Source organism: Aurantimonas sp. A2-1-M11 (genome assembly GCF_036549475.1).
Taxonomy (GTDB): domain Bacteria; phylum Pseudomonadota; class Alphaproteobacteria; order Rhizobiales; family Rhizobiaceae; genus Aurantimonas.
In genome coordinates this window covers 1-57206 of the sequence record NZ_JAZHLI010000019.1, presented here as the reverse complement: position 1 = coordinate 57206, position 57206 = coordinate 1, and the positions used below count along the sequence as shown (strand labels likewise).

Here is a 57206-nt window from a genome sequence, read left to right as displayed (position 1 = left end):
AATGCTGGTCGAAATGCCGGGCGATCGCTCCGTCCACCGCATCGGAAATGCCGGCCGCGACGAAGATCCCGAAGGCCAGCATCCAGTCGCCGCCGATCAGCGCCCAGATCAGCACGGGCACCGCCAAGAGACGCCCGATCGTGATGAGATTGGGCACGGTCATCGGGTGCCCGGGGCCACGCCGGGGTCCGTTGCCGGTCATTGTCGTACCATGGCGACAATCCTTCGCATCGCGGTCCGGGTCTTGCTCACGGCCGACGATCATGTCAACTCGACCAAAACGGTGCGGGGACCATGGCCGAAACGACTCCACTGACCTATCGCGACGCGGGCGTCGACATCGACGCAGGCAACGATCTCGTGCGCCGCATCAAGCCACTCGTGCGCGCCACTGCACGGCGCGGCGCCGACGGCGAGATTGGCGGCTTCGGCGGGGTCTTCGACCTGAAGGCCGCCGGCTTCGACGATCCGCTGCTGGTTGCCGCCAATGACGGGGTCGGCACCAAGCTGCGGATCGCCATCGAGACCGGGCTGCACGACACGATCGGCGTCGACCTGGTCGCCATGTGCGTCAACGACCTCGTCGTCCAGGGCGCCGAGCCGCTGTTCTTCCTCGACTATTACGCCACCGGACGCCTCGACCCGGCCGAGGGCGAAACCATCGTCAGGGGCATCGCCGACGGGTGCCGCCAGGCCGGCTGCGCGCTGATCGGCGGCGAGACGGCGGAGATGCCGGGTCTTTATGCCGACAAGGACTACGATCTGGCGGGCTTTGCCGTGGGCGCGGTGGAACGCGACCGCCTGCTGCCGGCCGGCACCATCGAATCCGGCGACATGATCCTCGGCCTTGCGTCGTCCGGGGTCCATTCCAACGGCTATTCGCTGGTGCGCCGCATCGTCGAGCGCTCCGGCGTCGGCTATGGTGATCCGGCACCATTCGACGCGGGCCACAGCCTCGGCGAGGCGCTGATGGCGCCGACACGGATCTATGTGAAGCCGCTGCTGGCCGCCTTCGCCAAAACACGCGGCATCAAGGCTCTGGCCCACATCACCGGCGGCGGCTTCGTCGAGAACATCCCCCGCGTCCTGCCCGAGCACCTGCGGGCCGACATCGACCTCTTCGCCGTCCCCGTGCCGCCGGTCTTCGGCTGGCTCGCCGAAACGGGCGGGGTCACGGAAGCCGAGATGCTGCGCACCTTCAATTGCGGCATCGGCATGGTGGTGGTCGTCTCCGACGCCGATGCCGCCTCGGTGAGCGCCATCCTGCAGAGCGCGGGCGAGACGGTCGTGCCGCTGGGCCGCATACGTCCGCGCAAGGACGCCGCCGTGACCTTCAACGGCGAACTGGCGCTGGCATGAGCGTAGCGCGGCGTAAGAGAATCGCGATCCTGATTTCGGGCCGCGGCTCGAACATGAGCGCGCTCATCGCGGCCTGCATGGATCCGAACTATCCCGGCCAGATCGCCGGGGTGGTCTCCAACCGGGCGGACGCGCCCGGCCTCGACACGGCGCGGCGCTACGACATCCCGGCTGTCGCAGTCGACCAGACGAAGTTCGGGGACCGGGCGGCCCACGAGGCGGCAATGATCAGGGCGCTGGACGACCTTGCGCCGGACGTCGTCTGCCTGGCCGGCTACATGCGGCTCCTGTCGGCGGATTTCGTGCGCCGCTACGAAGGCCGACTGATCAACATCCACCCGTCGCTGCTGCCGCTGTTTCCCGGTCTGGATACGCACAAGCGGGCGATCAATGCCGGCATGCGCATCCATGGCTGCACCGTGCATTTCGTCACCGACCGCATGGACGAGGGTCCGATCGTGGCCCAGGCCGCCATCGCCATCGTGCCCGGCGACACGCCCGAGCGCGTTGGCGAGCGGCTGCTGCGGGCCGAGCACCGGCTCTACCCCCACGCGCTCAAGCTGGTGCTGGACGGGATCGTGCGCATGTCGAACGGCCGCGCGATCGTCAAGCCGGCGCCGCCGCCGCGCGAAGACGACGCCATGCGGCTCGGCGACGGCGATCCGATCCTCGTCTCGCCCGACGCTCGCCGGAACGGCTGACGCCCTTTCTCATGGACTTGCCTGGCTTTGCAAAATGCCGGCGAACGCCCATATGGGTAGACGAAGGACGACCTTCCTTTCCCCATGACACCGCCGGGACGACCCGGCGCAGCACAAGCAGGGTCGTCATGCGCTCCACCCCCGACCGCATTCGTCACGCCATCAGCTTCGAGATCCTCGGGCTCGCCCTGATCACCCCGATCGGCGCGTGGCTGTTTCATGTCCCCTTAGCCGATCTTGGCGTGGTGACGATCGTCGGCGCGACCATCGCGACGATCTGGAACTATGTCTACAATCTCGGCTTCGACCATCTGATGCAGCGGCTGCGCGCGACGACGCGCAAGACGCCGCTCATTCGCATCGTCCACGCGATCCTTTTCGAGGTCTGCCTGCTGGTGTTCCTGCTGCCGGTCATCGCGCTGTATCTGGAGGTCAGCCTCCTGCAGGCGCTCCTGATGGACGCCAGCTTCGCCGCCTTCTATGCGGTCTACGCCTTCGCCTTCAACTGGGGCTACGACCGGCTGTTCCCGCTGCCCGAATGGCGCGAGGCGGCGGCAAAGGGTTGAGCGCAAAAAACCGAAGATAACGCTCTCCATTCAAAGGCATAACGCCGCGAACGGACGCTGATTCAGAACTGGAAGAACCTGGCCGGGAGTCCGGAATTCCAGGGCGATTCCTCGTTTCCCGCCGTTCGAGGCGGTCAGCCACCAGCCGGACGACGCGATATGCGCCAGAGCTGTGGTCGAGGGGTCAGCCCGACAGGACGATTGACTGCACCCGACCGAACCTGATGGCGACCCAGTGTCGATGCTATCCGCGCGCCGTCCTGAGCCACACGCGGTTGTCGTGGAACGCCGCGCCGCCGAAGGGGGCTACCGGATCAGCGCCGGTCAGGACGTTGATCCCCTCGCCGTCGAGAAAATCCGTGTTCGTCCAAAGCCCTTCATGGATCAGGACGCCGGGCTTGGCCGTGTCGCTGACCTTTACCGGCAGCCGGACGCTGCCGCGGGCATTGCCGATGGTCACTATCTCGCCGTCGCCCAGGCTTTCGCGCAGCGCGTCCTCGGGATGCAACAGCAATTCCGGCGCGCCCTCGCGCGAGCGCGATCCACGCGTCTCGGCGAAGGTCGAATTGAGGAACTGCCGCGCGGGCGACGTCGCCAGCCGGTAGGGATGCGCCGCATCCGCGGTCTCGATCAGCGTGACATGATCGGGAAATTCCGGCAGCCCGGCCACCGGTCCCTGCGGGCCCATGCTGTCCGGCGGCCGGTTCGGCGCCGCGGAGCCGATCCAGTCGGGTTTGAAGCGGAACCTGCCATCCGGCCAGGCAAAGCCGTTCAGGAAATGTGCCTGCGCGAAGGGCGGCTGGCGGTCGATCCAGCGTTCGCGCTGCAGACCGTCGAAGCCTTCGGCATCGCCTGCTGCCTTGAGCATATTGTCGATCAACGTGCGTTCGGTCAGGCCGAAGCCCGGATGGTCGGCGACGCCGAGGCGCTTGGCGAGTTCCTCGATGACGAAGTGATTGGTGCGCACCGTCTCCGGCGGGTCCACCAGCTTCGATCCGAGGACGATGTGGTTCTGGCCGCCGCCGCGATAGATGTCGTCATGCTCCAGGAACATCGTCGCCGGCAGCACCAGGTCGGCGAGCTTCGCCGTGTCGGTCATGAACTGCTCGTGGACGCAGGTGAACAAATCGTCCCGCATCAGGCCCTGCCGCACCAGCCGCTGCTCGGGGCAGACATTGGCCGGATTGGTGTTCTGGATCAGCATCGCCGTCACCGGCGGGCCGTCCGACAACGACGCGGCGTCGCAGGTCAGCACCGCGCCGATGCGCGACTGGTCGAGATAGCGGATCGTCGGATCGCGGTCGGCGGCACCCATGATCTCGGACTTGTCGAGGCCGAAGATATCCGAGTTGGAATGGAAGGCGCCGCCGCCCTCGTGCCGCCAGTTTCCATACACCGCCGGCACCGACATCGCCGCGTGCATCGCGACTGCGCCGTTGCGCTGGCGGGTGAAGCCGTAGCCGAGCCTGAAGAAGGTCCGCGGCGTCCGCCCGACCAGCGCCGCGAAAGCCTCGATCGCCTCGACTGCCAGACCGGTGATGGCAGAAGCCCATTCCGGCGTACGGGTCGCCAGATGGGCTTCCAGTCCGGCCGGATCGTCGGTGTAGCGGGCGAGATAGTCGCGATCCGCCGTGCCGTCCCGAAACGCCACATGCATCAGCGCGCAGGCCAGCGCCGCGTCGGTGCCGGGCCGCAGCTTCAACGCCATGTCGGCCTGCTTCATCGTGGCATTGTCGTAGATGTCGATGACGACGATCCTGGCGCCGCGTTCCTTGCGGGCCCGGGCGGCATGGGTCATCACATTGACCTGGGTGGCGACCGCATTGGTGCCCCAGATGACGATGCAGTCGGACTGTGCCAGTTCGCGTGGATCGGCGCCGCGCATCGCACCGGCCCCCACGAACCAGCCGGTCCAGGCCATGTTGGTGCAGATCGAATCGAACTGGCCCGAATAGCGCTTGGCGTGGCGCAGGCGATGGATGCCGTCGCGCTGCACCAGGCCCATCGTCCCGGCGTACTGGTAGGGCCAGACGGCCTGCGAGCCATAGCGCGCCTCGGCCTCCAGGAATGTCTCGGCGACGAGGTCGAGCGCGGCGTCCCAGCCGATCTCGCGCCACCCGCCTTCGCCCTTTGCGCCGACACGCTGCATCGGGGTCATCAGCCGGTCGGGATGGTGGATCCGCTCGGCATAGCGCGCCACCTTGGCGCAGATGACTCCCGCCGTGTAGTCGTTGGCCGCCGCTCCGCGCACCCGGCCGATTGTCCGGTTCTCGAGGATTTCGACGTCGAGGGCGCAGGTGGAAGGGCAATCATGCGGACAGGCGGAATGTCCGATGGCGACGGGAAGCGGCTTGTTCATGGCGCCATGATACCGCATGGGCCGCAGCCGCCCCAATGCATTTTCGTGATCCGGTCCATTCGTCCCGGGTGAGCCGCCATGCGCCACGCAACTGAAAAAAGGCCGGAACCGACGGCTCCGACCTTTTTCTCGAAGCTGGAGCGGGACGCCGTGGCGTCCCGTGATCAGGCGGCCTTGGCCAGCCGCCCCCGTTCGTCCTCGCTCAGTGGCGGATAGTCGATATAGCCCTTCTCGTCGCCGCCATAGAGGGTCGACTGATCCCATTCGGCGAGCGGCGCGTTCAGCTTCAGACGCTCGACGAGGTCCGGACTGGAAATGAACAGCTTGCCGAAACAGACGAGATCGGTCTTGCCGTTCTCCACGCGCTCGATGGCCATTTCGCGGTCATAGGCGTTGTTGCCCATGTAGATTCCGTCGAACCGGTCCTTCAGCGACCAGGCCTTGAACGACTGCGGATCGCGGTTGCCACCGGTCTCGCCCTCGATGACGTGCAGATAGACCAGCTTGCGCTTTGACAGTTCCTCGACATAGCGCGTGAAAAGCGGCTCGGGATCGCTGTCGGCCAGATCATTGGCAGGGCTGACCGGCGAGATGCGGATGCCGACGCGCTCGGCGCCCCAGACGCCGACGACGGCATCGACAACTTCGAGCGGAAAGCGCATGCGGTTCTCGATGGAGCCGCCATATTCGTCGGTGCGCTGGTTGGCGCCGTCACGCAGGAACTGGTCGAGGAGATAGCCATTGGCCGAATGGATCTCGACGCCGTCGAATCCGGCGGCCTTGCAGTTCTCCGCCGCCTTAACGAAGTCGGCCACCACGCGCGGCAGTTCGTCCGTCTCCAGCGCCCGCGGCGCCGGGATGTCCTTGAACCCGTCGGTCGTGAAGGCCTTCATGTCGGGCTTGACCGCCGAAGGCGCGACCGGCAGCGCACCGCCGGGCTGCAGGTCCGGATGGGAGATCCGGCCGACATGCCAGAGCTGCAGGAAGATCTTGCCCCCCTCCGCGTGGACCGCGTCGGTCACCTTCTTCCAGTCCGCCACCTGGCGATCGGTGAAGATGCCCGGCGTCCAGGCATAGCCGCGGCCTTCCGGCGAGATGTTGGTCGCCTCGGTGATGATCAGGCCGGCGCCCGCGCGCTGCCGATAATATTCCACATGCATGTCGCGCAGATCGCCATCGTCGGTGGCGCGGCTGCGCGTCAGCGGTGCCATCACGACACGGTTGGCCAGTTGGGTGGGACCGAGATCAAGCGGTTCGAACAGTTTCTCGTCAGCCATTGCGGCGTCCTCTTCCGGATGCAAAGACAGCCGGCAAGCGCCGGCATTGCAACGAGAGATGGGAACTTGCCGCATTGCGGTAAGGCCGATGAACACAGCGTTCGCAAGCCGCCATCCAGCCTCGCTCCGCGCCAGTCCTGAACGCGGAGGTGGCGCCAGCGACTGCAGCCAGCTCGGAAGGACGCGACGCTCGATGAATTACCGCCACGCCTATCACGCGGGAAACTTCGCGGACGTGGTCAAGCACGCCCTCCTCACCCGCCTGATCGCGTATCTGAAGCGCAAGGAAAAACCATTCCGCGTCTTCGACACCCATGCCGGACGCGGCAGCTATTCGCTGGACGCCGACGAAGCGCAGCGCACCGGCGAGCACGCGGACGGCATCGGCCGGCTCGTCCAGGCAACCGCCGACGTCGTCGCCAACCCGCTGCTGTCGGTCTATCGCGACGCGCTGGAGCCCGATCTCGCCGAAGGCCGCTATCCAGGCTCGCCGCTGATCGCACGGCGCCTGCTGCGCAGCCAGGACCGCCTGTCCGCCTACGAGCTGCACCCTGAGGACGCCGCGGCGTTGAAAGTGCTATTTGCAGGCGACGTCCAGACCAAGGCGATCGCGCTGGACGGATGGCTGGCGCTCGGCTCTCACGTGCCGCCCAAGGAGAAGCGCGGGCTCGTGCTGATCGACCCGCCCTTCGAGCGGACCGACGAGATCCACGCCATTGCCGACGGCCTGACGAAGGCGCTGCAGCGCTGGCCGGGCGGCATCTATGCCGTCTGGTATCCGCTGAAGCGGCCTGCCCTCGTCGCGGCACTGCACGAGCGCCTCGACGCCTTGCCTGGCAAGGAACGGGTGACGGCAGAATTCTTCCGCGAGCCCTATTCGGCGGACGAGCGGTTCGTCGGCACCGGCCTCACCGTCATCAACCCGCCCTTCGTCTTTGCCGAGGAGGCCGAAGCAGTTCTGAAGACACTCGCCCCGCTGCTGGGGAGCGGCGCAGACGCAACATTTTCGATTTTTACGTCGACTTCCCCCCACGCCTGAGGTTGCGCGCAAGCTTTTCGTGCTACCGAAGACCCACCGATCAGACGTCGCGGAAGGCTTTCCCATGCATCGCTCCCTCGCTGCCGCCCTTGCCCTGTTCATTGCCGGCCTGATGGCTCTGCCCTCCCAGGCGGCCGATCTTCGCTATGGCGAACCGGCGCCGGCACGCACCGCGCTGGTACCGGCCTGCGACGATGCGGCCGTCCTCGGACAGGTCGAGGACCAGTTCGAATACGGCGCGCCGGTCGTGCTCAACGAAAAGGTCGAGATCCTCGAATTCAGTGGCATGTTCGAGAAGGCCTATCTCCCGCAGCGACTGGACGATCCTTTGCCCTCCGAACCGATCGAGCGCCGCTACTGCCAGGCGACGGCACTGCTGTCCGACCATGTGAGCCGCACTGTCTATTACGTCATCGAGCATCCGATGGGCTTTGCCGCCGCCGGCGAATATCTCGGCGCCTTCTCTCCGGTCGCCGCATGGCGTGCCGAGGGCTGCGTGCTGGGTCTCGACGAGTGGCACGTCTATGGTGCCAATTGCGAATCGCTGCGCCGCTTCCCGGAGGAAGGACGCACCGGGTATGGCTACGTCTCCAAATAGGATCGTCGAACCGCATGCGTCTGTATTATTCCACCCCGTCCCCTTTTGCCGCCAAGGTCCGCATGGCTGCCAGCCATTGCGGCATCGCGCTTGAGACGGTTCCGGTCGACACGACCGCCGAGCCCGACGAGCTGCTCAAGGCCAATCCGCTGGGCAAGATTCCGGTTCTGGTGATGGACGATGGCGCGACGGTCTACGACAGCCGCGTGATCTGCGCCCTGTTCGATCGCATGAGCGGCAACCAGATGGTCCCTCAGGCTCTCGAGCCCTGGCGCCTCGTAGCCACGACCGAGGCGACCGCCGATGGGATTGTCGACGCCCTGATCCTGTCCGTCTACGAGGTCCGTTATCGTCCCGAGGACAAGCGGCACCAGCCCTGGGTCGACAAGCAGTTGCGGAAGGCCGATCGCGGGCTCGCCGTGCTCGAACAGCAGATTCTGGAGCTTCCCGAAGAACTGACCGTCGGACATTTCGCCGTCGCCGCGCTGCTCGGTTGGGCGACGATGCGCTTTCCCGGCAAGATCGAGGGTGAGCGGCCGCAACTGGCGGCCTGGCTGCAGCGCTTCGCGCAGCAATTCCCCGCCTATGAGGACCTGAAGCCGGCCCTGCCCGCGAGCTGAGAACCGACCGGGCCGGCCGCTAGAACTTCAGCGCCACGCCGGCCCGGATCGAGTGTTCGTCGAAGCCGGACGAGACGCTGGTATTGCCGAGATCATAGGTCTCGCTGCCGAAATCCGAATAGCGATATTCGAGACGCGAGGTCACGTTGTCGGTGATGCGCGCCTCGACGCCGGCGCCAAGCGTGTAGCCGATGCTGGTCTGGCTGTCGGAAAAACCGTTCAGCGACAACTCGTTGCGAGCCGCCGCGACACCGCCCGTGGCAAAGACGAGGAACGGATCCACAGCCACGCCGGCACGGGCGCGAAACGAGCCGAAGATGTCGGTGTCCGCGTCGATCCGTGCGCCGGTGTTGGTGCCGTCGGCATCCACGCCGGACCCGCCAATATCGGCTTCCAGGCCGTAGACGAACTCGTCGGCCTGCCAATTGTAGCCGGTATAGACGCCGCCGACGAAGCCCTCGCCGTCGAAGCTGGCGCCGCCGGACTGATCGAAGTTCGACGTGTTGTAGCCGACGAATGCCCCGGCATAGGGCCCGGACCAGACATAGACGGGCGAGGAAGGTGCCAGTGGCGCGGGCATTGGAGCCTGCGCCTCTTCCAGGAAGGCGTCGGCGGCCCGGGCAGCAGGCACCATGGCGACGATCGCCGTGGTCGCGAGTGCGAGACTGCGAAGCAGGTTGAGCATGCGCCTTCTCCTTCCAGACCTCGTAGGGACGACGACGCGCCCCGATGGTCGCAGCGGGGCGACACGCCCTAACACGTCGTTTGATCCCGCTTACCTGGCTTTGAAATGGGGTTCGATCGGATCCAAAACAGGTACAATCGCGGATGGTCGCATCCGGCTCGCGCGATTTTTGGCGACCGTTGCCGAATCGCGACAGGCGACTGCGAGCCAACATTGCAACCGTGCCTGTCCGCCGCCCCCTGCATTCTCGCCATGGCGGAATCATATAGAAGGGACGCGAACGGTCGGACCAATGACGAATTCGGACCGGGAACACCTTGATACGAGATATCCGGAAGCGGCCGCAAGCTCTTCTCCGGCCAGGACAAAATGATCGACGAGCCCGAAGAAACAGACGACGACCTGATCGAGGAAGCAGAGGCCGGTCCGCAGGACGACGACGAGGGCGCACCCGGCGATGGCGCCGCCGCCAGTGCGGCGCTGCTGGCGTCGATAGACTGGGACGACGCGGGCCGGCAGCTGGCCGCCGACCTCGTTGGGGCAGATCTCATCGCCGCCCTCGCCAAGCGTCTGCCGAACCAGCCGGGCGTCTATCGCATGTTCGGCAAGGACGGCGACGTTCTCTACGTTGGCAAGGCAAGCTCCCTGAAGAAGCGCGTCGCCAGCTATACGCGCCTCGGCGGCCATACCCAGCGCATCGCACGGATGATCCGCGAGACGCGGCAGATGGAATTCGTGACGACGCGCACGGAGACCGAGGCGCTGCTGCTCGAGGCCAACCTCATAAAGCGCCTGCGGCCGCGCTACAACGTGCTGCTGCGCGACGACAAATCGTTCCCCTACATCCTGGTCAGCGAGGATCACGAGGCCCCCGCGATCATGAAGCACCGCGGCGCGCGGTCGCGAAAAGGCAGCTATTTCGGTCCCTTCGCCTCGGCCGGTGCGGTCGGCCGCACGATCAATTCCTTGCAGCGGGCCTTCCTGCTGCGCACCTGCACCGATTCGGTCTACGAGAGCCGCACCCGGCCGTGCCTGCTCCACCAGATCAAGCGGTGCGCCGCCCCCTGCACCGGCGAAATCTCCATCGCCGACTATGGCGCTCTGGTGGGCGAGGCCAAGGCGTTCCTGTCTGGCCGCTCGAACCAGATCAAGAGCGGCATGTCGGCGGCCATGCAGGAGGCGTCCGACGACCTGGATTTCGAGCGCGCCGCGATCTACCGTGACCGTCTGGCGGCGCTCTCCCACGTCCAGAGCCATCAGGGCATCAATCCGGCCGGCATCGAGGAGGCCGATGTCTTCGCCATCCACCAGGAAGGCGGCATGACCTGCATCCAGGTGTTCTTCTTCCGCACCGGCCAGAACTGGGGCAACCGCGCCTATTTTCCCAAGGCCGATTCCTCGCTGGAGCCGGGCGAGGTGCTGGGGGCGTTCCTCGCCCAGTTCTACGACGACAAGCCGGCGCCGCGACTGATCCTGCTGCCGCTGGTGGTGGACGACGGCCCGCTTCTGGCCGAAGCCCTCAGCCTCAAGGCCGTTCACCGGGTGCAGATCGGCGTGCCGGCCCGCGGCCTGAAGCGCGATCTCGTCGATCACGCCACCGCCAATGCCCGCGAGGCGCTGGGCCGCCGGCTGGCCGAGACATCGTCCCAGGCGCGGCTCCTGGCCGGCGTTGCGGAGACCTTCGGCCTCGCCCGCGCGCCGCGGCGAATCGAGGTCTACGACAATTCCCACATCATGGGCACGGCCGCCGTCGGCGCGATGATCGTCGCCGGACCGCAGGGCTTTGCCAAGAATCACTACCGCAAGTTCAATATCCGGGGCGACGACATTACCCCCGGCGACGATTTCGGGATGATGAAGGAGGTCATGCGGCGACGCTTCTCGCGGCTGATCAAGGAGCATGGCGGCGAGCCGGAGAGCGTGGCCGCCGAGGAGGACGAGGCCGATCCCCAGGACGCCCTGTCCGACGCCACCCTCCCCGCCTGGCCCGACCTCGTCCTCATCGACGGCGGCAAGGGGCAGATATCGGCGGTGCGCGAGATCCTCGCAGACCTCGGCATCGCCGAGCGGGTGACGACCATCGGCGTCGCCAAGGGTGTCGACCGCGACGCCGGACGCGAGCGCTTTGTCACCGGGACACGCGAGCCGTTCTCGCTGCCGCCGCGCGATCCGGTGCTGTATTTCCTGCAGCGGCTGCGCGACGAGGCCCACCGCTTCGCCATCGGCACCCATCGGGCGCGGCGCAAGAAGGAACTGGTCAAGAACCCCCTCGACGAGATCGGCGGGATCGGCCCTTCCCGCAAGCGCGCCCTGCTCCATCATTTCGGGACGGCAAAGGCCGTGTCGCGGGCCGCGCTCACCGATCTGCGCGAGGTCGAGGGCATCTCCGCGGCCATGGCTAAATTGATCTACGACCATTTCCACGAGCGCGGGTGACCAAACCGTCATGTTCGACTGGGACAATGGCGGTTGACGAAAGCCCGGCTGACGGGCTTGTACTGGCACGCACAGCCGAAGCGGACCTATTCATGGCATCTCGGGCCTACAGCCTCCCCAATCTCCTGACCTATGCGCGCATCGTCTGCGTGCCGCTCGTGGTCCTCTGTTTCTTCCTGGAAGGCCAGTTGCGCAGTCCCGACTACGCGCGCTGGTCGGCCCTGGTTATCTTCCTGGGCGCCAGCATCACCGATTTCTTCGATGGCTATCTGGCGCGGGCCTGGCAGCAGACCTCGACGATCGGCCGGATGCTGGACCCGATCGCCGACAAGCTGCTGGTGGCGGCGACGCTGCTGCTCCTGGCAGCCGACGGCACGATCGCCGGCTGGAGCCTGTGGGCCGCGATTGTCATACTGTGCCGGGAGATCCTGGTCTCGGGCCTGCGCGAATATCTGGCCGAGCTCAAGGTGTCCGTGCCGGTTACCCAGCTCGCCAAATGGAAGACGACGATGCAGATGGTGTCGATCGCCTTCCTGCTTGCCGGCCCCGCGGCCGACGATATCTTTGCCTACGCCACCGAGACCGGGATCCTGCTGCTGTGGCTCTCGGCGATCGTGACGCTCTATACCGGCTACGATTATTTCCGCGCCGGTCTGAAGCATATCGCGGACTGACGGCGGCTGGGCGTCGGCTCCGGCTGACGGACGTGCGAAGCTGTCCCATTATGTCCATTGCAGGAGGTCCCTTGCCATGAAGCTTGCCTATTTCGCATGGGTGCGCGAGCGCATCGGCGTGTCCGACGAAGACGTCGAACTGCCGGCGGGGATCGTCACGGTGGCCGATCTCCTTTTGTGGCTGAAGGGCCGCGGCGAGACCTACGAGGCGGCACTCCAGACACCGGAATTCATCCGCGTCGCCATCGACCAGGAGCATGTTGACCATTCCGAACCGGTCGCCGGCGCTCGCGAGATCGCCCTCTTTCCCCCGATGACGGGAGGCTGAGCGTGGCCGGCAAAGTGTCCAAGCCGGCCTCGTCCGCGGATGTCGTACCGGTGGTGCAGATCCAGGCAGAACCCATCGACATCGCAGCCGAGATCGCGGCCATGACCGGGGGCGGAGCGGTCGGCGGCCTCGTCACCTTCTCGGGCTATTGCCGCGACGAAGGCGGCCGGCTCTCGGCCCTCGAGCTGGAACACTATCCCGGCATGGCCGAACGGGAGATCGAGCGCATTGCACGCGAGGCGCTGTCGCGCTGGCCGCTCCTGGGCTGCACCGCGATCCACCGCTTCGGCCTGATCAGGCCCGGCGAGGACATCGTCTTCGTCGGCTGCACATCCGCGCACCGAAAGGCCGCCTTCGATGGCGCATCCTTCCTGATGGACTTCCTCAAGACCCGAGCGCCGTTCTGGAAGCGCGAGCACCTGATCGACGGCTCGACCGGCGGCTGGGTGGAATCGCGCAATACGGACGACCACGCCGCCGATCGCTGGCACAAGCTATAAGCATCATCGCGCGCCGCACCGTCAGCCGCCCGACACCGGGCAGCTTCCCACCTGTCATGTTTGGTTTACACTTCCACGATCTTGCGTGGGAGGAGCACCGTCATGAAGATCGGGGATCGGCCGGAGTTTCGCGACAAACCGAAACCGCTCAGCTTCGGCCCGGACATTCCGGTAATCGAGGCGGCCACGCAGATGGCCAAGCGGAACATCGGATCGGTCATGATCATCGACGGTGAGGAAAAGCTTCTCGGTGTCGTGACCGAGCGCGACATCCTCAACCGGCTCGTGGCCGAGAAGCGCGATCCGGCGACGACCCGCCTGTCCGAGATCATGACCGCCGGCGTGCGCGTAGCGAAGGCCGACGACGACCTGATCGAATGGATGCCGATCATGTCGAACGAGCGTTTTCGCCGGCTGCCGATCGTCGACGAGCACGGCAAGGTCATCTCGGTCATGACGCAGGGCGATTTCGTCTCGTACACTTGGCCGAACCTTTTGTATTAAGCCGGCGAGATCACCCGGTCGACGTTCGGCCGCAACTACCAGATCATGCTCGTGGCCGGCAGTGTCCTGCTCTACACGATCATCCTGATCGTCGTCCTCACCGCGTATTTCGGAAGCTGAGGACGCCCGAAACGACAAAGGGAGGCTCAGTGGCCTCCCTTTGCATCGATAGCGGTGGGCTGAGACGGTTCAGCCGACGATTTCGGTCTCGGAGAACCAGTAGGCGATTTCCTGCGCGGCCGTCTCCGGCGCGTCGGAGCCATGCACCGAGTTCTCGCCGATCGACAGGGCGAAGGCCTTTCGGATGGTGCCGTCGGCCGCGTCGGACGGATTGGTCGCGCCCATCACTTCGCGGTTGCGCGCAATGGCATTCTCGCCCTGCAGCACCTGGACGACCGTCGGGCCCGACGACATCGACTCGACCAGCTCGCCGAAGAACGGACGCTCCTTGTGGACCGCGTAGAAGCCCTCGGCCTCGCGGCGGCTCATCCACACGCGGCGCGACGCCACGACCGTCAGGCCGGCCTCTTCCAGCATGGCGGTGATCGCGCCAGTCATGTTGCGACGCGTCGCGTCGGGTTTGATCATAGAGAACGTGCGTTCGACCGCCATGTCCTAGTCCTTTTCGATTGGATCGGGGAAAGTGGGCGACCTATAGCGACGCGTCCCCACAGGAGCAAGGCGTTGCAGCGGCCAGAACACCGCCCCTGCCGGAATCCGGGACTGACATCTTGCCAATGCGGGCGGGTCGCGAAATTCTCGGCTTCTCAGCGGCGCGCAAAGCCCCGTCACTTGCCGGAGTCCCAGATGCTTTCGACAAACACGGCCCGCGTGTTCGCCGGCTACAATCGCTGGTGCAACGAGCGCCTCTATGTCGCCGCTGCCGGGTTGACCGAAAAGGAGGTCCGCGCCGACCTCGGCGTGTTCTTCCGCTCCATGCTGGGAACCCTCAATCACATCCTGGTCGCCGTCCGGATCTGGATGCGCCGTTTCACCGGATCCGGCGACGGGCCCGACCGTCTCGATGCCATCCTGTTTCCCGATCTCACCGGACTGCAGTTGGCAAGGCAGGCCGAGGATGCGCGGATCATCGGCTGGGTGGACGGGTTGGCCGACACCGACCTCGCCGATGACTTCACCTATCGCACGATTTCGGGAACGCAGGAGTTCACGCAGGTTCTCGGCGGGGCGCTCCTCAATATGTTGAATCATCAGACTCATCATCGGGGCCAGGCCCATGCAATCCTTACCGGATTTGCTCGCGACGCTCCGAGCTTCGACCTGATCGCTTTCCAGCGGGAAGCCGGCCGGGGGTAGCATCTTGGGGGCCGACGGGCCCCTCAGCGCCCCTGTCTCTGCCCCTTGCCGGCAACTGTCTTTCCACATCCCCTTCCGCACTGCGTCACGGCGTGGCAAAAGCTGCCGCATGCTTCAGATCACCAATCTTTCCGCGCGCGTCGCCGGACGCCTTCTCATCGACAAGGCCAGCCTCTCGCTGCCGGCCGGCAGCAAGGTTGGCCTCGTCGGTCGCAACGGCGCGGGCAAGTCGACATTGTTCCGGGTCATCACCGGGGAACTGGCCGCCGAAACCGGCGAGGTCAGCTACCCGAAGAACACCCGCCTCGGGCAGGTCGCCCAGGAAGCGCCCGGCACCGAAGACTCGCTCATCGAGATCGTGCTCGCGGCCGACAAGGAGCGGGTGGATCTCCTGGCGGAGGCCGAGACCGCGACGGACCCGCACCGCATTGCCGACATCCATACGCGCCTGGCCGATATCGAGGCCCATTCGGCCGAGGCCCGCGCCTCGTCGATCCTGTCGGGCCTCGGCTTCGACATGACTGCGCAGGCGCGGCCGGCATCGTCCTTCTCCGGCGGCTGGCGGATGCGCGTCGCGCTGGCGGCCGTCCTGTTCTCGCGGCCCGACCTGCTGCTCCTCGACGAGCCAACCAACTATCTCGATCTGGAAGGCACGCTCTGGCTCGAGAATTTCGTCTCACGCTATCCCTATACCGTGATCGTCATCAGCCATGATCGCGACGTCCTGAACAATGCGGTCAATTCGATCGTGCATCTCGACCAGCAGAAACTCGTCTTCTATCGCGGCGACTACGACCAGTTCGAGCGCCAGCGGGCCGAGAAGCTCGAGCTCCTGCAGAAGTCGATCACCAAGCAGGAAGCCGCGAAGAAGCACATGGAAGCCTTCGTCGAGCGCTTTCGCGCCAAGGCATCCAAGGCGCGGCAGGCGCAGTCGCGCCTGAAGGCGCTGGAGCGCATGCAGCCGCTGCAGGGCATCGTCGAGGAGCACGTCACCCCCTTCGTCTTCGAGGCGCCCGAGAAGCAGGCCGCCTCCCCCATCATCCGCATGGAGCATGTCACCGTCGGCTACGAGCCCGGACGGCCGATCCTGTCCGGCCTCGACCTGCGGATCGACACGGAGGACCGGATCGCGCTGCTCGGCCAGAACGGCAACGGCAAGTCCACATTCGCCAAGCTGCTCGCCCAGCGTCTGAAGGAGCAGAGCGGCACCATTACCCGCGCGCCGGGGTTAAAGATTGCGTTCTTCGCGCAGCACCAGATCGACGATCTGCGGCCGGCAGAGAGCGCCGTGCAGCATGTGCGGCGCCTGATGCCCGACGCGACCGAGCCGAAGGTGCGCGCCAAGGTGGCCCGGATGGGCCTGCCGACCCAGAAGATGGACACGGCCGCCGACATGCTGTCCGGCGGCGAGAAGGCACGCCTGCTGATGGGCCTGGCGACGCTGGATGCGCCCAACCTCCTGATCCTCGACGAGCCGACCAACCATCTCGACATCGAAGCACGCGAGAGCTTGGTGCGGGCGCTCAACGACTATCCGGGCGCCGTCATCCTGATCAGCCATGACCGCCACATGGTCGAGGCCACGATGGACCGCCTATGGATCGTCGCCGACGGAACGGTATCCCGCTATGACGGCGATCTGGAAGACTACAAGAAGCTGGTCCTGTCCGGCGTCACCAAGGGGAGCGACGCCCCGGCAGCCGGCAGCGGCGGCGATACCGCACCACCGGCCCCTGCACCGGTCTCCAAGATGGATCAGCGCCGTCTGGCCGCCGAACGCCGCGACGCCCTGAAGCCGCTCAAGCAGAAGATCAGCCAGCTCGAAATCCAGATCTCGCGGTTGCAGAAGACCATCGAGGGGCTCGACGAGAAGCTCGGCGATCCGGCCCTCTACACGAGCAATCCGGGCAAGGCGAGCGAGCTCAACAAGCAGCGTGCCGCAGCCGCCAAGACCCTGGCGTCCTGCGAGGAAGACTGGCTCGCGCTGACAGCGGAGCACGATTCGGCGATGGCGGCAGAATAGCGCGCCATCGACGTAGGCTCGGACGTGTGAACGGAGAGTCTCCGGCGAGGCGCATTCGCATCGTTGCGCTCCCGTCATGAAAATGACATCAGGCACGCAAACGTAAGCGGTTCCAAACCGCTGGCAGCATGGCTGTCATCCTTGCCGCTCTGCAGCGTCCCGTTTGCGAAGTTCGCCCTCTCGATACTCGTCGCTCCGGCGGCACAGATCGGGTGCGCGTCAGAAAAGCGTTTCCCATGCCCCTTGCCCATGCCCGACTGTCCGGGAATGTCACGGACCTCCTGCAGGTCGTTCGGCGCCGCATGCACTGGCGCCAGTCAGCGGTCTTCTCCTTGATCGCCGGCCTGTCGGTGCTAGCCGCGATCGGCTTCAGTGTCCTGCTGATGGGCTCCGACTCTGGCGCTGCGGCGATGGCGGAGAACAGTCCGCACGAACTGCTCCAGGCCGGGACGATCGCCCTGGCTGCGCTCGTCTTTTTCCTCGCGGCGTTACGCTTCGATTTCGAGATCTTCTACGTGACGCTGCTCGGCAGCTTCGGCAGTTCCATGGCCCTGCTGCGCGAGACGTCGAGTTGCACCAGCGACTTCTACACGGGTGGCCCCTGCCTGACCGCCACCTCGAAGGATCTGATTCCGCTGGCGATGGCGGTCGTTGCCGTTGCCCTCCTGCTCTACCGCCGTGTGCGGCTGGCCCGCCACATCCGCGAACTCAGCCTGTTCTGGCTCGTGCCGGTGGGCTTCTCGACCCTCTTTCTCGTTATCGCCGAACTGGCCGAGGCGAATATCGCCGTGTGGGTCGAGGAAACGATGGAACTTGCCGCCTTTGCCAATCTCTTGGCCTTTGCCGTGGTGATCCACCTGCAACCGCGCTGGTTTGGCGTGACGCTTCGCTGGTCCAACACCGTACCGGCGGAACGGCCGTCCCCGGCGCAGCGACGCGATCACGGGCGCGAAATCATGGGTCAAAGCGCCCGTCGCTGAACCCGGGACGCTCCGGGCATCAGGCCTTCTTGATCCAGCGGCGATCGTCGTTCTGCTGCCAGTAGGTGACGGCGTGGCCCGCCGCCTTCTCCACCTTCCACCGCAATCGTGCCAGTTCCACCTGTTCGGCATCGTGGCCGTCGAAGAGATAGACGGCCCGCTCATAGCCTTCCAGGCTGGTCGGCACGGCACCTTCCACCAGGAACCTGACCTGCGGGGCGTTCGCCTTCTGCTCCGCCTCGACGGTCAGGAGGATTGGCTGCGGCGCCCCGCTCTCGCCATCGCTGCCGTGGGGCAGAAAGCTCTCGTCCCGGTAGACCCAGAGATGATGGTCGAGCGCGTCGCGGCGCTCTTCGGACGTGAACTGCACGACCACCCGCCATCCTTTCCCCAGGCTCTTCTCGAGGAGGTCGGGCAACGCCTCCTCGAGCCGGCTCTGGGTCAGATGGTAGAACAGGACCTCGGTCATGGAGGCCCCCTCTCCTAGCTGGCCTGGTAGTGGTCGGAGACCAGCCGGTCGAGCAGCCGCACGCCGAAGCCCGAGGCCCAGGACTGGTTGTACTCGTTGGCCGGCGAGCCCATCGCGGTGCCCGCCACGTCGAGATGCGCCCAGGGCACGTCATTGACGAAGCGCTGCAGGAACTGCGCCGCGGTGATCGCGCCCGCCGCACGACCGCCGCCGATGTTCTTGATGTCGGCGAACTTGCCCTCGATCATCTTGTCGTATTCGGGCGCCAGCGGCAGCCGCCAGACCTTCTCGCCGGTGCCGATGCCGGCGGCCAGCAGACGGTCGGACAGTTCGTCATTGTTGGAGAACAGGCCGGCATGGTGATTGCCGAGCGCCACGACGATGGCGCCGGTCAGCGTCGCAAGATTGACCATGAACTTCGGCTTGAAGCGATCCTGGCAGTACCAAAGCGCGTCGGCCAGAACGAGCCGCCCCTCGGCGTCGGTGTTCAGCACCTCGATCGTCGTGCCGGACATCGCCGTCACGATGTCGCCCGGCCGCTGGGCGTTGCCGTCGACCGAGTTCTCGACAAGGCCGACGATACCGATGGCGTTGACCCGTGCGGCCCGACCCGCCAGGGCACGCATCACGCCGACGACTGCGGCAGCGCCGCCCATGTCGCCCTTCATCTCGTCCATCGATCCGGCCGGCTTGATCGAGATGCCGCCGGTGTCGAAGACCACGCCCTTGCCGACGAAGGCAATCGGCGCCTCGTCCTCGGGACCGCCGTTCCAGCGCATGATCGCCAGCCGCGGCGGCCGCGGCGAGCCCTGCGCGACCCCGAGCAGCGCGTCCATCTTCAGCGCCCGCAATTCCGATTCGCCGAGAATCTCGACATCCACGCCCTGCTGCGACAGCGCCGCGATCCGTTCTGCAAATTCCACCGGACCCAGCACGTTGGCCGGCTCGTTCACCAGATCGCGGGCGAGCATCGTGCCCGCTGCGATGGCCTCCTGCACGGTATAGGCCTCTTTCGCCGCCGGGACGTCGGCAACCGAAAAGGTGATCGTCGAGGCGATCGTCGGCTCATCCTCGCCGTTCTTGCGCGAAGACTTGGTCTTGTAGAGATCGAAGTCATAGGCACGCAGGCTGGCGCCGGCTGCCATCATCGCCGTCTCGTCGGCCGAGACCGCACCACCGGTCCGGTCGCATCGGACCGTTACGGCCGCCGCGCCCTTGGTCTGCGCGGCGATGACGCCGCCGAGCTTCAACCAGTCCTCGTCTGCCAGCTCCTTGTCGGAATGGGTCCCCACGATGAGCAACCGGTCGGCATCGACATCTGCCGGTGCCACGAGGTCGAGCGTGGCCAACAGCTTGCCCTTGAACTTCCCGATGGTGGCGGCCCGCGTGACGAGCGACCGGATCGCCTCGCTCGTGGCCGCCGGCAGGCTCGCGTCCTTGCCGGAGAAGACCACGACGACCCCCTTGGCTGGCGCGTCCTGGGCGACGAACTCGATCGATGGAAGGCTGGCCATGAAGTCTCCTGCAGGTCGAATGAAAACGGGTCGCGACAGCGGAGCCGTGCGGGGTGGCATGTGGCGACGCGGCCAATGATGGTTGGGGCGGGCCGCATTGCAAGGCCCGGCAGCGAAGATACGCCGTGTTCACCATGGTTCTTCGCCCTTCTTTAGCCAAGCTGATATAATTCTCTCCGCGAGAAGACAGACGACTGCCACCTGCCTTTTTTCCAGGTCCGGGCCGGCCGCAAGGACTATCGAGCGAGCCATGGGCCACACTGCAGCGACGGGTACCGGGGCTGAATGACGATTCTGGAACGCTACATCTTCAGACGAGCCTTCGTGTATGCGGCGTCGTCGCTGACTTCGCTGGTGCTGATCGTCTGGATCGTGCAGGCGCTGTCGCGGATCGACATCGTGAAGACGAGCGCGTCGGCTGCCGGCAACATCTTCTGGATCGCCCTGATGTTGCTTCCGGACCTGGCTGCCGGCGTCATGCCCTTCGCCCTGCTGATCGGCGCGATCCAGGCGCTGAACTCCCTGAACTCCGATTCCGAACGCGCCGTCATCTCGGCGGCCGGCGCATCACAGAAGGTGATCGCCCGTCCGATCATCGCCCTCGGCCTGCTTGGCGGGCTGATCATGCTGCTGATCGCCAATGTCGTCGGCCCCGCCTCGATGAGCGCCTTCCAGAATGGCATCCGCTCGATCAACGCCGACATGATCACGCTGTTTCTCAAGCCCGGCCGGTTCGAGCAGGTGCAGCAGGGCATCCTCATCAGCATCGGCGACGTCAATGGCGCGACCGTCAAAAGCCTGGTGATTGCCGACACCCGCGATCCGGCGAGCGACCTCACCTATTTCGCCCGCGAGGCAAAGATCATCGACCAGGATTCACAATCGCTGCTGCTGTTGTTCGACGGCCAGTTGCATCGCCGCAACACAGCTGACAACAGCGTCTCGGTCATCCAGTTTCAGACCTATGCTTTCGACCTCGCCGAGTTGAGGCCCGCCACCGACAACAGCTGGGTGCGCGCATCCGAGCGCAGCACCGCCGAACTGATCTCGCCCGATCCCAATGACGGGCTTTATCAGGAGCGGCCCTACAGCTTCACCGAGGAGCTGACCGACCGAATGACCAACTGGCTCTTTGCCATCGCCTTCGTTCTGTGGGCAATCGTCGTGGCCGGCCATCCGTCGACCAATCGGCAAGGCACCGGGCCGGCCATGGCCATCGGCCTGTGCGGCGGGCTGAGCCTCAAGGCCGCAGGCTTCGTGGTGCTGTCGCAGATCGAACAGGGCTTCGTCTGGGTGCTGCTTGCCTACCTTCTGCCGCTCGCGGCAATCGCGCTGAACAGCCTGTTGATCTGGCGCAATTTCGACATGCTCGGCTGGGCACCGCTGCAGCAGGCAAATGCCTTCCTGCAGGAAGGCATTGCCGCACTGTCCGGCAGGCGTCGGCCTGCGGAGGCCACGCGATGAGGAACTGGACCCTCAACCGCTATTTCCTGCGCATGTATGTCGTCAGCTTCCTGTCGACGCTGCTGACGGTCTTCGCGCTGATCTATCTGATCGACCTGATCGAGGTCAGCCGGCGCGGACGCTTCGAGGATCTGGGGTTCTCGGCGGCTGCCCTGTTCTCGATGTTGCGGGTGCCGAGCTTCATTGGGCAGGCCTTTCCCTTCATCATCCTGTTTTCGTCCATCTACACGCTCCTGACCCTCAACCGGCGGCTCGAGCTGGTGGTCGCGCGCGCCTCCGGCGTCTCGATCTGGCAGATCCTTCTGCCCTTCGTCGTCGGATCGGTTCTCATCGGGATGGTGGCGACCTTCGTCTACAATCCGCTGACTGCCTATACGCGGACCCTCGCCGAGGACCTGCAGGCCACGTTGGCCCGCGGTGGCGACTTGGCAAGTTCGGATCGGGTGCCGTGGCTGCGCCAGGAGGGCGACGGCGTGCAGTCGATCCTTGGCGCCAAGACGGTCGCGCGCAGCGGCACGGTCCTGGGCGACGTGACGGCCTTCGTCATGAACGACGAAGGCATCGTCAAGGAGCGGATCGATGCGTCCCGCGCTGTGCTGAGCGACCGGTTCTGGACACTGGAAGCCCCGCGGGTCACGCGGGTCGGCTATCGCCCAGAATTTCCGGCCGAATACAAGCTTCCCACCAGCCTGCGCCCCGAATATGTCGAGCAGCGGATCGCCGATCCCGAGGCGATCTCCATCTGGCAGCTGGGTACGAAGATCGACGTGGCCGCCAGTCTCGGCTTCAACACCGACGCTTTTCGGATGCAATACCACACGCTGGTGGCGCAGCCGGCGCTGTTCATCGCCATGACTTTGCTCGCCGCGACCGTCGCCACGAGGTTTTCGCGCACGGGCCAGTCTGGTAGGACGATTGCGGGCGGTGTATTGGCGGGATTCGTGCTTTATGTCGTCACGTTCTTGGCGAAAGCTCTCGGAAGCAATGACGTGGTACCACCGGTAATGGCAGCGTGGTTTCCGGTCTTGGCAGCAGGATTGTCTGGGGTGACGATCCTGCTCCATCAAGAGGATGGTTGAGTATGGTTGCGAGGGGGGCCAGTCGCGCAGGAAGACGCGACGCGCAGGTCGGCATGCGGGCGTTTCTTCTCGCCGGTACAGCTATTTGCGGCCTCGGCTTGGGGGGGCAGGTCGCGTGGGCGCAGGCGGGGATTCCGGCCGACATGTCGGTGCCCGACGATGCCCAGATGTTTCTCGAAGCGGACACCGTCACCTACAACACCGACAGCTCCATCGTGACTGCTTCGGGCGGTGTGCGGATCGACTACGGCAGCTACAAGCTCGTGGCGCGGGATGTCACCTATGACCAGAACACGCGCCGGTTGGTCGCGTCCGGCGATGTGGAATTGCAACAGCCGGACGGAAATAAGGTCTACGCCGACAGCATCGACATCACGGATGATTTCCGCGACGGCTTCGTCAAGGCGCTGCGGATCGAGACACCGGACAACACCCGTTTCGCCGCCGCGGACGCAGTGCGTCAGGATGGCAGCGTTACGACCTTCCAGCAGGGCGTCTACACGGCCTGCGAACCCTGCCGCGAGAACCCCGAGCGGGCGCCGCTCTGGCAGGTAAAGGCGCGAAAGATCGTCTGGGACCAGAACGAGAAAGAGGTCCGGTATTACGGCGCGAAGTTCGAGCTGTTCGGCACGCCCATCGCATACCTGCCCTATTTCCAGTCCCCGGACCCGACGGTCAAACGCAAGACCGGCTTCCTGACCCCGGTCTTCCGTTCATCGAGCGAGCTCGGCTACGGGCTGCGAACCCCGTATTTCATCGATATTGCCGACGACAAGGACGTGACCCTGTCGGGCACCTATTATACTAAGCAGGGTTTCCTGGCCGAGGCCGAGTACCGTCAGGCCTTCGAGAGCGGCTATTTCACCCTGCAGGCCGCAGGCATCAGTCAGCGCGATCCCGACGCCTTCGCCGACGACAACATCTACAATTCAACGACGGGCGAACTCATCACCGCCTCGCCCGACTTCGACAACACCGAACGCGGCATGATCGGCTCCAGGGCTCAGTTCGCCCTGAGCGAGCGCTGGACGCTCGGTTGGGACGTCCTGGTACAGTCGGACGAGAACTTCTCCGCCACCTACGAGATCCCGGGTTACAGCGACACGGTGAAGACGTCGGAGATCTATCTGACCGGTCTCGGCGACCAGAGCTATTTCGACCTGCGCGGCCAGAAGTTCCAGTACCAGTCAGTCAATCCCGATGCCTCAGACACACAGCCGCTGGTCGCCCCAAGCCTCGACTACGAGCGCATCGACCAGGAGAGCGTTCTCGGCGGTGAGCTGAAGCTCCAAATGAACGTCGCCTCGCTCCACCGTGAGGAGGGTTCGGTCACTCCGATCTGTGCGACATCGCTCTACCTCGTGGACGACATGTACGAGGCGTGCCGGGTGCCGCTCGATGGGTATCAATATCGTCCCGACCTGCTGCGCTACAATGCGCTGGAGGGTGACTATACCCGCGCATCGGCCGATTTGGCCTGGCGCGATTCCTATACGCTGGATTCGGGTCTGGTGTTGTCGCCGACGGCATCAGTTCGCGGCGATGGATATGCCGCTGATATGCGCTCCGACGGATTTCCTAATCTTGGGGTACAGCAGGGCACGCTTTCGATCGATGATTCTGGCACCCGCGGTATGGCAACGGCGGCGATGGAGGCTCGCTATCCCTATCTCATCGAGACCGCCAACGCCTCGCATGTGATCGAGCCGATCGGCCAGATCATCGTCCGGCCGGACGAGCAGAAGATAGGCCTCCTGCCCAACGAGGACGCCCAGACGCTGGTGTTCAACACCGCCAATCTCTTCGCGCTCGACAAGTTCTCCGGCTACGACCGCATCGAGGGCGGCTCGCGGGCCAATGTCGGCGTCAAATATGCCGGTAGCTTCGACGGCGGCTACACGGTCAACGCCGTCGTCGGCCAGTCCTATCATCTGGGCGGAGTCAACTCGTTCGCCCAGACCGATCTTGCGCTCGTCGGCTACGATTCCGGACTGGAGACAGACCGCTCCGACTATGTCGGCTCGATCTCCCTTGGTACGCCGATCGGCATCACCCTCGGCACTCAGGCCCGCTTCGACGAAGAGACCTTCGATGTCCGGCGCACCGACGTCTTCGGCACCTACGGGTCGTCCTATGCAACCGCCACGGTGACCTACACCAATATCGATGCCCAGCCGATCTACGGTTCGATTGAGGAGCGCAGCCAGATCACCGGCTCGGGCACACTGAAATTCGCCGACAATTGGAACGCCTTTGGCTCGCTCGGTTACGACATCAAGAATCAGTCGATCGTCGAGAAGACCTTTGGCATCGGCTATGCCGACGAGTGCTTCAGCCTGCTCGTTTCCTACCAGGACACCGTGAACCGCTATTCACAAGAATCCGATTCCTCGCGGCTGATGTTCACGATCGGGCTGCGGACGATTTCCGATATCGGCTATTCGTACGATCTCGGTGAGGACGGCTGACGGTTGATCGCCCCGAGTTGTGGGTGCGGCGATCCAGTGACGGACCGGGACCATGGTTTCGCCAAAGCCACCTTCTAATGTCGGGCTGGGCCTGCGGACGAAACGGCTTGCGGGAGCCTTTGCGTCCTGCGAGGTCCTGACGGAAGACGGGCGCAGCCGGCAACCGGCGGAACACAGCCGCGAGACGCGCGCCATCTAGGGAGTTGAAGCAATCATGATCGTTGGAAACGTTGCCAGACGCGCGGCCGTCGCACTTGCCCTTCTGGGCTCGGTCGCGGCAATCGTGCCGGCCACCACTGGAACCGCACAGGCGGCCAGCGAGATCAGCGTTGTCGTCAACGGCGTCCCGATCACCAGCTACCAGATCCGCCAGCGCGCCGCCTTCCTGAATCTGCGCCGTGTCGGTGGCAACACCACACAGAAGGCGACCGACGAACTGATCGACGAGGCCCTGAAGAAACAGGAAATCCGTCGGCGCGGCATCTCCATCTCGGACGATGCGGTGAACGAGGCGTTCGGGCGTTTCGCCGCCGAGAACAAGCTGACAGAGACGCAACTCGGCGAGGTGCTGTCACGCGCCGGCTTCTCGTCGGACGGTTTCAAGGACTACATTCGCGTCCAGATGGGCTGGGGCCAGGCGGTGCAGGCCAACATGCGCAGCAGCGAGAAGCTGAGCGAGCAGGACGTCGTGCAGCGGATGCTGGCGCAGGGCGGCGAGAAGCCGAGCACCACCGAGTACACGCTGCAGCAGGTGATCTTCGTCATCCCCGAGGGGCAGCAATCGGCGCTGCTCGCCACGCGCAAGCGCGAAGCCGAAAGCATGCGCTCGCGCTTCCAATCCTGCGATTCCACCTTCGAATTCGCCAAGGGCCTGCGCGACGTGACCGTTCGCGATCTCGGCCGCGTCGCCCAGCCGGAACTGCCGCCGCGCTGGAAGAAGGACATCCAGGCAACCTCGGTCGGCCGCACCACGCCGGCCCAGCAGACCGAGCGCGGCGTCGAGTTCATCGCGGTCTGCAACACCCGTAGCATCTCCGACGACAAGGCCGCGGCGATGGTCTTCCAGGCCCGCGAAATGGAAAAGCTCGGCGAACAGTCCGAGCCCGACGCGGACTATCTGAAGACGCTGCGCGAACGGGCCCAGATCGTTCGACGTTGAGGGCAGCGTCGTGACGGCATCTGCGGCTGACCTGCCGATCGCAGTGACGCTGGGCGACCCGTCCGGCGTCGGCCCGGACATCGTGATTGCCATCCATGGCGAGCACCGGGAGGGCCTGCCGTCCTGGTTCGTCATCGGTGATCCCGATCTCCTCGCGGCGCGCGCCCGGCGTCTGGGCCGCGCCCTGACGGTGGCGATGATCCAAAATCCGCAAGAAGCGCTGTGCGTCGCACCCGGCACTCTTCCGGTGCTGCCACTGGTCAATCGCCAGTCCGACGCGCCCGGACGGACCGACCCGGCCAACGCCGCCGGAACGATCGAGGCGATCGACCGCGCCACGGCGCTGGTGCTGGACGGACTGGCGGCAGCACTTGTCACCGGGCCGATCGACAAGAAGGCACTCTACGATGCCGGCTTCCATCATCCCGGCCACACCGAATATCTCGCGCATCTGTGCCAGTTGTGGCTCGGCCGACCGTTCACGCCCGTGATGCTGCTCACCGGGCCGGATCTGTCCTGCGTCCCCGTGACCATTCATATTCCCATATCCGAAGTGCCGAGGCAGCTGACGTCCGAGTTGATCGAGACCACCTGCCGGATCGTCGCCGCGGACTTCCGCGACCGCCTCGGCATCGCCCGGCCACGGCTGGCGATCGCCGGACTCAACCCGCATGCAGGCGAAAAGGGCGCGATCGGAAGCGAGGACGAAACGGTCATCCGTCCGGCGATCGCCCGTCTTCGCGCCTCGGGCATCGACGCCGTCGGCCCGCTGCCCGCCGACACCATGTTTCATCCACCGGCGCGGTCCCGCTACGACGTGGCCATCTGCATGTATCACGACCAGGCGCTGATCCCCGCCAAGACCCTCGCCTTCGACAAGACGGTGAATGCGACGCTCGGCCTGCCGGTCATCCGGACCTCGCCCGATCACGGCACGGCGGCCGACATTGCCGGCACCGGCGAGGCCCGGCCCGACAGCTTCCTGGCGGCCCTGCGGCTTGCCGGCCGCATGGCAGACGCGGCGAAGCATACAGCCAGCACGGCGACGGCGCACACGTGAGCCCCATCGACAGCCTGCCGCCGCTGCGCGCGGTCCTTGCCGAACACGGTCTCGACCCCAAGCGCAGCCTCGGCCAGAATTTTCTCCTCGATCTGAACCTGACCGGCCGCATCGCCCGTCAGGCGCTGCCGCTGGACGACGCCACGGTGGTCGAGATCGGACCCGGACCCGGCGGCCTGACCCGGGCACTGCTGGCCGAAGGCGCCGCCCGGGTGGTGGTAGTCGAGAAGGACAGCCGCTGTATTCCCGCACTCGAGGCCGTCGCGGCGCATTATCCGGGGCGGCTGGAGATCATTCGGGCGGATGCCCTGGAATTCGACCTGGCGACCGTCCAGCGGCCTGAGGGCGCGGAAGCGCTGAAGATCGTTGCGAATTTGCCCTACAATGTCGGGACGCAGTTGTTGCTGGACTGGATCGCCACGCCGCAATGGCCGCCGCTCTGGTCGAGTCTGACGCTGATGTTCCAGCGCGAGGTGGCCGTGCGTATCGTCGCCGCCCCAGGCTCGAAACATTACGGCCGTCTCGGCGTGCTCGCGGGTTGGCGGACCGAAGCGCGGATCCTGTTCGACGTTCCGCCGGAAGCCTTCACCCCGCCGCCGAAGGTCACTTCGTCCGTCATCCAGATCCGTCCCCGCGCGGTGCCGGAGCCCGCCTCCCTCGCCAAACTGGAGACAGTCACGGCCGCAGCCTTCGGGCAGCGCCGCAAGATGCTGCGCCAGAGCCTCAAGAGCCTCGGTGGAGAGACGCTCCTGTTGGCCGCGGACATCGACCCGCAGCGGCGGGCCGAGACCCTAACGATCCGCGAATTCGTGCGCCTGGCCAACGGCTTGCAATAACCGACTGACTAGTTTTGTCAGCCGGCGCGGCGGCCGAATGGCCCGATCTCAGCACACGTCCTGGGACAGGAGCTCGGCGGTGAAGTCGAACAGGCCGGGACGCCGGTCGCGGCGCATCCGCTCGGCGTTGATGATCGACCGCACGGCCGAGAAAGCCCGGTCCAGATCCTCGTTGACGACAACGTAGTCGTAGTCGCGCCAGCGCTCGATCTCGACCTTGGCGTTCTTCAGGCGCACCGCGATGGTCTCCCCGGAATCCTCGGCGCGGCGCAGCAGGCGCGTCTTCAACTCGGCCATGGATGGCGGCAGGATGAACACCGACACGACGTCCACCTTGGCCTGCTCCTGCAATTGCAGCGCGCCCTGATAATCGATGTCGAACAGCATGTCGCGGCCGTCACGCATCGCCTTTTCGGCGGCCTCGCGTGGCGTGCCGTAGAAATTGCCGTGGACCTCCGCCCATTCCAGCAACGCACCGCCGTCGCGCAGCCGCTCGAACTCGGCCCGGTCGATGAAACGGTAATGCACGCCGTCGATCTCGCTGGCCCGGCGCTTGCGCGTCGTCACGCTGACCGAGAGCGAGAAACTGGGATCGGATTCCAGGAGGTTGCGGGCGATGGTGGACTTGCCGGCGCCCGATGGCGACGACAGCACGAGCATCAGCCCACGGCGTGCGATCGGCACCGCCGATTCCGTTTCGAAGATCGACGTCATTCTATGTTCTGCACCTGCTCACGGAACTGATCGACCGCCACCTTCAGTTCAAGTCCGATGGCGGTCAGCGAAGTCGCGTTCGACTTGGAGCAGATCGTATTCGATTCGCGGTTCAATTCCTGCGACAAAAAATCGAGCCGACGGCCGACCGGTCCGCCGGCGGCCAGCAGCGCCTTGGCCGCCGCCACATGGGTCTGCAGTCGGTCGATCTCCTCGCGGATGTCCGCGCGGGCGGCGATCATTGCTGCCTCCTGATGCAGGCGCTGCTCGTCGAGCCGATCGTCCGCCGTCATCAGTTCGGCGACCTGCGCCGTCAGCCGGTCGCGGCAGGCGTGCGGGCTGCGCGACGGATCGGCCTCCGCCTCTCCCGCCAGCCGCTCGATTTCCGCGAGCCGCTCGGACAGGATGTCGGCGAGAGCGGCCCCTTCGGCCTCCCGTGCCCCGGCAAGGCTTGCGAGGGCGGCCGAAAAGCTCTCCCTGGCGGCCGCGAACTGGGAATCGCGGGTGTCGGGATCCATTCGGCTCTCGGCTACCTCGACGATCCCCTTGATCGCCAGGATGCCGTCGGCGCTGGGCGGCGCAGCATGGCCATCGGCCACCAGACGGCTCGACAACGCCAGGAGTTGGCCGAGCATCGGCTCGTTGATGGTGAAGGCGGGTGCCGCCTCGTCGCGCCGAATCTGCAGGTTGGCCTGGATGTTTCCGCGGGTCAGCCAGGTCGCCGCCTCCCGGCGGAGATCGTTCTCGATCGTCTCGAAGCCCTGCGGCAGCCGCAGCCGCAGGTCGAGGCCCTTGCTGTTCACCGAGCGCAGTTCCCAGACGAACTCGCCGCCGGCAGCCGTCGCCTCGTGGCGGGCAAAGCCCGTCATGCTCTGCACGGGCATGGCCGCACTCCCTTCCGTTCGGTCCGGCCAGTCCGCGCTTTACTGGGTCGACTCGGCCTCGGCGCGGTTCTGGCGCTCCAAAGCACGATAGTCGCGGACGTTGCGATTGTGCTCGTCCAGTGTAGTGGCGAAGACGTGACCGCCGGTCCCGTCGGCGACGAAATAGAGATCGTCGGTTTCCAGCGGGGTCGCCACCGCCTCCAGGGCGGCGCGGCCGGGCGCGGCGATCGGACCGGGCGGCAGGCCGCCGATCTTGTACGTGTTGTACGGCGTGTCGCTGTCGATGTCGGACTGGGTGACCGGCGCATCGGCCGGCTTGCCCGCGCCGCCATAGACGCCATAGAGGAATGTCGGATCCGATTGCAGCCGCATGCCCTTGCGCAGGCGGTTGATGAAGACCGAGGCCACATGCGGCCGCTCGCTCGCGACCCCCGTCTCCCGCTCGACGATCGAAGCCAGGGTGATGAACTCGCCGATATCGTCGATCGGCAGGTCGTCGGCGCGCTTCTCCCAGATTTCGGCGACGAGCGCGTTCTGCGCCTCGCGCATCCGGCGCACCAGTTCCTTGCGGGTCATGCCGCGCTGGAAGAGGTAGGTGTCAGGGCGCAGCGTGCCCTCGGGAACCATCTCTGGCATCTCGCCGGTCAGCGATGGCTCGGCGGCGATCCGCTCGAACGCCCTTTGCGTCGTCCAGCCTTCCGGGATGGTCACCGAATGCATGATGGATCGCCCCTCGCGGAGCTTTTCCATCACCTGCCGCATGGAGGTGCCCGGCGCGAAGGCGTATTCGCCCGCCTTCAGGTCACCGGCGGTCCCGGCGAAGCGCACGCCGTACTCGAACACGCTGGCATCGCTGATGACGCCTTTGCTCTCGAGGCCGCTCGCAATGGTCTGAAGGCCGCTGTTGCGCGGCACGACATAGGTGGTCTCGGCTTGCAGCGGGCCTGCCGCCTCGAACTGGCCGGCACCCCAGTAGATCACTGCCCCGGCGGCGAGCATCGCGAAGAGCGCGGCCGACAGGCAGAAATTCAGGAAGATGACGAGCTGGTTTCGCGAATGGCGCGAGCGGCTGCGCACCGGCGCCGGTTTCCGGCCGCGTCGGTCTCTGCCTGAGCGAGCGCCCTCGCCGCCACGTTCGTCGGTCACCGCATACCCCCGATTGAAATTGCCTCGTGGCTGCCGAAGCACCATCGGATTGTGGCGAAAGCCCGAACGGCGGCGGCGACATCATGCGCCGCCGCCATCGGTGTCAGTCAGCCACGCGTCGCAGCACGAGCGATGCGTTGGTCCCGCCGAATCCGAAGGAGTTCGACAGAGCCACGTCGATGCGCTTTTCGCGCTTCTCGTGCGGAACGAGATCGATCTTGGTCTCCACCGACGGGTTGTCGAGATTCAGCGTCGGCGGCGCGACGTTGTCGCGGATCGCCAGTGCCGAGAAGATCGCCTCGACGGAGCCTGCCGCACCGAGCAGATGCCCGATGGCGGATTTGGTGGACGACATGGTGATGCCGCTGGCGGCATCGCCGACCAGCCGCTCGATCGCGCGCAGTTCGATCTCGTCGCCCAGCGGCGTCGAGGTTCCGTGCGCGTTGACATAGTCGAGATCGGACGGTTGCACCCCGGCCCGCTTCATTGCCGCCGACATGCAGCGATAGGCGCCGTCGCCGTCGGAAGCCGGGGCCGTGATGTGATAGGCGTCGCCCGACATGCCATAGCCGATCACCTCGGCGTAGATGCGTGCGCCGCGTGCCCTAGCGTGCTCGTACTCTTCCAGAACGACGACACCCGCGCCCTCGCCCATGACGAAGCCGTCGCGGTCGCGGTCGTAGGGCCGCGACCCGGCCTGCGGGGTGTCGTTGAAATGCGTGGACAACGCCTTGCACGCGGCAAAGCCCGCCATCGCCAGGCGGCCGACCGGCGATTCGGCGCCGCCGGCGACCATCACGTCGGCATCCCCGAGCGCGATCAGGCGGGACGCGTCACCGATCGCATGCGCGCCGGTCGAGCAGGCCGTCACCACGGAATGGTTCGGGCCTTTCAAGCCGTTGCGGATCGACACATGGCCGGAAGCCAGGTTGATCAGGCTGCCCGGGATGAAGAAGGGGCTGATCCGCCGCGGTCCCTTCTCGGCCAGGATCAAAGACGTGCGCTCGATGCCCTGCAGGCCGCCGATTCCCGAGCCGATCAGGACGCCGGAGGCGATCTGGTCTTCGTAGGATTCGGGGTGCCAATTGGCGTCGTCGAGGGCTTCTGACGCAGCCGCGACAGCGTAGAGGATGAAGTCATCGACCTTGCGCTGTTCCTTCGGCTCCATCCAGTGGTCTGGATCGAAGGTACCGTCCTGGCCGTCGCCGCGCGGAATCTGGCCGGCGATCTGGCACGCCAGATCATCGACCTGGAAGTTCTCGATCCGCTGCAGGCCACTCTCGCCGTTCAGCAGACGCTTCCATGTGACGCCGGAACCGGCCCCGAGGGGCGTAACCATGCCGACGCCTGTAATGACAACTCGTCTCATCAATCGCTCTTCGCCCAGGCGGTTAGGCCGCCCGATTGGGTCAGGCCTGGTTCTTCTCGATGAACTTGACCGCGTCGCCGACCGTCAGGATGGTCTCGGCAGCGTCATCGGGAATCTCGACGCCGAACTCTTCCTCGAAAGCCATGACGAGCTCGACCGTGTCCAGGCTGTCGGCGCCCAGATCGTCGATGAAGCTCGCGTTGTCCGTGACCTTCTCCTGCTCGACGCCCAGGTGTTCGACGACGATCTTCTTCACTCGCTCAGCGGTATCGCTCATTGTCAGTCCTCTATTGCGATTGGTTTCGCCGCTTTCGTTAGACGTGGCACGACGCATTATCAAGCGTTGTGGTCATCCTCGTCGCGGCCATCCGCAGGCAACGACAGCGGAAAATTCGAAGTGCCGGCGCATAGCATGCCCTGCTGCGGCGGCCAAGCGGCACGCCGCGGGCCTGCTGCCCCGTCAGATCATGGCCATGCCGCCATTCACGTGCAGCGTCTGGCCGGTGACGTATCCCGCCTCGTTGGACGCCAGATAGACCGCCGAAGCCGCGATTTCCGCCGCTTCGCCCATCCGCCTCATCGGGATCGCCCCCATGATCGCGTCCTTCTGCTTGTCGTTCAGCTTCTCGGTCATGGCACTCGATATGAAGCCGGGCGCGATGCAATTGACCGTCACCGACCGCGAGGCGATTTCCTGGGCAAGCGACTTGGACAGGCCGATCATGCCCGCCTTTGCCGCGCAGTAATTCGCCTGTCCGGGATTGCCGGTCACGCCGACGATCGACGTGATGTTGATGATTCGGCCAAAGCGACGACGCATCATCGGATGCGTCACGCCCCGCGTCAGCCGGAAGGCGGCGGTGAGATCGATCTCCAGGACCGTGTCCCAGTCCTCGTCCGACATCCGCACGAACAGGCCGTCACGGGTGATGCCGGCGTTGTTCACCAGAATGTCGACGCCCTGCATCTCGCTCTCGGCCGTTTCGGCGAGGCGCTTCTGTTCGGCCCGGTCCGACAGGTCGGCAGGAAACACCATCGCCCGCTCGCCGAGCGAGGCTGCCAGTTCGTCCAGCTTCTCGCGGCGGGTACCGTGCAGGCCCACGGTGGCACCGGCACCGTGCAGCGCCCGGGCAATCGCCTCGCCGATGCCGCCGCTGGCGCCGGTTACGAGCGCCTTGCGCCCGGTCAGATCGAACATGTCGGATTCCTTCTGTTGTCGTCGGTTCCGCAGCGCCGTCGGCGTGCGGCGTCTAGGATGGGGTCAGCCTGCGCCAAAACCGCGGACATCGTCCGCCGTTCCGATGGCGCGGGCGTCGAGGCTGCGATCGATCCGGCGCGCCAGCCCGGTCAGGACCTTGCCGCTGCCGATCTCCACCAGCGAGTCGACACCATTGGCCGCAAGCCATTCGATGCTTTCCCGCCAGCGTACCTGGCCGGTGACCTGCCGCACCAGCCGGTCGCGGATCTCGGCCGGATCCGACGTCGCGTCGGCGGTGACGTTGGTGACCACGGGCACCCGCGGCGCCGCGATCTCGGCCTCTGCCAGCGCCTGCGCCATGCGATCGGCTGCCGGTTGCATCAGCCGACAGTGGAAGGGCGCAGAGACCGACAACGGCAGCGCCCGCTTGGCGCCCCGCTCCTGCGCCAGTGCGATGGCCCGGTCGATCGCGGCGGCATTGCCGGAAATGACGATCTGGCCGCCGCCATTGTCGTTGGCGGGCTCGCAGACCTCGCCCTCGGCAGCGTCCTCGCAGAGCCTGGCGACCGCCTCGGCATCGAGGCCGATGATCGCCGCCATCGAGCCGGCCCCGCTGGGCACGGCGTCCTGCATGGCATTGCCGCGGATCCGGAGGAGCTTCGCCGTCTGCCCGATCGACAAGGCGCCGACGGCTGCCAGCGCCGAATATTCGCCCAGCGAATGGCCGGCGACATAAGTCGCCTGGTCGACCGAAAAGCCTTCGCTCTCCAGTGCGCGGATGGCGGCAATCGACACGGCCATCAGCGCCGGCTGGGCGTTCTCGGTCAGGGTCAGGCGGTCCTCGGGCCCCTCGAAGATCAGCTGCGACAGCTTCTCGCCCAGCGCCTCGTCGACCTCGTCGAACACGGCGCGGCTGGCGTCGAAGCTGTCATGGAGGGTCCGGCCCATGCCGACGCTCTGACTGCCCTGTCCCGGAAAGACCAGTGCGATGGTCATGCGGCTTTCTCCCCTGTTCATCGTTGCAAATCGAGTGCAGGCAATGGTTTGGTCAAGCCCGCGCTGTCAAGCAGGCTGCCGGGGCACCATCAAGGATGGCCACGTGGCGACGCGGTTCCATGCGCCATATGGCTGCCGGGGCTTGCCAAACGCCGCCCAAGCAGGTAGTGGCACCATCCTCATTGCTTGGGTCCCAGCTGGGGGCTGAACGGAAAGCTGTCGATGATTTCGACAACAGATGCCAGAAGGCATCGGTTTCCCGTGTCTCCGCTCTCGACCGTTCTTGTACTGACGCCTTTCCGATCGGCCCGCACCGGGTTTCGCACGAAAGTCGTTGAGGCTTAGCCGCTGTACCCAGGCAGATGCGAACGTAACACGGAAAGGCGATAGCGCATGGCTCTGTACGAGCACGTATTCCTCGCGCGCCAGGACATCTCGAACCAGCAGGTCGATCAGCTCGTCGAGCAGTATCGCGGCGTTCTGGAATCCAATGGCGGCACCATCGGCAAGGTGGAGAATTGGGGTCTGAAGACCCTCACCTTCCGCATCAAGAAGAACCGCAAGGCGTATTACACGCTGATGAACATCGACGCCCCGTCGGCGGCGGTGCAGGAGATGGAGCGCCAGATGCGCTTCAATGAAGACATCCTGCGCTATATCACGATCCGCGTGGAAGAGCACGAGGAAGGCCAGTCGGCCATGATGCAGAAGCGCGACGACCGTCCGCGCCGTGGCGATCGTGGCGNTCACGATCCGCGTGGAAGAGCACGAGGAAGGCCAGTCGGCCATGATGCAGAAGCGCGACGACCGTCCGCGCCGTGGCGATCGTGGCGATCGTCCCCGCCGCGACCGCGAGGATGGCCCGCGTCGCGATCGCGACGACGACCGCCCCCGCCGCCCCCGCGACACCGATTCGGAGTAAGCCAAGATGGTCGATATCGCCCAGCTTCCCACCCGCCGGCCCTTCCACCGCCGCCGCAAGTCCGACCCGTTCGCCGGCACCGATTCGCCGAAGATCGACTACAAGGACGTGCGCCTGCTGCAGCGCTACATCTCCGAGCGTGGCAAGATCGTGCCTTCACGCATCACGGCCGTCTCGCAGAAGAACCAACGGGCTCTCGCCCAGGCCATCAAGCGTGCGCGCTTCCTCGGCCTGCTGCCCTACGTGCTGAAATAGCATCGACGATTCCGGCGGCGCGCCAGCGCCGCCGGCGTCCCGGACGCATCAGGCGGCGCCGGGACGAGCGGACGCAGCCGGCTTGCAGCCGTCCGTCCGACAGCCGAGTTGGGGCATTAGCCTCTAACTGCCACGAGCAGGACAGCGCACGAGATCATGCAGCCCACCGCCATCATCATTGCGATCATATCCGGCCTTGCCAGCGCCCTGCTGTTCGCAGGCATCGTGCTGGAGTCGAGCTCCGCCGTCAGCCTCGCGCTGGCCGCGCCCATTCCGATCGCCATTGCCAGCCTCGGCTGGGGATCCACCGCAGGCTTCATCTCCGCCGCCGTCGCGACGGCCGCCATCTATGCCATCGCCCAGTCGGTCCCGAGCGCGCTGACGCTGCTCGGATCCATGGCGCTGCCGACGGCGGTCGCCGGCCATCTGGCCGGCCTTGCCCGGCCGGCTGCCGAGGACACCCCCCGGCCGCTCGGTCCCGCCGGCGCCAACCCGCCGCTGGACTGGTATCCGTTGCCGCGGGTCTTCATGGCGATCACGCTGATGGCCATCGCCTCCTGCATCTTCCTCGGCTGGTATCTCGGCTTCGATCCCGAAGACTTCGTTCCAGCCGTGGTCGAAGCCCTGCAGCAGAGCGGCGGCGCGATGGACGCCGCAACGGACGTCGAGCGCCGCGCCATCGCAGAGCTCATCATCGGCCTCGTGCCCTTCGTCCAGCCCGCCGTCCTGTCGATCGCTCTGATCGTCGGCCTGTATCTCGGCGCCGCCATCGTGCGCGTGTCGGGACGATTGCCGCGGCCAAAGGACGACATTCCGACGAGCGCGCAACTGCCGCAGATCAGCCTCGTCGTCTTCGCGGTCGCTGCCGGCGCCGCCTTCATCGACGGCACGATCGGCCTGGTCGCCGACGTGTTTCTCGGCGGCTTCGCCGCGGCCTTCACGCTGGTCGGGCTGGCCGCTCTGCATCGCCGCACGCGCGGCCGGCAGGGCCGCTTTCTGGTACTATTCTCCAGCTATGCGGCACTACTCCTGCTCTCCTTCCCGATCCTCCTGTTTCTGGCGATGGGGGTCTACGAAACCTGGCGGCGACCGTACGGTCCAGCCCCGGCCAGTCGCAACTGACAGACAAACCGAACAATCCCGAAAGGACACCACAATGGACGTCATTCTTCTCGAACGCATCGCCAAGCTCGGCCAGATGGGCGACACCGTGAAGGTGCGCGACGGCTTCGCCCGCAACTACCTCCTGCCGTCGGGCCGCGCCCTTCGCGCCAACGAAGGCAACGCAGCCCGCTTCGAAGCGCAGAAGGATCAGCTGATCGCGCGCAACGAAGAGCGCAAGTCGGAAGCCCAGGGCGTCGCATCGTCGCTTGACGGCAAGAGCTTCATCGTCGTGCGCCAGGCCGGCGAGACCGGCCAGCTCTACGGTTCGGTCTCGACCCGCGACATCGCCGATCTCCTGGCTGCCGACGGCTTCAAGGTCGGTCGCAACGACATCCAGCTCAACCAGCCGATCAAGACCATCGGCGTGCATCCGATCACCATCGCCCTGCACCCCGAAGTCGACGTGTCCATCACGATCAACGTCGCCCGCTCGCAGGACGAGGCCCAACGCCAGGCCCGCGGTGAAGACCTGACCTCGGCCGACGCCATCTACGGCATCGAAGAGGAAGAGGAATTTGCCGAGGACGAAGACGAGCTGGACGGCGAAGAAGCCGATGCCGGCGAGACCGGCGAAGCTGCAGCGGAAGACGAAGAGACCAACTGATCGGCGATCGCTTCGGCAGACCACGTGTCTGCCGACTGCTTCGCATCGTTGCCCAAAGGGGGCCGGCATTCGTTGCCGGCCCCCTTTTTGGTTACAGGCGATACCCTCTTTTCACTGCGCCGCAAGGTTATACAATAAGGTTGGCGATGGAATTCATCAGAGTTCGCCTGACGCGGTGAAGCTGTGTTTGCTTCTGGCCGAGGTAGGAGATCGTGACATGAACCGCATCCTCTCGACGTACCTCAAGCACCTCCTGACCTTCGGTGATCTGACGGTCACCGATTCTGGCGGCGGCGTGACGCGCTGGGGCGACGGCACCGGCGATCCGGTGCATCTGCGGTTCAATACGGCGGCCGCCGAACGCGGCGTGGCGATCAATCCGGGCCTGAAATTTGGCGAAGCCTACATGAACGGTGACGTCGACATCACCGAAGGCACCATTTTCGACATGCTGGCGCTGGTCTTCCGCAATGCCGGCAACCGGGCCCAGCACGAGCCCTGGATGCGGGCGATCGCCCGGTTGCGCCTGATCTACCGGCGGGTGATCCAGAACAACACGCCGCAGCGCGCGCGCCGGAACGTCAAGCACCATTACGATCTGTCAAAGGAGCTCTACGATCTGTTCCTCGACGTCGACCGGCAATATTCCTGCGCCTATTTCGATCGCCCCGGAGCAGGTCTCGACGAAGCGCAGCTTGCCAAGAAGCGGCACATCGCGGCCAAACTCGCCTTCGACACGCCGCGCCTGAAGACGCTGGACATCGGCTGCGGCTGGGGCGGCATGGGGCTGTATCTGGCACGGTATCTCGACGCCGACGTCACCGGCATCACGCTGTCGGACGAGCAGCTCGCCATCGCCCGTGCCCGCGCCGAGGAAGCCGGCATGTCCGGTCGGCTGGAGTTCCGGCTCGAGGATTATCGCGACACCATCGGCCCCTTCGACCGGATCGTCTCAGTGGGCATGTTCGAGCATGTCGGCGTCGACTTCTACGACGATTATTTCCGCCAGTGCGCCCGCCTCCTCGATGAGGACGGCGTGATGCTTCTCCACACGATCGGACGCTGGGAGGAGCCCGCCAACACCAACGCCTTCATCAACAAGTACATCTTCCCCGGCGGCTACCTGCCCACCCTGTCGCAGATCAGCCAATGCGCCGAACGCGCCGGCCTGATCATCACCGACGTCGAGGTGCTGCGGCTGCATTATGCCGAAACGCTTCGCCATTGGCGCGACCGCTTCGCCGCCCGCCGCGACGAGGCCAAGGCGCTGTATGACGAGCGCTTCTGCCGGATGTGGGAATTCTACCTCGCCGCATCCGAGACGGCGTTCCGCTGGCAGGATTGCGTCGTCTTCCAGGTCCAGCTGGCCCGCAAGGTCGAAACACTGCCGATCACCCGCGACTACATGATGGCCGCCGAGACGAAGCTTAGGGAGCTGGAACAGCCCGGGATCGTGCGCCGGCACCTGGCGCCGTCCGAAGAGGACCGCCAGGCCGCCGAATAGCCGCGGATCGGCACGCGCGCCGGCCACGACAGTCAACAGGCGCGAGGGTTTTCCCCGATCTTATCCACCGCCCCGCGCGCGCGGCGGCGGTCGCTTTGCCGGCGCTTTGCCGGCTCTGGCGGAAACCGGTCCGATCGACGGCCATGCCTTGCGCGAATCGCTGGCAGGCGCCCCTCCGCTGGTGTAGTCAGAAGCCTTCCTGAAGCGACGGCAGAGGTGACGCGGCATGGCGGATGCAGCGCGCAAGATCGACGATGACGCGGCGGCTCTCTATCGCGAGGCACCCAGCAACATCGAGGCGGAGCAGGCGCTTCTGGGCGCCATGCTGGTCAATAACGACGCCTATTACGTCGTCCACGATTTCCTGAAGCCGGACCATTTCTTCGAGCCCCTGCACCGGGAGATCTTCGCCAAGACGTCCGAGATGATCCGGATGGGCAAGATCGCCAACCCGGTGACGATCAAGACGTTCCTGGCGGCCGGCGACAAGGTCGGCGACCTGACCGTGGCCCAGTATCTGGCCCGCCTCGCCGCCGAGGCGACGACGATCATCAACGCCTCCGATTACGGCCGGGCCATCTACGACCTCGCCATCCGGCGCTCGCTGATCCGCATCGGCGAGGACGTGGTCAACATCGCCTTCGACGCGCCGCTGGACATGGAGCCCAAAGCGCAGATTGAGGATGCCGAGCGCCGCCTCTTCGAGCTGGCCGAGACAGGCCGCTACGACGGCGGCTTCCAGTCCTTCACCGAGGCGGTGACGCTCGCCGTCGAGATGGCGACGGCCGCCAAGGATCGCGACGGCGGCCTGTCTGGCGTGTCCTCCGGCATCAGCGGTCTCGACAGGAGCATGGGCGGCCTGCAGTCGTCGGATCTGATCATCCTTGCCGGCCGCCCGGCCATGGGCAAGACGTCGCTTGCCACCAACATCGCCTTCAACATAGCCGCCGCCTACGAGCCCGCCGAGCAGGCGGATGGCTCGTTCAAGGCCAAGAATGGCGGCGTCGTCGGCTTCTTCAGCCTGGAAATGTCGGCGGAGCAGCTCGCGACCCGTATCATTTCGGAGCAGACCGAGATCTCGTCCTCCAAGATCCGGCGCGGCAACATCAACGACCAGGAACTGGTCAAGCTGGTCGGCTGCTCCGAGACCATGCAGCGCATCCCGCTGTATATTGACCAGACCGGTGGCATCTCGATCGCCCAGCTGTCGGCGCGGGCGCGGCGCCTGAAGCGCCAGCGCGGGCTCGACGTCATGGTCATCGACTATGTCCAGCTGATGCAGGGCTCGAGCCGCACCCAGGGCAACCGCGTCCAGGAGATCACTGAGATCACCACCGGCCTGAAGGCGCTCGCCAAGGAACTGAACGTGCCGATCATCGCGCTGTCGCAGCTCTCGCGGCAGGTGGAAAACCGCGACGACAAGCGCCCCCAGCTCTCCGATCTGCGTGAGTCCGGCTCCATCGAGCAGGACGCCGACGTGGTCATGTTCGTCTATCGCGAGGAATACTACCTCTCCAACCGCGAGCCCAAGCCGGGCACCGACGAGCATCTGAAGTGGGAGCAGGCGCTGAACGAGACCCGCGGCAAAGCCGAGGTGATCATCGCCAAGCAGCGCCATGGACCGACCGCCACCGTGCCCCTCGCCTTCCAGGCCGAATACACGCGCTTCACCGACCTGGCGGACGATAGCTACCTGCCCGAACGATTCGAATAGCCGGTGTTGACCCTGTCGCCGTCCTTTCGGCCCGATCGCATGCCTGTGGTCGAGATCGACAGCTCGGCGCTCGCCGCCAACTGGCGGCTGCTCGCGGCCCGCAACCCCGGCGCGCGCACCGGGGCCGCCGTGAAGGCCGACGGCTATGGTCTCGGCGCCGGCAAGGTCGCGTCCACGCTCTACAATGCGGGCTGCCGGGACTTCTTCGTTGCCTGGGCCGGGGAAGGCCTTGCCGTCCGTGCCGCGCTCGACGCAGCGGGGGAAGCGGAGGCTGCCCACGATACGCGCATCTTCGTCCTGCAGGGTCTCGAACCCGCCAGCATTCCGCTGCATCTGAGCGCCGGTCTCACGCCCGTCCTGTCGACCCCGGACGACATCGCCGTCTGGCGCGAGGGTCTGCGTTCGGCCGGGCGTCGCGCGCCCGCCGCGATCCAGTTCGAGACCGGCATGAACCGCCTCGGCCTCAACCTGGCGGACGCGCAATTGGCCTCGGCGCTGGTCGCGTCCGGCGAACTCGATCTGTCGCTGGTGATGAGCCACCTCGCCTCGGCGGACGAGACCACCGACCAGAGCGCGCGCCAGCGCGAGCGCTTCCTGGCCCTGGCGGCGCTGCTTCCGGGCGTGCCGCGGTCGCTGGCCAATTCGGCGGGCGTCTTCCTCGGCGCTGACTTTGGTTTCGATCTGACCCGCCCCGGGATCGCACTCTATGGCGGCGAGGCGGGCCCGGCTTCCCGCGGCGTCCTGCGTCCTGTCGCACGCCTGACGGCCGCCATCCTGCAGCTTCGCACCGCCAGCGCCGGCGAGGCCGCGGGCTACGGCGCCGCAGCCCCGCTGGCGCGCGACACCCGCATCGCCACGGTCGGTCTCGGCTATGCCGACGGCTACCAGCGCGCCGCCTCGGGTGCCGGCGTAGCCATACGCGGTCTTCGCGCCGGCACCGAAACCTTCGTGGCGGGTCGGCGCGTGCCGGTGCTCGGCCGGGTCTCCATGGACCTCACCCTGCTCGACGTCACCGACCTGCCGGAAGCGGCCCTTGCTCCGGGCGACCGCGTCGAGTTCTTCGGCCCGAACCTGCCGATCGACGCGGTAGCGACGGCGGCCGGCACGATCGCCTACGAATTGCTGACCGGGCTCGGGCCACGGGTGGAACGCCGCTGGTCGACCGGTGCCGGTCTCAGCTGATCTGCCCGGCCGCCCAGGCCAGCACCACGTCCGGTCCGAGCACCAGCATCGTCGTCGCCAACCCGACCACCAGCACGGTTTGCAGGGCGGCGATGGCCCAGAGCTGGGTGCGGAAAGGTTCCTTGCGGGTCTTGTGGCGGATGATCTGCTGCGCGGCGATCGCCCCGACGCTGCCGCCAATCAGGGCGTACGTCAGGAGGGCCTGTTCGGACATTCGCCGCACACCCGCCCGGGCCTTCGTCTTGTCGACGACAAAGGCCCAGTAGGCGGCGACATTCACCGTCAGCAAATAAAGGCAGATAGCCAGCACCGTCGCCTCGCGTCCTGATTTCAGAACGGATTGTCGCTCAGACATATTGCCGGTCCCTTGTCGTCAAACAGCTGCCTTGCCGCGCCGGACCGCCGCATCTGGCCCCGTGCGGCCCGAAGCGTTCAATCTCTGTGTTTTTGTTTTGTTCTTGACGGACGATCCGATGCGAACCAAGAAGGCCCCATGGCAAAAGCGAAACTGTCCTTCATCTGCCAGAGCTGCGGCGCGGTCTATACGCGTTGGCAGGGCAAGTGCGAATCCTGCGGCGAGTGGAATACCATCGTCGAGGAAAACGCCTCCGGCGGCATCGGCGGCGGCCCCCAGCGCGGCCGGCGCAAGGGCACGCGCTCTGCGCTGCTGCCGCTGTCCGGCGAGCTGGAGGAGGCCCCGCGCATCATCTCCGGCATCGACGAGCTGGACAGGGCGACCGGCGGCGGCATCGTGCGCGGCTCGGCGCTGCTGATCGGCGGCGACCCGGGCATCGGCAAGTCGACCCTCCTGATGCAGACCGCCGCAGCCCTGTCGCGGCGCGGCCACAGCGTGGTCTATGTCTCCGGCGAGGAGGCGGTGGCCCAAGTCCGGCTGCGCGCCCAGCGCCTGAACGTTGCCGACACCGATGTCCAGCTGATGGCCGAGACCAATGTCGAGGACATCCTCGCCACCCTGGCCGAAGCCAGGCGCCCGGACCTCGTCATCATCGATTCGATCCAGACCCTGTGGAGCGATCTGGCTGAATCGGCTCCCGGCACCGTCACCCAGGTGCGCGTCGGCGTGCAGGCGATGATCCGCTTCGCCAAGGCGAGCGGCGCCGCCGTCATCCTCGTCGGCCACGTGACCAAGGAGGGCCAGATCGCCGGGCCGCGCGTCGTCGAGCACATGGTCGACGCCGTCCTGTATTTCGAGGGCGAAGGCGGCCATCACTATCGCATCCTGCGCACAGTGAAGAACCGTTTCGGCCCCACCGACGAGATCGGCGTCTTCGAGATGGGCGATCTCGGACTGCGCGAGGTGCAGAACCCGTCCGAACTCTTCCTCGGCGAGCGCAACGAGAAGGCCGCGGGCGCCGCCGTCTTCGCCGGCATGGAGGGCACGCGGCCGGTTCTCGTCGAGATCCAGGCGCTCGTCGCACCCTCGGCGCTCGGAACGCCGCGCCGCGCCGTGCTCGGCTGGGACCAGCCGCGCCTGGCCATGGTGCTCGCCGTGCTGGAGGCCCATTGCGGCGTGCGACTCGGCCAGCACGACGTCTATCTCAACGTGGCCGGCGGGTTCCGAATCTCCGAGCCGGCCGCCGATCTGGCGGTCGCCGCGGCGCTGGTCTCCTCGCTGAGCGGCGCGCCCCTGCCCGCCGATTGCGTGTATTTCGGCGAAATCAGCCTGTCCGGCTCGGTCCGCCCCGTCGGCCAGGCCGCCCAACGCCTCAAGGAGGCGGAAAAGCTCGGATTCCGCCAGGCCGTCCTGCCATCGGGCAGCGCCGACCTGCCCCGCTCGCGGGACGTCGTGACCAACGAGATCGAGGCCCTGCCCGATCTCGTGGCCCGCGTCGCTGCCGGCGGCAACGGGAGCGACGCTTGATTTTCCGCCAACTCCCTAGTGTAAAACTGTCATGAAAAGCGCTACAGCGTGGGCGAGCGGGGCCGCCGGGGCGTTCCCGCGCCCGCCCGCACGATCCATATGCCTACGGGGCCACCCTTGATGACCGTCACGCTTCTCGATGCGATCCTCTTCGCGATCATGCTGGTCTCGGCGCTGCTCGCCATGGTCCGGGGCTTCTCGCGGGAGATCCTGTCGGTCGTCTCGTGGCTCGTCGCCGCGGCCGCCGCATTCTTCTTCTACGAGCCGCTGACGCCCTACGCGGCCGAGTACATCGCCTCCGACACCGTGGCGATGGTCGCGGCCGCGGCCGTGATCTTCCTCGTCGTCCTGATCATCGTGTCCTTCATCACGCTGCGCATCGCCGACTTCATCATTGACAGCCGCATCGGTGCGCTCGACCGCACACTCGGCTTCGTCTTCGGTGCCGTGCGCGGGCTGCTGCTGGTCGTCGTGGCCATGCTGTTCTTCAACTGGCTGGCCCCCGAGAACCAGCCGGAATGGATCGCCGGCGCGCGCTCCAAGCCATTCCTCGACAATCTCGGGCAGCAGCTGGTCGCCGCCCTGCCGGACAATCCCGAGGAAGTCATCCTCGACCGGATCCGTGGGCCGCAGGGCGAAGAGGACGGCGTTCCCGAGGGCGGCGGCGCCGCGCCGGGTGAACCTGCCTCGATCGAGGGCGTCATCGAAGGCGCCGACAGTCCGCAGTCGCAGCCGGCGAACTGACGATCCTGTGGTCGGCCGTGATCACTTCGTTCACCGCCTCGCGTGCGACGACATAAGCGCCTATATGGTGAGGCATCTCACGGACGGCCGACCGACAACGGCAAACGGCGGATAAAATTGATGGATGACACGCCTTTCGGCGATGATTCGCTGCATGAAGAGTGCGGCGTTTTCGGCATTTTCAAACGGACGGACGCCGCCGCACTGACGACGCTCGGCCTGCATGCCCTGCAGCACCGGGGCCAGGAAGCGGCCGGCATCGTCTCCTACGACGGGACCCAGTTCCACGTCGAGCGCCATGCCGGCCTGATCGGCGACACCTTCACCAAGCAGGCGGTGCTGGAACGCCTGCCCGGCTCCTCCGCCATCGGCCACACGCGCTACGCCACCACCGGCGGCGGCGGCCTGCGCAACGTCCAGCCCTTCTTCGCCGAACTGTCGGCCGGCGGCTTCGCCGTCGCCCACAATGGCAACATCACCAATGCCATGACCGTGCAGCGCGAACTGCAGCGCCGCGGCTCGATCTTCTCCTCCACCTCCGACACCGAGACCATCCTGCATCTGGTCGCCACCAGCGCGGCACGGCTGTTCGTCGAGAAGCTGGTCGATGCCCTGACGCGTCTCGAAGGCGCGTTCTCGCTGGTCGGCCTGTCGTCCAAGAAGATGGTCGGCGTGCGCGACCCGCTGGGCATCCGCCCGCTGGTCCTGGGCGACCTGGAAGGCTCTCCGATCCTGGCGTCGGAAACCTGCGCCCTCGACATCATCGGCGCCGATTTCGTGCGCGACATCGAGCCCGGCGAAATGGTCGTCATCAGCGACGATGGCATCGAGAGCATCTTCCCGTTCCAGGCGCGGCGCCCGCGCTTTTGCATTTTCGAATATGTCTATTTCGCCCGGCCCGACTCCACCGTCGAGGGTCGCAACGTCTACGAGATCCGCAAGAAGATCGGCGCCGAACTCGCCCGCGAGAGCCATCCCGAGGCCGATCTCGTCGTGCCGGTTCCCGATTCGGGCGTTCCCGCGGCAATCGGCTACGCGCAGGAATCCAACCTGCCCTTCGAACTCGGCATCATCCGCAATCACTATGTCGGCCGGACCTTCATCCAGCCGACGGATTCGATCCGCCACATGGGCGTCAAGCTGAAGCACAACGCCAACCGCCGCATGCTCGAGGGCAAGCGGGTCATCCTCGTGGACGATTCGATCGTGCGAGGAACGACCAGCCAGAAGATCGTCCAGATGGTCCGCGAGGCCGGCGCCACCGAAGTGCACATGCGCATCGCGTCGCCGCCGACCCGGGCGAGCTGCTTCTACGGCGTCGATACGCCGGAGAAGGCCAAGCTGCTGGCCTCGCGCATGACCGTCGACGAGATGGCCGACTTCATCAAGGTCGATTCTCTCGCCTTCCTGTCGATCGATGGCCTCTACCGGGCGACCGACGAGCCGTCCCGCAACAAGATGGCCCCGCAGTTCTGTGACGCCTGCTTCACCGGCGACTATCCGACCTCGCTGACCGATCAGGAGGGAATGGAGAACGTCCGTCCCCTGACGCTGCTCGGCGGCGCCGGCTGACAGCCCCGACAATATCCATTGTACCGGCAGACATCAGATGACAAAGCAGCTTCAGGATCGTGTCGCACTGGTCACCGGCGCCTCGCGCGGCATCGGCTACCAGATCGCCAAGGGCCTGGCCGCCGAAGGTTCGCACGTGATCGCGGTCGCCCGCACGGTTGGCGGCCTCGAGGAACTCGACGACGAGATCAAGGCTCTCGGCGGTTCGGCGACCTTGGTGCCGCTCGACCTGACCGACATGGGCGGCATCGACCGCCTCGGCGGCGCAATTCACGCGCGCTGGGGCAAGCTCGACGTGCTGGTGGCCAATGCTGGCCTTCTGGGCGTGCTGGCGCCGATCGGGCACATCGAGGCGAAGGTCTTCGAGAAGACGATGACGGTGAACGTCAACGCGACCTGGCGGCTGATCCGCACCACCGATCCACTGCTGCGCAAGTCCGATGCGGGACGGGCCATCGTCATGTCGTCGGGTGCGGCCCATTCCGCCCGCGCCTTCTGGTCGCTCTACGCCGCGACCAAGGCTGCGTGCGAGGCGATGGTGAAATCCTGGGCCAACGAGACCGAGAAGCTGCCGCTGCGCGTGAACTCGGTCAATCCCGGCGCGACGCGTACCGCCATGCGGGCCTTGGCCATGCCCGGTGAGGATGCCAAGAACCTGCCGACCGCCCGAGAGGTAGCCGCCAGGATCGTGCCGCTTGCCTTTGCCGACATCACCGAGACCGGCAAGCTCTACGACGTCCGGCAGGAACGCTTCCTGGATTACCGCGACCCGGCCTGATCGTCGGTCATCGACATGCCTGACATGCCGCGCCCGGCCTCACGGGCCTGCCGCATGCGATAGGCCCGGACCGAGAAGAAGATCGACACGCCATAGGCGAGTACGGTCAGTGTCAGCGTCGCCCAGAAGAAGCTCAGCAGCACGGCGATGTAGCAGACCACGGCGAGCATGATCGGGATGGCGTAGTCGCGCCGGACCCGGATGCCGGCGCCCTTGCCCGACCAGGTCGGAATGCGGCTTGCCATCAGAAGGCCGATGAAGACCAGATAGACCGACGCGACAACCGCCGTGACTTCCGGCAGGCCGGTCCCCAGGCCCGAGAGGCTCAGATAGATCGGGAACATCGCCAGGGCCGCCCCTGCGGGGGCCGGGACGCCGACGAAGAAGGCGGATTGCCATTTCGGCCGCTTCGGATCGTCCAGCATGGTGTTGAAGCGCGCAAGGCGCAGCGCGCTGGCGCTCGCATAGAGCAGCGCCGCGATCCAGCCGATGGAACCGGCATCGTGCAGCATGTAGGCATAGAGCACGAGCCCCGGCGCGACGCCGAAATTGACGATGTCGGCCAGCGAATCCATCTCGGCGCCGAACCGGCTCTGGCCCTTCAGGAGGCGCGCCACGCGCCCGTCGATGCCGTCGAGAAGCGCTGCACCGAGCACCATGCCGACAGCGAATTCGAAGCGTCCCTCGAATGCCAGGCGAATGCCGGTCATGCCGGCACAGATCGCCAGGATGGTGATCAGGTTGGGCACGATGTGCCGGAACGGGATGCGCCGGGGCGCCTTGTCGTCCTCGGCATCCGGGCGGCCCGGGTCGAACGGCGGGAACGGCGATTCGATACCCATCAGTCGCGCCTCGACGGCCAGGTCTTCAGGTTCTCGCCGAACTCGGCGATGATCGTCTCGCCGGCGATCGCGCGCTGGCCCTCGGCGACGCGCGGCACGAAGCCGTCGGGCAGGTAGATGTCGAGCCGCGACCCGAAGCGGATCAGGCCAAAGCGCTCGCCGGTCTCGATCCGGTCCTCCACATTCGCCCAGCAGACGATACGCCGCGCCACCAGCCCGGCGATCTGGACGACGCCGATCTCGCCGCGTGGCCCGTCGATCACCATCGAGGAGCGCTCGTTGACCTCGCTGGCCTTGTCGAGCTCGGCATTGCGGAACTCACCCTCGCGATAGGAGATCAGCCGGACCCGGCCGCGCATGGGCGAACGGTTCACGTGGCAGTCGAAGACATTCATGAAGACCGAGATCCGCAGCATCAGCTCGGTGCCGAGGTCGAGCTCGGCTGGCGGCGTGACGTGGCCGACCAGCGAGACATGGCCGTCGGCCGGGCTGATCACCAGATGCTCGGCGACCGGCGACACACGCTCGGGATCGCGGAAGAAATAGGCGCACCATGCGGTCAGCACGAGACCGATCCAGAACAGCGGTTCCCACAACAGGAGCCCGAGGATCACCGAGACGACGAAGAACCCCGCGATGAACGGGTAGCCTGCCCGGTGGACAGGCACGAGCGCATTGCGGATCGAGGTGAAGATGGTCACTGGTGGTCTGCTTCCTTCAATACTGGCGACGCGATGGGGCGTCGTTTCGGGCCAACAAGGTGAATGGCGCGAACTAGAGACGGTTCCTTAACGCGATCCGGCGATGCCGGCCATGGCTCAGCATCGGCCCGACCATCGGAATCGGTTTTCGCAAAGCACGAAGCGGTGACTCGGACGCTTGGCGTCCCCTCTGGGAGGTTGGACGCAGAGCACTCCAGGCTCAGGTTTCCGGGATCCGCCGCCGGTCCACGATTCCGAATTCGTCGGCTTCGCGTGCGCGCCGCAGGGCTTCCTCGGCCTCGCTCGCCTCGCGCTGCATGGCCCACATCTCGGCGTACAGCCCTGCCGCTTCCAGCAACTGCCGATGCGATCCGCGCTCGACAATCTCGCCGGCCTTTAGCACGATGATCTCGTCGCAATCGATGATCGTCGACAGCCGGTGGGCGATCGTCAGCGTCGTGCGCTCCCGCGACACGAGGTCCAGCGCGGTCTGGATTTCCTGTTCGGTATGGGTATCGAGCGCCGACGTCGCCTCGTCCAGCACCAAGATCGGCGGCGCCTTCAGGATCGTCCGCGCAATGGCGACGCGCTGCTTCTCGCCGCCCGACAGCTTCAGGCCGCGTTCGCCGACCATGGCGTTGAAGCCGTCCGGCAGTTCGCGAATGAAGCCGGCGATCTGCGCCAGTTCCGCCGCTCGCAGCACCTCCTCCTCCGACGCCGAGATCCGGCCATAGCGGATGTTGTAGAGGATCGTGTCATTGAACAGCACCGTATCCTGCGGGACGATGCCGATGGCGCCGCGCACCGAATCCTGGCGAACCCTGGCGATGTCCTGCCCGTCGATCAAAATCCGTCCCGACTTCACGTCGTAGAAGCGGAAGAGAAGCCGCGAGATCGTCGACTTGCCGGCGCCCGACGGGCCGACGATCGCCACCGACTTGCCCGGCGGCACCTCGAAGGAGACGCCCTTGAGGATCTCGCGCGCCGGATCGTAGCCGAAATGCACGTTCTCGAAGCGGATCGCGCCCTCGCTTACGACGAGTGCCGGCGCGTCCGGCGGATCCTTGACCTCGGCATCCACCTCGAGCAGAGCAAACATCGCCTCGATGTCGGTGAGCCCCTGCCGGATTTCGCGATAGACGAAGCCGATGAAGTTCAGCGGCACCGAGAGCTGCATCAGCATGGCGTTGATGAAGACGAAGTCGCCGAGCGTCTGAGTCCCGGCGCGCACCTCCAGCGCCGACATCACCATCGTCACCGCCATGCCGACGCCGAAGATCACGCCCTGGCCGAAATTCAGCCAGCCCAGCGAGGTCCAGATACGCGTCGCCGCCGTCTCGTAGCCCGCCATGGAATGGTCGAAGCGCTGCGCCTCCATGCCCTCGTTGCCGAAATATTTGACGGTCTCGAAGTTCAGCAGCGAGTCGATCGCCTTGGTGTTGGCGTCCGTGTCGGAATTGTTCATGTCGCGGCGAATGGAGATGCGCCAGTCGCTGGCCTTGATGGTGAACCAGCCATAGAGCCACACCGTCGCGGCGATGACCGCCAGGTAGGACAGGCCGTAGGCAAAGCCGAAGATCACCGCCACCAGCGCGAATTCCAGGATCGTCGGCAAGGTGTTCAGGATGGTGAAGCGTACGATCGCCTCGATGCCCTTGGTGCCGCGCTCGATGATGCGCGACAGGCCGCCGGTGCGCCGCTCCAGGTGAAAGCGCAGCGACAGCCGGTGCATGTGGACGAAGGTTCGATAGGCGAGACGGCGCACCGCATGCTGGCCGACCCGCGCGAACAGCGCATCGCGCAGCTGGTTGAGCCCGACCGTAATGATCCGCGCGACATTGTAGGCGACGACGAGCGTGATCGCACCGGTCAGAGCCAGCGGCAGCCATTCCTTCGCGGTGTCGGCGCCGTCCAAGGCATCGGTCGCCCATTTGTAGAAATAGGGGACGAGAACCGTGAGCAGCTTCGCCAGGACGAGGAAGATCGTCGCATAGGCGACGCGCATTCGCAGGTCCGGCCGCTCGGAGGGCCACATATAGGGCCACAGATTGGCCAGTGTCTGGAACGTCCGACCGCTGTCTCCGGATACGCGATGTCCGGGCTCTGGCGCCACGTCGATCCTTTCCAACGAAGCGGCGCGCCGGGTCTCCGCCGCGCCGTCGAAATCTGGTCTGTGTCAGCCCGCGTCTAGATCAGGGCCGGCCCGATTACAACGATGCGGCGGCTTTGCGTCGCGACGCGGCAGGCATTCCGACGGCGCTCAGCCCTCGCCGTCGGCCGCGGTACCCGCGCCCTCGTCCGCGCGCCCGTCGGCATCCGCCGGCGTGTTGGGCAGGCGGAACACCTGCGCGGGATAGATCAGGTGCGGATCGCGAATCTGGTCACCATTGGCCAGATAGATCACCGTATAGCGCTGGCCCGCCCCATAGGTCCGGCGCGATATCTCCCACAGCGTATCGCCCTTGCGGATGATCACCCGCCCGTCGGCAGTCGCCAGGGCCGGCTGCCGGGTGATCGGCACCTGTGAATCCGCGTTGCTTTCAGCCGGCACGTCGAACGCTTCGCGGTCACCCGCCGTGTCGTGCGCCTCCGGCGTCTCCGGCGGTGCGTCTGCCGACGCGACCCCATCCGGTGTCGAAGGCGTTTCGACCGACGGCGCCGTGTCGGCGGCGACACTCCCGGGGGAGACGCCCGTGTCATCCGCGCCCGCCTCGCCCTGCGCGCCGCGATCTGCCGACGCGGTCTCCTTCGGACCCGGCTGCTTCGTCAAAACTGGTGCATCGTCCGGCGTGGATTGCAGATCCTCGACCCCGACGCCCGTTCCGGGCTCGGACCTCGCCAAATCGGACGACGGATCCGCCGACGTTACCCGGGGTCCGCGGTCCGGGGCCGCAGTGGCGCTGTCGGCCCTGCTCTGCGTCGCGGTGTTGGCCGGTCCAGATTCGGCGCCGGCGCCAGCCGCTGCGGGGCCTGCAGCCGTCTCGTCCAAGTCCAAAGCAGCCGCGACGTCGCGCTCGCCGCCGCCATCATCGGAGGCCGGCGCGACGGCTGAGGCCGACGGGCCCTCGGGGCGGGTGAACGGCACTTCCGCGCGCGCCACCACGTTCCCGTCGGAGGACAGCTGGTCGGCCCGCACCAGATGCTCGCCGACCGCCATGCCGGTGTCACCGGTGACGAGAAAGCGATCGCCGAAGTCCGCCCGATCCTCGGCCAGGAACACGTTGTCGACATAGACCCGCACCCGCGCACCGCTCTCGGCGGCGCCGGCGATATAGACCGTGGAGCCCTCCACCTCGACCGCCTCGACCCGCAGCAGCGGCACCGTGGACGGCTGCACAGAGGCCGGTTCGCCGACCTCGTCCTGGGGCAGCATCACGGCCGCGTCCGAGCGGGTGCCCTCCCCGGACATGCTCTGCCCGGCAGACGGCGCGGTTTCGCCCGCCGCGTCGACCGCGCCCTCGCGGGGCACCGAGACCGCCAAGGGCGCAGGCTCCGACCCGGTTTCGGCGGGACCGGATGGGGATTCTGCGGGGAGGCGCGGGCCGGCATCGCTTCCTGCCGCGGACGTCTCGGCAGAGCCGGCCGGTTCGGCTGACGCGCCTGGCGACGCCTCGCCTGTAGTCGGCATGACCGTCTGCGACGTGCCGTCGCCAGGAGGGGGCGCCGCGTCTTCGGCCGCCGGCATCTCGATCAGCCGCGTCGGCGCATTGGGCGCCTCCACCATCGCCAGCAGCTCGCCCGGACGATCGCGCGGCGGGACGCTTATGATGGCGGTTTCCTGCGACCGGGTCGTGGCGCCGTTGGGCGCCGTCGCGCTGATCGTGATCGTGTGGTCGCCGGGCGGCAGGGGCGCGTCGAGAACCACGACGAAATCGCCGCCGATGCCGGCCATGTCGTTGCCGAGGATCGTGGTCCCTGACATCAGTGCGATGCGGCTGTCTGCCGGCGCCCGGCCGGCGATGACCGTGGAGCCGTCGGGCTCGACCCGCAGCAGGTCGAAACGCGGCGCCTCCGCCGCCAACGCCGGGGCGCCGCCGTCGTCCGCTTCCCCCTCCTCCGGCGCCCGTGGATCATTGCCCCTCGCGGTGTCGACCTCTGCGCCAGCGTCATCGCCGGCGTTCGTCGCATCGGTCCTGCCCGAGACGGCGCCCGGCTCGTCGCCACCCCTGGAACCGCGTCCATCCGCCGCTGTCACCCGATTGCGATTCTCCGGCTCGGCGGCAGTGTCTGCAGGGACCGTGTCCGTGCCGACCGCCGCGCCCGCTGTTTCCAACCCTGCGCCGCCGTTGTCCTGTGCGGCCGCCATGCTGTGCGCTTCGCCGGCCGGGCCTTCGGCGCCAGCCGTTCCGGCCGAGGCCCTGCTCGAGGCGGTGTCCGACTCCCCACCATTCGCGGCATCGCGTTCATCGGCGGCCACCACCCGGTTGCGATTCTCGGTCTCTGCAGCATTGCCGGCTGCGCCAGTCTCCGTTCCGGTCCCCGCGTCCGCCGTCTCGGTCTCCGCGCCGCCGTCGACCTGTGCGGCTGCCATGCTGTTCGCTTCGCCGGCCGGGTTTTCGCCGCCGGACGTTCCATCCGATGCCCTGTCCATGGCGGGCTCTTCGCCATTCAGGGAGCCGTGTTCATCCGCAGCCGTCACCCGCTTGCGGTTCTCGATCCCCGCAGCAGTGTCCGCGGCGCCAGTGTCCGTTCGGGTCGCCGCGTCCGCCGTCTCGGGCTCTGCAACCGGCTCTTCGGATGACGCCGCATCCGATGCCGGCGCGACGCCAGCCGCCGGCGCTTCGTCCATCCGCGAAGGAGCAACCTCGGCCTCCTCTTCGCCGGCGGAACGCGGGGCATCAGCCTTTGGGGCTGACGCCGTCTCGGGCGCGCCCGACGCATCTCCGGTCGCTGCCCCGCCGGGCCGGTCGGCGCTATCATCCGCCTCAGTTGTCGTATCCCCCCCGGCGGTTCCCGGAGCGGCCGTTTCCTCCCCCGCGGCCACATCCGTCGTGCCGATATCCGCCACCGCATCAGGCGTCGGGGCAATCCCGCCCGCGGCCGCATCCGTCGTAGCCGCATCGCCAACGTCACCTGAGCCGGGCGCCTGAGCGGAAGTGTCCTGGCTCTCGGGCGCGTCCGCCGTGTCGGTGCTCATCGCGGCATCGGGCGCCGGGGCGGCGGCAATTCCGCCGCCAGCCGCCTCTGTCTTCGCGGGATCGGACGCCAGATCGGACGCTACGCCCGGATCGATGGTGCCCGGGACCTCGTCACCTGCGGCAGGCCCCTCGTCCGGTCCGGTGGCCGCCTCCTCCACCCGTCCGGGATCGCTGCGCTGGGAGATCCGCAGCTTCTCGCTGCTCAGCATGTCCCAATAGCCGGCGACGATCGCCACCAGAAGGACGAGACAGACCAGGACAATTCCAAGAGCTTTTTTCTGCATGATCACACCATCGCCGCCGCCCGAATGCGCGGCTGCCGTCCCCGAAGGACAACTCCCTGTGATCTTTAGCGAAGCCCCGTCCGGGCCACAAGCGAGCGCCGGCGGAACCGGGGCCACGCCCGCACGGACGGACCGGCCGCCGCAGACGATCACCGCAGCCCCGCAGAGCAATCCGGCCAGTAACGAGCTCCGCGACGAGTTTTCTCCTCCACGCCCTTGCATGCGCGTCCCGCGACAGGTAATCCGCGCAACTGGAGAGGTGGCCGAGTGGTCGAAGGCGCTCCCCTGCTAAGGGAAGCCATACGAGCCCGGCACGTCCCGATTTCCCTTTTTAGAACAGAACGTTACATTGATTCCCGAATTCCTCGCAGTCTGCACTTTGCGGATTTCTTGCGACAACGGGAAACGAAACCGTGCCCAGCCCATGGTCCGACGATGCCGTCCAGCCGCACAATGACCCGTCCGCCCGGTTCGCGCTGGAGCACGCCGACACACGGGAGAAGGCGATCGCCGAGCTCCGGGGGATAGCCAACGAATCAGACCCGGCCGTCGCGCGATCCGACAGCGCCCAGGTCATCGACGAATTGCTCCGCGCCATCGGCTATGGTGACGTGGCGGACGCATGAAACGCCTTGAACAGGGAGTGGGCTTGAGCACGGTCGTGCGGCAGCATACACCCGTCTGGAGGCAGCTCTCGAGGTGAGGGCCGCGGCTTAGCGCGTATCCGCGCGGCCGCAGTCTCGACGACGGCTGCGGCGTATGCTCTCATGCTTGGATGTGCGTCGATTTCTATAGGCTTTGGCCTGTTTACGTCTCTCTGCTCATCGCCTTGTTGAGCTTGCTGATCCCATTTGCCACGCCGGAGATGGCATCGTGGGCGATGGGCGAGATCGGTCTAATCGAACGGTCCACGGCACTTTTCTACGTCGGGACAGCCGTGCTCGCTTCGGTGGCGTTCGCCAGATCAGCCGGCATGATGCGGCTTCATGCAGGCTTCTGGATATTGTTGTCCATTGTGTGCTTCGGCGAGGAAACAAGCTGGCTGCAGCACGAATTCGGGTTCGCAACACCTTCATCAATCGAGGCGCGGAACGTCCAGGGCGAGTTCAACTTTCATAACCTCGAAGGGTTTCACGGAGGAAAGTTCCTCGGTGAGGAAGTCTCGAGCCCGGCATTGGGAGCGCTACTGAGTGCCCAGAACTTGTTTCAGATCGGGTTCGGCTTCTTCTTCCTCATCCTTCCGTTCGCAGCGCAGGTTCCGATTTTCGGATCGCTTCTAACGTATCTGAGGATGCCTTTTCCCGGGAGATTGATCGTTTCCACGGTCTGGCCTCCGATCACAGTCACTCTGTTGCTCGCATTTTTCACTGAAGGCCAGATCAAGGATTTAGCCGCGGAAACGAGGGAGTTGTTCTACGCGGCAGCGTTCCTTCTGTTTACGGGCACATTGGCACTTACGCTGCGCGATCCCGTAGCGATTGAGCGAACGATGAACGCTAATTGAGCCCCGGGCGACCCTTACTGCTTCAAATAGCGAGAGACCGTGTTCGGTTGGGCCTGCAATTGCTGCCATCGCACGCTGGTATTACTTGTTATCGATACCTCTCTTGCGGTCCACGGCTCCATCCACAGTTCGGCTCTGGAAACAAGTTTCGGCCGACATTTTCTCCGCCCAACTCGCGAGGTCTTCCCCACGCAAAAGGAACTCTGCTGGAGTTGAATGCGCACCCAATCTGGAATTCTGCTGCCTTCATAGTTCTCGCGAACTCACTGCAGTCGCGGGGCCGCCAAGCGAAGGGTGCTTGGATCGTATCGCGCCACTGGTTGCCGACAGCTGAGCATAACTTTGCACTTCCCTCTCGCTGAGCATCTCGGACTACGTCAGGTGGGCCTGATGATCGACCTCGGCGGTCAAAGTCCTGTGCCACGGTCGGCCCGATGCCGAAAATAATCAGCGCCGACGCGAGTGCGGCGGTTCGCTTGTCCATGGGAATCCTCCTGATGATCATCCGCGAAAACAATGCTCCAACACAAACCAAGCCAGGGACGTTCCCTCGCTAGAGTGTTTCCCGGCCGAGTAGGATCTGTCTGCCTTGCACTCGTCCCCGCATCCATCCAGACGTCTTCGATGATCCGCCTCGCAATCGCAGCCGCCATTCTTGCAACCCTTGCCCTGGCCGGCACGATCCCGGTTTGCTCCGGCGGCGACCGGGCGGAGCACAAGCTGAACCTGCATCGTCGACGGCGACACCGGCTGGCAGCGCGGCATAGCGTCCGTCATGGTAATGTGACGACTGCGATCGGAGGCTTGGTTTCGATTGGGCCGAGGCGATCCGGCGCTGGGGCCGAGATCAGGTATTCCTCCGCTGGCGGCCGCCGATCAAGTGCGCCGGTTGCGGCAGCCGGAACGTCAGCGGTCGGGTGCAGGCGAAGGTGCCGGGGCGCTGAACTAATCGCCGATTCTAGAATGGCGGCTGCGGCAGGCCCAAATTCCGTACGTTACCGCCTCTACGAATTTTCCAGGCAACCTTGGGAACCGAAATGAGTGACACCGCTGAACGAGCGAAAGCCATCGTGGCCGAGCACTTGAATTTGGATCGGAATGCGATTGCCGATAACGCGGAAATCGTCAACGACCTCGGTGCTGACAGCCTTGAGATGATCGAACTGACCATGTTGTTCGAGGAAGAGTTTGGAATCGAGATCGCGGATGATGTCGCGGAAGGCATTGCCACCATCAGTGATGCGGTGCAGCTTCTGGAACGATTGCAGAAGGGAGAGAGCAAAGTGCCCGGAGCGGAGGGAAATTCGTGATCAGACGCATTGAAAGAGCTGTTTGGCATGCAATCGCCCTTCTGAAGGGAACGCCTCCGCCTGTCACCGTGCAGGACTCTGTCGACCGACTTCTCGAAAGGCATAGTGCGCATGATGCGTTGGAGATGGCCGAGGGAATCAGGCAGCTTTGCATACGGATCCGCGACAGCCCCGGCGAGGGCCATTGGAAGCGTGTGGTCCGAGAACTCAAGCGGCAGACCCTCCGCGCGTCCTCTACGGACGCAAGCAAAAAGAAGAGTAATATCTCCCGCGAACCCAGTTAATCCCCGTCCCTTCGCTCCCCGCGCGCAACGATCTGCAGCGCGTCGTCCGCCAGTGGCCGCTGCAGCGCCGAAGCCTCCGACCACTCCGCGCGCATCCATGTGTCCATCTCCTCCGGCTCGGTGAGGATGACCGGCATCGCCTTCGGATGAATCGGCGCGACGACGGCGTTGGGCTCGGTCGTCAGGAAGCCGTAAATGTCGGCAGTGACCTCGCCTTCCTTCGTCTTCCGCACGCTGGTCCAGTTCGTCCAGATCCCGGCAAATGCCATCAGCGGTCGGCTCTCGTCCGCGGCAAACCACACCGGCACCTTCTTGCCCTCGGCCGTCGTCTCGTATTCCGAGAAGCTTGTGAAGGGCACCAGGCAGCGGTTCGCCGGGCCGAGCCAGCGGCGCCAGTGCGGCGACTTCACGTTGCGGACATTGGTGACGCCGCTGTCGACGTTGCGGCCCTTCAGCACGAACTGCGGTGACGGCATGCCCCAGCGCATCATCGTCAGCTC

Annotated in this window: 53 protein-coding genes and 1 pseudogene (1 of these 54 running past the window's edge); 34 read left to right on the top strand and 20 right to left on the bottom strand. The window is 65.9% G+C overall.

All coding sequences use genetic code 11. The features are described 5' to 3' along the window. Positions 1-163, bottom strand: the beginning of a protein-coding gene (locus VQ042_RS10835) for a CDP-alcohol phosphatidyltransferase family protein (RefSeq protein WP_331819041.1). The gene continues 404 nt to the left of window position 1, outside the view; only the first 163 of its 567 coding nucleotides appear in the window; the start codon lies at positions 161-163; its stop codon lies beyond the left edge, outside the window. A gap of 131 nt (positions 164-294) precedes the next feature. On the opposite strand from VQ042_RS10835, the gene purM reads away from it, so the two are divergent. From purM to VQ042_RS10820, 3 genes are all read left to right on the top strand, one after another. Further along, the gene (gene purM / locus VQ042_RS10830) at positions 295-1359 is read left to right on the top strand and encodes a phosphoribosylformylglycinamidine cyclo-ligase (RefSeq protein WP_331819039.1); all 1065 of its coding nucleotides are present in this window, start codon (positions 295-297) and stop codon (positions 1357-1359) included. Beyond that, on the top strand, positions 1356-2060 hold the full coding sequence (purN, locus tag VQ042_RS10825) for a phosphoribosylglycinamide formyltransferase (RefSeq protein ID WP_331819037.1): 705 nt from the start codon (positions 1356-1358) through the stop codon (positions 2058-2060). Before purM ends, purN begins: the two co-directional genes overlap by 4 nt. Before the next feature lie 128 nt (positions 2061-2188). Further along, entirely contained in the window at positions 2189-2626 is a 438-nt protein-coding gene (locus tag VQ042_RS10820) for a PACE efflux transporter (protein WP_331819035.1), read from the top strand. 244 nt (positions 2627-2870) lie between these two features. Here the strand turns inward: VQ042_RS10820 and VQ042_RS10815 are convergent, their stop codons facing one another. Both VQ042_RS10815 and VQ042_RS10810 read right to left on the bottom strand, forming a co-directional pair. Further along, a complete protein-coding gene (locus tag VQ042_RS10815) occupies positions 2871-5003 on the bottom strand; it encodes a molybdopterin-dependent oxidoreductase (RefSeq protein ID WP_442880066.1) in 2133 nt (710 codons plus the stop codon). 146 nt (positions 5004-5149) lie between these two features. Beyond that, on the bottom strand, positions 5150-6262 hold the full coding sequence (locus VQ042_RS10810) for an alkene reductase (RefSeq protein ID WP_331819031.1): 1113 nt from the start codon (positions 6260-6262) through the stop codon (positions 5150-5152). A 193-nt stretch (positions 6263-6455) separates the two neighbouring features. On the opposite strand from VQ042_RS10810, the gene VQ042_RS10805 reads away from it, so the two are divergent. From VQ042_RS10805 to VQ042_RS10795, 3 genes are all read left to right on the top strand, one after another. Then, the gene (locus VQ042_RS10805) at positions 6456-7301 is read left to right on the top strand and encodes a 23S rRNA (adenine(2030)-N(6))-methyltransferase RlmJ (RefSeq protein WP_331819029.1); all 846 of its coding nucleotides are present in this window, start codon (positions 6456-6458) and stop codon (positions 7299-7301) included. 64 nt (positions 7302-7365) lie between these two features. Then, positions 7366-7899 carry a hypothetical protein gene (locus tag VQ042_RS10800; protein WP_331819027.1) on the top strand — a complete coding sequence of 178 codons (534 nt, stop codon included), beginning with the start codon at positions 7366-7368 and terminating at the stop codon, positions 7897-7899. Between the two features lie 14 nt (positions 7900-7913). Next, a complete protein-coding gene (locus VQ042_RS10795) occupies positions 7914-8519 on the top strand; it encodes a glutathione S-transferase (protein WP_331819024.1) in 606 nt (201 codons plus the stop codon). 19 nt (positions 8520-8538) lie between these two features. Here VQ042_RS10795 and VQ042_RS10790 read toward each other — a convergent pair whose 3' ends face one another. Beyond that, complete coding sequence (locus VQ042_RS10790; RefSeq protein WP_331819022.1) at positions 8539-9204, bottom strand: outer membrane protein; 666 nt, start codon at positions 9202-9204, stop codon at positions 8539-8541. 369 nt (positions 9205-9573) lie between these two features. Between VQ042_RS10790 and uvrC the strand changes: the two genes are divergently transcribed. The 5 genes from uvrC to VQ042_RS10765 all read left to right on the top strand — a co-directional run bounded on the left by uvrC (position 9574) and on the right by VQ042_RS10765 (position 13646). Further along, the gene (uvrC, locus tag VQ042_RS10785; RefSeq protein WP_331819020.1) at positions 9574-11640 is read left to right on the top strand and encodes an excinuclease ABC subunit UvrC; all 2067 of its coding nucleotides are present in this window, start codon (positions 9574-9576) and stop codon (positions 11638-11640) included. A gap of 92 nt (positions 11641-11732) precedes the next feature. Further along, entirely contained in the window at positions 11733-12314 is a 582-nt protein-coding gene (gene pgsA / locus VQ042_RS10780) for a CDP-diacylglycerol--glycerol-3-phosphate 3-phosphatidyltransferase (RefSeq protein WP_331819018.1), read from the top strand. A gap of 76 nt (positions 12315-12390) precedes the next feature. Continuing rightward, positions 12391-12642, top strand: coding sequence for a molybdopterin converting factor subunit 1 (moaD, locus tag VQ042_RS10775; RefSeq protein WP_331819016.1), 252 nt, complete (start codon positions 12391-12393; stop codon positions 12640-12642). A 2-nt stretch (positions 12643-12644) separates the two neighbouring features. Then, on the top strand, positions 12645-13142 hold the full coding sequence (locus VQ042_RS10770) for a molybdenum cofactor biosynthesis protein MoaE (protein ID WP_331819014.1): 498 nt from the start codon (positions 12645-12647) through the stop codon (positions 13140-13142). Between the two features lie 102 nt (positions 13143-13244). Then, positions 13245-13646: a CBS domain-containing protein gene (locus tag VQ042_RS10765; protein WP_331819012.1), complete on the top strand. Its 402-nt coding sequence runs from the start codon at positions 13245-13247 to the stop codon at positions 13644-13646. Between the two features lie 189 nt (positions 13647-13835). Here the strand turns inward: VQ042_RS10765 and ndk are convergent, their stop codons facing one another. Next, complete coding sequence (gene ndk, locus VQ042_RS10760; protein WP_331819011.1) at positions 13836-14258, bottom strand: nucleoside-diphosphate kinase; 423 nt, start codon at positions 14256-14258, stop codon at positions 13836-13838. 195 nt (positions 14259-14453) lie between these two features. Between ndk and VQ042_RS10755 the strand changes: the two genes are divergently transcribed. The 3 genes from VQ042_RS10755 to VQ042_RS10745 all read left to right on the top strand — a co-directional run bounded on the left by VQ042_RS10755 (position 14454) and on the right by VQ042_RS10745 (position 17966). Then, on the top strand, positions 14454-14963 hold the full coding sequence (locus VQ042_RS10755; RefSeq protein WP_331819009.1) for a DinB family protein: 510 nt from the start codon (positions 14454-14456) through the stop codon (positions 14961-14963). Between the two features lie 109 nt (positions 14964-15072). Then, positions 15073-16986: an ABC-F family ATP-binding cassette domain-containing protein gene (locus VQ042_RS10750; RefSeq protein WP_331819006.1), complete on the top strand. Its 1914-nt coding sequence runs from the start codon at positions 15073-15075 to the stop codon at positions 16984-16986. A 332-nt stretch (positions 16987-17318) separates the two neighbouring features. After that, complete coding sequence (locus VQ042_RS10745) at positions 17319-17966, top strand: hypothetical protein (protein ID WP_331819004.1); 648 nt, start codon at positions 17319-17321, stop codon at positions 17964-17966. Positions 17967-17985: 19 nt separating this feature from the next. On the opposite strand, the gene VQ042_RS10740 is transcribed toward VQ042_RS10745, so the two are convergent. Both VQ042_RS10740 and VQ042_RS10735 read right to left on the bottom strand, forming a co-directional pair. After that, on the bottom strand, positions 17986-18435 hold the full coding sequence (locus tag VQ042_RS10740) for a DNA polymerase III subunit chi (RefSeq protein WP_331819002.1): 450 nt from the start codon (positions 18433-18435) through the stop codon (positions 17986-17988). Between the two features lie 14 nt (positions 18436-18449). After that, positions 18450-19949 (bottom strand): leucyl aminopeptidase, encoded by a 1500-nt coding sequence (locus VQ042_RS10735; RefSeq protein WP_331819000.1) that lies wholly within the window; start codon positions 19947-19949, stop codon positions 18450-18452. Between the two features lie 285 nt (positions 19950-20234). Here VQ042_RS10735 and VQ042_RS10730 point away from each other — a divergent pair, with 285 nt between their 5' ends. From VQ042_RS10730 to rsmA, 6 genes are all read left to right on the top strand, one after another. Further along, positions 20235-21413, top strand: a complete 1179-nt coding sequence (locus tag VQ042_RS10730) for an LptF/LptG family permease (RefSeq protein WP_331818998.1) — start codon at positions 20235-20237, stop codon at positions 21411-21413. Then, positions 21410-22492, top strand: coding sequence for an LPS export ABC transporter permease LptG (gene lptG, locus VQ042_RS10725; RefSeq protein ID WP_331818996.1), 1083 nt, complete (start codon positions 21410-21412; stop codon positions 22490-22492). Before VQ042_RS10730 ends, lptG begins: the two co-directional genes overlap by 4 nt. 143 nt (positions 22493-22635) lie before the next feature. Beyond that, positions 22636-24960: an LPS-assembly protein LptD gene (locus VQ042_RS10720; protein WP_331818994.1), complete on the top strand. Its 2325-nt coding sequence runs from the start codon at positions 22636-22638 to the stop codon at positions 24958-24960. A 214-nt stretch (positions 24961-25174) separates the two neighbouring features. Continuing rightward, a complete protein-coding gene (locus VQ042_RS10715; protein WP_331818992.1) occupies positions 25175-26119 on the top strand; it encodes a SurA N-terminal domain-containing protein in 945 nt (314 codons plus the stop codon). A gap of 10 nt (positions 26120-26129) precedes the next feature. Further along, positions 26130-27179 (top strand): 4-hydroxythreonine-4-phosphate dehydrogenase PdxA, encoded by a 1050-nt coding sequence (gene pdxA, locus VQ042_RS10710; RefSeq protein WP_331818990.1) that lies wholly within the window; start codon positions 26130-26132, stop codon positions 27177-27179. Next, entirely contained in the window at positions 27176-28015 is an 840-nt protein-coding gene (rsmA, locus tag VQ042_RS10705) for a 16S rRNA (adenine(1518)-N(6)/adenine(1519)-N(6))-dimethyltransferase RsmA (RefSeq protein WP_331818988.1), read from the top strand. The genes pdxA and rsmA overlap by 4 nt, the downstream gene beginning before the upstream one ends. 48 nt (positions 28016-28063) lie before the next feature. On the opposite strand, the gene gmk is transcribed toward rsmA, so the two are convergent. The 7 genes from gmk to fabD all read right to left on the bottom strand — a co-directional run bounded on the left by gmk (position 28064) and on the right by fabD (position 34322). Continuing rightward, entirely contained in the window at positions 28064-28729 is a 666-nt protein-coding gene (gmk, locus tag VQ042_RS10700) for a guanylate kinase (protein WP_331818986.1), read from the bottom strand. After that, positions 28726-29613, bottom strand: a complete 888-nt coding sequence (locus tag VQ042_RS10695; protein WP_331818984.1) for a YicC/YloC family endoribonuclease — start codon at positions 29611-29613, stop codon at positions 28726-28728. The genes gmk and VQ042_RS10695 overlap by 4 nt, the downstream gene beginning before the upstream one ends. Before the next feature lie 39 nt (positions 29614-29652). Then, complete coding sequence (gene mltG / locus VQ042_RS10690; protein WP_331818982.1) at positions 29653-30759, bottom strand: endolytic transglycosylase MltG; 1107 nt, start codon at positions 30757-30759, stop codon at positions 29653-29655. A gap of 103 nt (positions 30760-30862) precedes the next feature. Beyond that, on the bottom strand, positions 30863-32128 hold the full coding sequence (gene fabF / locus VQ042_RS10685) for a beta-ketoacyl-ACP synthase II (protein ID WP_331818980.1): 1266 nt from the start codon (positions 32126-32128) through the stop codon (positions 30863-30865). A 40-nt stretch (positions 32129-32168) separates the two neighbouring features. After that, a complete protein-coding gene (locus VQ042_RS10680) occupies positions 32169-32405 on the bottom strand; it encodes an acyl carrier protein (protein ID WP_009209380.1) in 237 nt (78 codons plus the stop codon). Positions 32406-32588: 183 nt separating this feature from the next. Next, entirely contained in the window at positions 32589-33326 is a 738-nt protein-coding gene (gene fabG / locus VQ042_RS10675) for a 3-oxoacyl-[acyl-carrier-protein] reductase (protein WP_331818971.1), read from the bottom strand. Positions 33327-33389: 63 nt separating this feature from the next. After that, complete coding sequence (fabD, locus tag VQ042_RS10670; RefSeq protein ID WP_331818969.1) at positions 33390-34322, bottom strand: ACP S-malonyltransferase; 933 nt, start codon at positions 34320-34322, stop codon at positions 33390-33392. A gap of 393 nt (positions 34323-34715) precedes the next feature. Here fabD and rpsF point away from each other — a divergent pair. The 7 genes and pseudogenes from rpsF (at position 34716) to alr (ending at position 41667) form a co-directional block, all read left to right on the top strand. Then, a pseudogene (rpsF, locus tag VQ042_RS10665) lies at positions 34716-35244 on the top strand (30S ribosomal protein S6). Between the two features lie 6 nt (positions 35245-35250). Continuing rightward, positions 35251-35499 carry a 30S ribosomal protein S18 gene (gene rpsR, locus VQ042_RS10660; RefSeq protein ID WP_024350500.1) on the top strand — a complete coding sequence of 83 codons (249 nt, stop codon included), beginning with the start codon at positions 35251-35253 and terminating at the stop codon, positions 35497-35499. A gap of 156 nt (positions 35500-35655) precedes the next feature. Then, positions 35656-36621, top strand: a complete 966-nt coding sequence (locus VQ042_RS10655; RefSeq protein WP_331818965.1) for a hypothetical protein — start codon at positions 35656-35658, stop codon at positions 36619-36621. A 34-nt stretch (positions 36622-36655) separates the two neighbouring features. Further along, entirely contained in the window at positions 36656-37267 is a 612-nt protein-coding gene (gene rplI / locus VQ042_RS10650) for a 50S ribosomal protein L9 (protein ID WP_331818964.1), read from the top strand. Between the two features lie 217 nt (positions 37268-37484). Continuing rightward, complete coding sequence (locus VQ042_RS10645) at positions 37485-38771, top strand: cyclopropane-fatty-acyl-phospholipid synthase family protein (RefSeq protein ID WP_331818963.1); 1287 nt, start codon at positions 37485-37487, stop codon at positions 38769-38771. A gap of 226 nt (positions 38772-38997) precedes the next feature. Beyond that, positions 38998-40485, top strand: a complete 1488-nt coding sequence (locus tag VQ042_RS10640; protein ID WP_331818962.1) for a replicative DNA helicase — start codon at positions 38998-39000, stop codon at positions 40483-40485. Positions 40486-40491: 6 nt separating this feature from the next. After that, positions 40492-41667, top strand: coding sequence for an alanine racemase (gene alr / locus VQ042_RS10635; protein WP_331818961.1), 1176 nt, complete (start codon positions 40492-40494; stop codon positions 41665-41667). On the opposite strand, the gene VQ042_RS10630 is transcribed toward alr, so the two are convergent. Then, a complete protein-coding gene (locus tag VQ042_RS10630; protein WP_331818959.1) occupies positions 41660-42022 on the bottom strand; it encodes a DUF1294 domain-containing protein in 363 nt (120 codons plus the stop codon). The genes alr and VQ042_RS10630 overlap by 8 nt on opposite strands. Positions 42023-42160: 138 nt before the next feature. On the opposite strand from VQ042_RS10630, the gene radA reads away from it, so the two are divergent. The 4 genes from radA to VQ042_RS10610 all read left to right on the top strand — a co-directional run bounded on the left by radA (position 42161) and on the right by VQ042_RS10610 (position 46643). Further along, positions 42161-43549 (top strand): DNA repair protein RadA, encoded by a 1389-nt coding sequence (radA, locus tag VQ042_RS10625; RefSeq protein WP_331818957.1) that lies wholly within the window; start codon positions 42161-42163, stop codon positions 43547-43549. A 120-nt stretch (positions 43550-43669) separates the two neighbouring features. Then, complete coding sequence (locus VQ042_RS10620) at positions 43670-44293, top strand: CvpA family protein (RefSeq protein ID WP_331818955.1); 624 nt, start codon at positions 43670-43672, stop codon at positions 44291-44293. A gap of 120 nt (positions 44294-44413) precedes the next feature. After that, complete coding sequence (gene purF / locus VQ042_RS10615; RefSeq protein ID WP_331818953.1) at positions 44414-45865, top strand: amidophosphoribosyltransferase; 1452 nt, start codon at positions 44414-44416, stop codon at positions 45863-45865. Between the two features lie 37 nt (positions 45866-45902). Further along, complete coding sequence (locus tag VQ042_RS10610) at positions 45903-46643, top strand: SDR family NAD(P)-dependent oxidoreductase (protein WP_331818951.1); 741 nt, start codon at positions 45903-45905, stop codon at positions 46641-46643. On the opposite strand, the gene VQ042_RS10605 is transcribed toward VQ042_RS10610, so the two are convergent. From VQ042_RS10605 to VQ042_RS10590, 4 genes are all read right to left on the bottom strand, one after another. Next, positions 46625-47479 (bottom strand): CDP-alcohol phosphatidyltransferase family protein, encoded by an 855-nt coding sequence (locus VQ042_RS10605; RefSeq protein ID WP_331819080.1) that lies wholly within the window; start codon positions 47477-47479, stop codon positions 46625-46627. The two genes, VQ042_RS10610 and VQ042_RS10605, sit on opposite strands and share 19 nt — an antisense overlap. Before the next feature lie 5 nt (positions 47480-47484). Beyond that, on the bottom strand, positions 47485-48186 hold the full coding sequence (locus tag VQ042_RS10600; protein ID WP_331818949.1) for a phosphatidylserine decarboxylase: 702 nt from the start codon (positions 48184-48186) through the stop codon (positions 47485-47487). Between the two features lie 220 nt (positions 48187-48406). Beyond that, positions 48407-50299, bottom strand: coding sequence for an ABCB family ABC transporter ATP-binding protein/permease (locus tag VQ042_RS10595; protein WP_331818947.1), 1893 nt, complete (start codon positions 50297-50299; stop codon positions 48407-48409). Between the two features lie 147 nt (positions 50300-50446). Beyond that, positions 50447-53608, bottom strand: coding sequence for a LysM peptidoglycan-binding domain-containing protein (locus VQ042_RS10590; protein WP_331818944.1), 3162 nt, complete (start codon positions 53606-53608; stop codon positions 50447-50449). A gap of 413 nt (positions 53609-54021) precedes the next feature. On the opposite strand from VQ042_RS10590, the gene VQ042_RS10585 reads away from it, so the two are divergent. The 3 genes from VQ042_RS10585 (at position 54022) to VQ042_RS10575 (ending at position 56422) form a co-directional block, all read left to right on the top strand. Further along, positions 54022-54234 carry a hypothetical protein gene (locus VQ042_RS10585; protein ID WP_331818942.1) on the top strand — a complete coding sequence of 71 codons (213 nt, stop codon included), beginning with the start codon at positions 54022-54024 and terminating at the stop codon, positions 54232-54234. 149 nt (positions 54235-54383) lie between these two features. After that, positions 54384-55112 (top strand): hypothetical protein, encoded by a 729-nt coding sequence (locus VQ042_RS10580; protein WP_331818940.1) that lies wholly within the window; start codon positions 54384-54386, stop codon positions 55110-55112. 1037 nt (positions 55113-56149) lie between these two features. Continuing rightward, complete coding sequence (locus tag VQ042_RS10575) at positions 56150-56422, top strand: acyl carrier protein (RefSeq protein WP_331818938.1); 273 nt, start codon at positions 56150-56152, stop codon at positions 56420-56422. 280 nt (positions 56423-56702) lie between these two features. Here the strand turns inward: VQ042_RS10575 and VQ042_RS10570 are convergent. Beyond that, positions 56703-57206: SOS response-associated peptidase (locus VQ042_RS10570; RefSeq protein WP_331818936.1), on the bottom strand; the 504-nt coding region annotated here is incomplete at its 5' end.

Coding starts and splice junctions, on each gene's coding strand:
- purM (WP_331819039.1), top strand. CDS start 295: ATGGCCGAAACGACTCCACTGACCTATCGCGACGCGGGCGTCGACATC.
- purN (WP_331819037.1), top strand. CDS start 1,356: ATGAGCGTAGCGCGGCGTAAGAGAATCGCGATCCTGATTTCGGGCCGC.
- VQ042_RS10820 (WP_331819035.1), top strand. CDS start 2,189: ATGCGCTCCACCCCCGACCGCATTCGTCACGCCATCAGCTTCGAGATC.
- VQ042_RS10815 (WP_442880066.1), bottom strand. CDS start 5,003: ATGCGGTATCATGGCGCCATGAACAAGCCGCTTCCCGTCGCCATCGGA.
- VQ042_RS10810 (WP_331819031.1), bottom strand. CDS start 6,262: ATGGCTGACGAGAAACTGTTCGAACCGCTTGATCTCGGTCCCACCCAA.
- VQ042_RS10805 (WP_331819029.1), top strand. CDS start 6,456: ATGAATTACCGCCACGCCTATCACGCGGGAAACTTCGCGGACGTGGTC.
- VQ042_RS10800 (WP_331819027.1), top strand. CDS start 7,366: ATGCATCGCTCCCTCGCTGCCGCCCTTGCCCTGTTCATTGCCGGCCTG.
- VQ042_RS10795 (WP_331819024.1), top strand. CDS start 7,914: ATGCGTCTGTATTATTCCACCCCGTCCCCTTTTGCCGCCAAGGTCCGC.
- VQ042_RS10790 (WP_331819022.1), bottom strand. CDS start 9,204: ATGCTCAACCTGCTTCGCAGTCTCGCACTCGCGACCACGGCGATCGTC.
- uvrC (WP_331819020.1), top strand. CDS start 9,574: ATGATCGACGAGCCCGAAGAAACAGACGACGACCTGATCGAGGAAGCA.
- pgsA (WP_331819018.1), top strand. CDS start 11,733: ATGGCATCTCGGGCCTACAGCCTCCCCAATCTCCTGACCTATGCGCGC.
- moaD (WP_331819016.1), top strand. CDS start 12,391: ATGAAGCTTGCCTATTTCGCATGGGTGCGCGAGCGCATCGGCGTGTCC.
- VQ042_RS10765 (WP_331819012.1), top strand. CDS start 13,245: ATGAAGATCGGGGATCGGCCGGAGTTTCGCGACAAACCGAAACCGCTC.
- ndk (WP_331819011.1), bottom strand. CDS start 14,258: ATGGCGGTCGAACGCACGTTCTCTATGATCAAACCCGACGCGACGCGT.
- VQ042_RS10755 (WP_331819009.1), top strand. CDS start 14,454: ATGCTTTCGACAAACACGGCCCGCGTGTTCGCCGGCTACAATCGCTGG.
- VQ042_RS10750 (WP_331819006.1), top strand. CDS start 15,073: ATGCTTCAGATCACCAATCTTTCCGCGCGCGTCGCCGGACGCCTTCTC.
- VQ042_RS10740 (WP_331819002.1), bottom strand. CDS start 18,435: ATGACCGAGGTCCTGTTCTACCATCTGACCCAGAGCCGGCTCGAGGAG.
- VQ042_RS10735 (WP_331819000.1), bottom strand. CDS start 19,949: ATGGCCAGCCTTCCATCGATCGAGTTCGTCGCCCAGGACGCGCCAGCC.
- VQ042_RS10730 (WP_331818998.1), top strand. CDS start 20,235: ATGACGATTCTGGAACGCTACATCTTCAGACGAGCCTTCGTGTATGCG.
- lptG (WP_331818996.1), top strand. CDS start 21,410: ATGAGGAACTGGACCCTCAACCGCTATTTCCTGCGCATGTATGTCGTC.
- VQ042_RS10720 (WP_331818994.1), top strand. CDS start 22,636: ATGTCGGTGCCCGACGATGCCCAGATGTTTCTCGAAGCGGACACCGTC.
- VQ042_RS10715 (WP_331818992.1), top strand. CDS start 25,175: ATGATCGTTGGAAACGTTGCCAGACGCGCGGCCGTCGCACTTGCCCTT.
- gmk (WP_331818986.1), bottom strand. CDS start 28,729: ATGACGTCGATCTTCGAAACGGAATCGGCGGTGCCGATCGCACGCCGT.
- VQ042_RS10695 (WP_331818984.1), bottom strand. CDS start 29,613: ATGCCCGTGCAGAGCATGACGGGCTTTGCCCGCCACGAGGCGACGGCT.
- fabF (WP_331818980.1), bottom strand. CDS start 32,128: ATGAGACGAGTTGTCATTACAGGCGTCGGCATGGTTACGCCCCTCGGG.
- VQ042_RS10680 (WP_009209380.1), bottom strand. CDS start 32,405: ATGAGCGATACCGCTGAGCGAGTGAAGAAGATCGTCGTCGAACACCTG.
- fabG (WP_331818971.1), bottom strand. CDS start 33,326: ATGTTCGATCTGACCGGGCGCAAGGCGCTCGTAACCGGCGCCAGCGGC.
- fabD (WP_331818969.1), bottom strand. CDS start 34,322: ATGACCATCGCACTGGTCTTTCCGGGACAGGGCAGTCAGAGCGTCGGC.
- rpsR (WP_024350500.1), top strand. CDS start 35,251: ATGGTCGATATCGCCCAGCTTCCCACCCGCCGGCCCTTCCACCGCCGC.
- VQ042_RS10655 (WP_331818965.1), top strand. CDS start 35,656: ATGCAGCCCACCGCCATCATCATTGCGATCATATCCGGCCTTGCCAGC.
- rplI (WP_331818964.1), top strand. CDS start 36,656: ATGGACGTCATTCTTCTCGAACGCATCGCCAAGCTCGGCCAGATGGGC.
- VQ042_RS10645 (WP_331818963.1), top strand. CDS start 37,485: ATGAACCGCATCCTCTCGACGTACCTCAAGCACCTCCTGACCTTCGGT.
- VQ042_RS10640 (WP_331818962.1), top strand. CDS start 38,998: ATGGCGGATGCAGCGCGCAAGATCGACGATGACGCGGCGGCTCTCTAT.
- VQ042_RS10630 (WP_331818959.1), bottom strand. CDS start 42,022: ATGTCTGAGCGACAATCCGTTCTGAAATCAGGACGCGAGGCGACGGTG.
- radA (WP_331818957.1), top strand. CDS start 42,161: ATGGCAAAAGCGAAACTGTCCTTCATCTGCCAGAGCTGCGGCGCGGTC.
- VQ042_RS10620 (WP_331818955.1), top strand. CDS start 43,670: ATGACCGTCACGCTTCTCGATGCGATCCTCTTCGCGATCATGCTGGTC.
- purF (WP_331818953.1), top strand. CDS start 44,414: ATGGATGACACGCCTTTCGGCGATGATTCGCTGCATGAAGAGTGCGGC.
- VQ042_RS10610 (WP_331818951.1), top strand. CDS start 45,903: ATGACAAAGCAGCTTCAGGATCGTGTCGCACTGGTCACCGGCGCCTCG.
- VQ042_RS10590 (WP_331818944.1), bottom strand. CDS start 53,608: ATGCAGAAAAAAGCTCTTGGAATTGTCCTGGTCTGTCTCGTCCTTCTG.
- VQ042_RS10580 (WP_331818940.1), top strand. CDS start 54,384: ATGTGCGTCGATTTCTATAGGCTTTGGCCTGTTTACGTCTCTCTGCTC.
- VQ042_RS10575 (WP_331818938.1), top strand. CDS start 56,150: ATGAGTGACACCGCTGAACGAGCGAAAGCCATCGTGGCCGAGCACTTG.